Below are 40,783 nucleotides of genomic sequence, written 5' to 3' on the forward strand. Positions count from 1 at the left end.
TCGACGACGCGGCCGGCAGCTCCTCCGTGGTCCTCGACGCGCGCGACGCGGCGCGGTTCCGGGGTGACACCGAGCCGGTCGATCCGCGGGCGGGTCACATCCCGGGCGCGCGGAATCTGCCGTGCCGGGAGAATCTCGGCGCCGACGGCCGCTTCCTGCCCGTCGCCGAGCTCCGCGAGCGGTTCGTCGCCGTGGGGGTGGGGGAGGGTGCGGACGTCGTCTCCTACTGCGGTTCAGGCGTGACCGCCTGCCACAACCTGCTCGCCCTGGAGCACGCCGGCCTCGGTGTGGGCCGGCTCTACCCCGGCTCGTGGTCGCAGTACAGCGCGACCGACCGCCCGGCCGCGACCGGCGAGCGCGCTTAGCCCGGCCCGCTCCGCAAGCGGCGGGACCGGACGCGCTCCTAGTCCGGGCGCCCGGCCAGGCCGCGGGCGTCGGAGGCCTCGTCCGGATCCAGCCCCTCGAAACCGGTCAGCTCATGCTGACGCGCCTGCTCTTCGATCCACCGGTTGTGCGCCTCCCACGCGGCCTGCTTACTCGTGCCGAGCGCCGCCCCGATCTGATTCCACGACGCCCCGCTGCCCCGCGCGGACCGCACCATCGCCTGCCGTCCATAGCCGGCCTTGCGGATGACCACCTCACTGAGGGCCAGCAACTCCAGCGCTTCCTCGCGGGACAGCGGCGGGTTGTCGGCGTCCGCCGTCATCGCCGCGAGGGCATCCCGCATCCTCAGCTCGTCGTAACGCGTTGTGGCGGTGGAGAGCGTGTGCTGTTGCTCCAGTTCGTCGGGAGTAGTCATGAATCGCAGTCTTCCGTCAGGTTTCCCTGACGTCAAGCTGGCCTGACAAACCGAAGCGAATTGCGCTCACTTCTCGCGATAAATCGGGCCCAAAGGCCTCAATTTTGTGTGCCCTAACTTCATGAACACCTCAGCCGTTCAGTCAAGATTTCGGGATGTGCGGTTCCGACCCGCCGTTCGGCGGTGTCTGACGTACTCAGCGTGTGGCACCATCATGGAACCCCCACCCCGACTGACACCTTCAGCACAGGAGCCATAGATGTTCACAAAGAAGCTCGGCCGCTTCACCGCCGGCTTGTTCGTGGCGCTCGGTCTGTCATTCGGTGGGTTGCTCGCAACGAATGCCGTGGGCAGCAACGCCACCGTCGCCGCGCCCATCTCCGTGGTCGAGGCCCAGTTCGACTTCGAGTGGCACTGATCGAGGCCGGACCACGGCCGCTTCACTCGACACCACGTCTGGAGCACACCGACCGGTAGGGGCGTTGGATGGCAGGGCGTCAGTCCCCACCGCGGCGATCAGCTGAGTACGTCTGGTTGATCACCGGGACTCTGTCCATCATCACGATCGTCTTCAGCGTCGTGCTCGCCCTGCGCCACGACGACTGGTCCGACTACTGGCTGCTGGCCGTGCTCGGGCTGCCGTTCTTCGTGCTGCTGGGCATGGGCTCGCGGTACATCCAGATCCGCCGGCACGGCGTCGCGCTGGGCCTGATCGAGATTCCGATCGTCATCGGGTTCTTCTTCGCGCCCGCCGTGCTGGTGGTGGCGGTCACCGTGACCGCCATGCTCATCAAGGAGCTACGCCTGCGGGCCGGCGTCGACAAGCTGGCCTTCAACGTCGCCCGCGCCGGCGCGGGCGTCGCCACCGGCGGCATCGTGCTCGAGGTCCTGCCGGAGATCCACGGCACCGGCCCGGGCACCTGGCTGGTGCTCGGCGTCGCGGCCACGGTCACCACGCTGGTGACGCTGCTGGCCATGGTCGCGCTGATGGCAACCCTGCAAGGTGTCCAGGCCGGCCTGGAGATGCTGCGCGTCGCGTGGCCGGGCCTGCTCGCCGCCGAGGTCTGCATCGTCATCGGGCTCGTCTTCATCGTCGCGCTCGACGCCACCTGGTGGTCCGCGTTCCTGCTCTTCGTGCTGGCCGGGGTGCTCAGCCTGGCCTACCGGTCCTACTCGGACTTCCTGCGCCAGCACCACACCCTCGCCGAGCTCTACGAGCTGGCCAACGCGGTGGTCGAGTCCAGCCAGGGGGTCAGCCTCATCGACTCGCTGCTGGTGCGGGCCCGGGCGTTGATGCAGGCCGAGTATGCGACCTTCCGCCTTCCCGAGTCCGGGCGCCATCCCGAGGTCCTGCTGACCTCCAAGGTGGAGGCCCAGGGACTGCTCGACCTCAGCCGCACGCCGCCGGAGCTGACCCGGCGGGCCACCACCGAGCGGCGCAGCGTCGCGGTGGGGTCCCGGCTGGACACCGACCAGGACCTGCTGCCGGCGCTGCAGGAGGCCGGCCTGAAGGACTGCATCGTCGTGCCGCTGCGGTCCGGGCAGGCGGTGATCGGCACCCTCGAGGTGATCAACCGGCTCGGCGATCTCAAACACTTCACCACCACAGACGTACGCGTGGTCGAGACGATCGCCGCGCACGCCGCCGCCGCGGTCGAGAATTCGCGCCTCGTCGAGCGGCTGCGCTACGACGCGTACCACGACCGGCTGACGTCGCTGCCCAACCGCCGGCGGATCACCGACGCGCTCACCGAGTCCGTCAAGATCCGTACCCCCGGTGAGGTGGTGGCGGTCATCCTGTTCGACGTCGACGGGCTGCGTGACGTCAACGAGTCGATGGGGCACGACGCCGGCGACAAGCTGCTCACCGAGGTCGCCGTACGGCTGCGCAAGATCGCCGGCGCGGGTGCGCTCGTCGGGCGGATCGGCGGTGACGAGTTCGTGGTCACGCTGCGGGCGGAGAGCACCGAGGAGACCGTACGGCTGGCCACCGAGATGCGGGAGCAGCTCCGCGGCCCGATGGCCGTCGGCACGCTCACGCTCGACGTGGACACCGCCGCGGGCGTGGCCGTGCAGCCGGACCACGGTGACGACCCCGACGCCCTGCTGCGCCGGGCCGAGCTGGCTGCCAACGCGGCCAAGGCGCTGCCGTACGGCGTCCAGCTCTTCCACCCCGCGCTGGAGTCCCGGGCCGTGCGCCGCCTGGGCCTGGCCGCCGATCTGCGCCGCGCTCTGGACTCCGGCGAGCTCGAGGTGCACTTCCAGCCGAAGGTAACCATCCAGGACCGGCACCTGATCGGGGTCGAGTGCCTGGCGCGCTGGCAGCACCCGGCGCACGGGGAGGTGTCCCCGGAGGACTTCGTCGCGGTCGCCGAGCACACCGGTCAGTTGCACCGCCTGACCGAGGTGGTGCTCACCGCGGGCCTGCGGCACTGCCGGGAGTGGGCCGACGCCGGCCGGCCGCTCTCCATCGCGGTGAATCTGTCCGCGCGCACCCTGCTGGACCCGCGCTTCCCCGACCAGGTGCACGAGCTGCTCAAGCAATACCGGGTGCCGCCGCAGCAGGTGACCTTCGAGATCTCCGAGCCCAGCATGCTCGGCGAGATCGAACGGGCCCTGCCGACCCTGTACAGGCTGCGCGACCTCGGTGTCCGGCTCTCGGTCGACGACTTCGGCACGGGCGCCTCCTCGCTGTCCTACCTGCGGCAGCTGCCGGTGCACGAGGTGAAGATCGACGACAGCTTCGTGCAGGGCATGGCGACCGACTCCGGCGATCTGGCGATCGTCCGGGCGGTGGTCGGGCTGTCCCGCGAGTTCGGGCTCACCGTGGTCGCCGAGGGCGTGGAGAGCGAGCTCACCTTCGATCTGCTGGCCGAGATGGGCTGTGAGATCGGGCAGGGCTACTTCTTCAGCCGGCCGCTGCCGGTGGAGCGGCTGAACACCTGGCTCAGCGCCCAGACCGAGCCGGAGGAGACACCGACCGGCGAGGTGCGCCGCTTGCGGGCCGTCGGATGACAGGCCGCTGACCAGCGATTTCGCCACACCGGGGAGGCGATTTCACCTGGGCTGGCCAGCCGTGTAAGCTTCTGTCTGCGCATCACGCGAGAGATCGCGCGCGCCCCCTTAGCTCAGTCGGCAGAGCGTCTCCATGGTAAGGAGAAGGTCTACGGTTCGATTCCGTAAGGGGGCTCCAACCGGGTTCGTCCTTCGCCCTCGCCAAGATCGGTGAGGGCGTTCGATCGTGAGCCTGGCGCGGCGGTGTAGCTCAGATGGCAGAGCAAGCGGCTCATAATCGCTGTGTCGCCGGTTCAAGTCCGGCCACCGCTACTCATCCGGGACCCGTCCCGGATGCCGTACGAACCCGGGCATCCGTCCGCCGGTTTTGCATGTCCGCGTGACTAGCGTCTACGCTGGTATGTCGTATGTGAATCCCGTTAGCAGGAAGGCACCCCGCCGTGGCCAAGGCGACCGACGTCCGTCCCAAGATCACCTTGGCGTGTACGGAGTGCAAGGAGCGGAACTACATCACCCGTAAGAACCGCCGCAACGACCCGGACCGCATCGAGCTGAAGAAGTTCTGCCCCCGGGACGGCAAGCACACCCTGCACCGCGAGACCCGCTGATCTTTCGTACGACGGCGTGGCGGTGACCCTCCGGGGTCGCCGCCACTTCTGTTTACCCGGGCAGTGACGGGCAGGTAGTTTCGCCTCATGCCCCTCGACCAGTCCTTTGTCGGCCGCAGCTGGCCGGCCACCGCGCCCTATCTCGTGGGCCGCGAGAAGATCCGCGAGTTCGCCGCCGCGATCGGTGCCACCGACGCCGAGTATCACGACCCGGAGGCTGCTCGCGCGGCCGGCTATCCCGACGTGGTGGCCCCGCCCACCTTCCCGGTCGTGATCACCATGGCGGCCAGCCGGCAGATCGTCGCGGACCCGGCCCTCGGCCTGGACTACAGCCGGGTGGTGCACGGCGACCAGAAGTTCGCCTACACCCGCCCGGTGGTGGCCGGCGACTCCCTCGTCTGTGTGAACACGGTGGACGAGATCACCTCGCGGGGCGGTCACGACTTCCTGACCACCCGCACCGAGGTCACCACCGAGGCCGGCGAGCCGGTCGTCACGGTCTGGTCCAAGCTCGTCCAGCGCGGGGAGAACTGATCATGACGGACACGCTGCCCACCCAGACGTTCACGGTCACCCGGCTCGACCTGGTCCGCTACTGCGGCGCCTCCGGCGACTTCAACACGATCCACTGGAGCGACCGGATCGCCAAGAGCGTCGGCCTGCCCGGCGTCATCGCCCACGGGATGTACACGATGGCTCTCGCCGGCCGCGCGGTCACGGCGTGGGCCGGTGCGCCCGACGCGGTCGTCGAGTTCGGCGTGCGGTTCAGCCGGCCGGTGCCGGTGCCGGACACCGACGAGGGCACCGAAGTGGTGATCAGCGGGGTGATCAAGGAGGTCACCGACGACGGGCTGACCAAGCTGGAACTGACCGCGACCTGCGGCGGCGAGAAGGTGCTGTCGCTCGCGAGGGCCACCATCCGCAAGAGGTAGGCCCGGGTTGGGAATCACGCGGACCTACCCGTACACTGGTCCGCCGTGGGGTAGTGAACCCTGCCTTTCGCGCTGCGACGGGCAGGATGCCTCACAAAGGGGTGTAGCTCAATTGGCAGAGCAGCGGTCTCCAAAACCGCAGGCTGCAGGTTCAAGTCCTGTCACCCCTGCGCACCGATCGGCCCAGTAACCGGACCGGCCCCATGGCCGGTTCGCCCGGCGGCGGGCGGCCGGCTTGACCGACCGCCGCATACGGCGCCGATGCGACATCCCATCGACGACGGAAGAGGGCGGAAGTGGCCGAGAGGAAGCGACCCGGTGACGACGCTGCAGGCGACCGCCCCGAGGATGAGGCCTACACCGACAGCGACGTCCAGGACGACGCCGTCGAGGCGGCCGACGAGTCCGAGAGCCGTGGCGGCGACAAGGCCGAGTCCGGCAGCGTGTCGACCAGGCGTGAGGGCCGGCGCGGTGGCAACCGCATCGGCGGTTTCTTCCGCGAGGTCGTCAGCGAGCTGCGTAAGGTCATCTGGCCGACCCGCAAGGAACTGCTGACCTACACGGGCGTCGTGATCGCCTTCGTCACCGTGATGACCACCATCGTGGCGCTCCTGGATTACGGGTTCGGCAAGGCCATCCTGGCGACGTTCGGCAACTGAAGCTGAGAGTTACGGAAGTGAGCAAGCGTGCCTGAGTACGACGACGAGACCGCCCTGGCCGCCGACGAGCAGTCCGCGGTCGCGACGGCGGACGATGCCGAGTCGGTCGAGGCCGCCAGCGAAGAGCCAGCCGCCGAGGTGGAAGCCCCGGAGGCGGACGAGAACTACGACCCGGTCGCCGAGCTGCGGCAGAAGCTGCGCTACGCCCCCGGCGACTGGTACGTGGTGCACTCGTACGCCGGTTACGAGAACAAGGTCAAGACCAACCTCGAGACCCGGATCACGAGCCTCGACATGGAGGAGTTCATCTTCCAGGTCGAGGTGCCGACCCGCGAAGAGGTCGAGGTCAAGAACGGCAAGCGCCTCCAGGTGCAGAACAAGGTCTTCCCCGGCTACATCCTGGTCCGGATGGATCTCACCCCCGAGTCGTACTCGTGTGTGCGCAACACGCCCGGGGTGACCGGCTTCGTGGGTGCGACCGACCGGGTGGACCGCCCGGCGCCGCTCTCGCTCGACGAGGTGCTCAAGTGGCTCGCCCCGGCCGTCGAGGCCGAGGAGAAGAAGGCCAAGCCCGAGGTCCGCGTGCTGGACTTCGAGGTCGGCGACTCGGTCACCGTCACGGACGGCGCCTTCGCGTCGCTGCCGGCCTCGATCAGTGAAATTAATGCCGACCAGCAGAAGTTGAAGGTACTGGTCTCCATCTTCGGTCGCGAGACGCCGGTGGAGCTCAACTTCAACCAGGTCGCCAAGATCTAGTTCACAGACGGAAGTCGTGGGAGGGGCGCGAACGGCGCGTCCCGCCATCTACCACAGGAGTAAGAGAGACATGCAGCGCAGCAAGGCGTACCGCAAGGCAGCTGAGCAGATCGACCTCAACGCGCTCTACGCGCCGGCCGAGGCTGTCAAGATCGCCAAGAACGCCAGCCCCACCAAGTTCGACGCCACGGTCGAGGTCGCGATGCGCCTCGGCGTGGACCCGCGTAAGGCCGACCAGATGGTCCGCGGCGTGGTCAACCTGCCGCACGGCACCGGCAAGGTCTCCCGGGTGATCGTCTTCGCCCAGGGCGCCAAGGCCGAGGAGGCCGTGGCGGCCGGCGCCGACGAGGTCGGCACGGACGAGCTCGTCGCCCGCATCCAGGGTGGCTGGCTCGACTTCGACGCCGCGATCGCCACCCCGGACCAGATGGCCAAGATCGGCCGGATCGCCCGGATCCTCGGCCCCCGTGGCCTCATGCCCAACCCGAAGACCGGCACGGTCACCATGGATGTGACCAAGGCGGTCAACGACATCAAGGGCGGCAAGATCACCTTCCGGGTGGACAAGCACTCCAACCTGCACCTGATCATCGGCAAGGCCTCGTTCTCCGAGGAGCAGCTGGTGGAGAACTACGGCGCGGTCCTCGACGAGGTCCTGCGGGCCAAGCCGTCCGCGGCCAAGGGCAAGTACCTCAAGAAGGTCACCGTCAGCACCACCATGGGCCCCGGCGTGCCGGTCGACCCGAACGTCGTCAAGAACCTGCGCGGCGACAACGCCGACGCCTGACGCATCCACAGGAAGCCCCCGGGGATCTCCCCGGGGGCTTTCTTTGTGCCAAGCTGTCCGGCGTGCGATTCGACCAGGTCTGGTTCCGGTACGCACGCCGGGCCGGGTGGACCCTGCGGACGGTGGACGCCACTGTCGAGCCCGGCTCCACCGTGGTCGTGCTCGGCCGCAACGGCGCCGGCAAATCGACGCTGCTCCAGCTCGCCGCCGGAGTGCTGCGCCCGGGCCGAGGCGCTGTGCGGGAGCGGCCGTCGATCGTCGGCTGGGTCCCCGAGCGCTTCCCGGCCGACCAGCCCTTCACCGCCGGGCAATATCTGACGCGGATGGCGGCCCTGCGCGGGCTGCGCGGCACCGCCCGGGTCGAGCACTGGGTCGAGCGCCTCGGCCTCGCCGAGCACCGTCACACCCGGCTGGCCGACCTCTCCAAGGGCACGGCGCAGAAGGTCGGCCTGGCCCAGGCCCTGCTCATCACTCCTGGCCTGCTGGTGCTGGACGAGCCGTGGGAGGGCCTTGACTCCGTCGCCCGCACGCTGATCCCGCACATCGTCGGTGAGGTCACCGCGGCCGGGGGAGCGGTGCTGGTCAGCGACCACCGCGGCGAGATCGCCGGCCTGCCGGACGCGGTCCACTGGACGGTGGCCGACGGCGCCGTCCACGTCGACGCGGCGCCTGACCCGTCCGGTGACCGCGACGAGGTCGTGTCCGGCAACGCCGTCCATCTCGACTCGGCGGCCGACCTGGCCGGTGACCGCGACGAGGTCGTGGTCGAAGTCGCCGTCCGCCGGGCGAACGCCGACGAGACGGTGGCCCGGCTGCGTGCCGACGGTCACCGTGTCCTGGGGGTACGCCGACCCGGCCGCGCACCGGCAGACGGGGAGGCGGCCCGGTGACCGCCCTCGTCCGCATGCGCCTCACCGCCTTCGTACGCGGCGGTCGTGCCCTGGCCCCGCTGATCGCCGCCCTGGCCCTGCTCGGCGTCATCCACGGCGGCGGCCAGTCACCGGCCGCCCCGGCCTACGGCTACTCCGCCGTGATGCTCTTCCCGGTGCTGGCCTGGCAGGCCAAACTCGTGCTGGACACCGAGCCGGACGGCCAGCGGCGGTTGGCCCGCCTCGCCGTCGGCGCCCGCCGCGAGGCAGCAGCCGGACTGCTGGCCGCCACGATCCTGGGTCTGGGGTTCTGCGTCGTGGCTCTGCTCGTGCCGTGGTGGCCGTTCCACGCCATCAGCTCCCCGGAGCCCGGTTCCGCCGAGCCGTCCCTGGCGGCCGGCATCGCGCTCGGCGTCCTGGCTCATCTGCTGGCAGTGCCCGCCGCTGTGGCGCTCGGTGCCCTGGCCAGCCGAGCCGTGACCCGGACGGTCCGTAACGGCCTCATCGTGCTGGTGACCGGTTCCGTGCTGGTGGTCGTGCTCGGTCTGAGCGGCTCGGTCGCCCCGTGGCTGGTGCCGCCGGTGATGGCGACGGCGCGTGCGCTGAGCGCCGACCAGCTGCCCCCGGCGGGGACGTTCTGGCTGCTCGGCGGCTGGACGACGCTGTGGTGCGCGGTTGCCTTCGGTGGTTACGGGCGTCTGCGCCGCAGCCGCTCATGACGGTGATTTGGAGGTAGCGCTCGCGCTCGCGTACAGTTTGCCGAGAAGTTCCACCCATAGACCGCTGGTCGTCGCCCTTCCTGTCCTGGACGGAAGTGGCGGTCGAAGGTCCCGCAGCATTCGGGCGGCCCGCGCAGGGGAGAACGGTTCGTGATCATGTCGACGCGGCAACGCGTCCATGTCCCGCCCCGTGCGCCCTGCGCCGGGGCGTTTCTCGTGCTCGGGCTCGCTGAGAAGTTCCGGCCAGCGGCTGAGCACTGAGAGAGGAGGGACATGGCGGACAAGCCGGTCCGGGCCGACAAGGCCTCTGCCGTCGCCGAGCTCACGGAGAACTTCCGTAACTCCGCGGCCACCCTGCTGACCGAGTACCGCGGCCTCACGGTTTCCGAGATCACCGAGCTGCGGCGCTCGCTGGGCAACGACACCAAGTACTCCGTGTCGAAGAACACGCTCGCCAAGCGGGCGGCGACCGACGCGGGTATCGAGGGCCTCGACACGCTGTTCACCGGTCCTACCGCGCTCGCCTTCGTGGGCGGGGACCCGGTCGAGGCGGCCAAGGGCCTTCGTGCCTTCGCCAAGGCCCACCCCGTCCTGATCATCAAGGGCGGCGTCTTCGAGGGCAAGGCCGTCTCGGCCGAAGAGGTCAGCAAGATCGCCGACCTCGAGTCCCGTGAGGTGCTGCTGGCGAAGCTCGCCGGCGCCATGAAGGGCAACCTGACCAAGGCGGCGGCCACGTTCCAGGCCCCGCTCGCCCAGGTCGCCCGCCTGGCCGCGGCTCTGCAGGACAAGCGCGCACAGGACGGTTCCGCCGAGGCCTGATCAGGCCGCGCGGAAGTTCGACTTTCCATTCACAGAAACAACGAAAGGTTGCCAGACATGGCGAAGCTCAGCACCGACGAGCTGCTTGACGCGTTCAAGGAAATGACGCTGATCGAGCTGTCCGAGTTCGTGAAGCAGTTCGAAGAGGTCTTCGAGGTCACCGCGGCCGCGCCGGTCGCCGTCGCCGCCGCCGGTGGCGCTGCTGCCCCGGCCGAGGCCGAGGCCGAGAAGGACTCGTTCGACGTCGTCCTCGAGGGTGACGGTGGCAAGAAGATCCAGGTCATCAAGGTCGTGCGTGAGCTGACCGGCCTGGGCCTCAAGGAGGCCAAGGACGCCGTCGAGGCCGCCCCCAAGGCGATCCTCGAGGGTGTCAACAAGGAGAAGGCCGAGGCCGCCAAGGCCAAGCTCGAGGGCGAGGGCGCCAAGGTCACCCTCAAGTGACCTGAGCTCCACCGCTTTACCTCGGCGCAGGCGAGGACCCGCAAGGGTCCTCGCCTGCCCTGTTTCCGGACGATGAAATCCCTGGTCAGAGGCGGTTTCGCCGGCCGTCGGATGGCTGACGGACAAATGTGGCCAGCCCCCGCTTTTCGTACGCTAAAGTCGCTATGCCACGTCCGGTGGACGACGGCGCAGGACCGACCCGTGGCGGAACCCTTGACTGTGTGTCCGCTGACAGGCACGCTGGCATCAGCAAGTTTCCGCGCTTGCGACAGCCGTCCTGTGGGTACACCCGCTTCAACCGGGTTCTCACAGACCGGCACCCGAGGGAGAGACGCCGCGTTCCGAGCGGCCCCGCACGAGGCACTGACCATGAAGGCGCAGGTCAGAGGCCGCGGGGACACCGTTCCGCAGGCCCCCTCCGGTGTGGGCTGGACAGCGGTTAGCCGAGCGGCTACACTGCTAGTTTGCGCTGCCTTCTGTCATGAGCCCTGCAGGAACATCGATCCGGATGATTTCCTGGGGGTTCATTGGAGTGCACGCACACAAGTGACGCAGACAGTTGCATCAGCAGCTCAGCCGCATCAGCAGCACCGGTCCTCGGAAGGACGCATCTTGGCAGCTTCCCGCCCTGCGAAGACCAGTCGTACGTCGAGCGCTTACGCTCCCCGCCGTATCTCGTTCGGCAGGATCGATGAGCAACTCGAAGTCCCCAACCTCCTCGCCCTCCAGACGGAGTCCTTCGACTGGTTGGTCGGGAACGAGGCTTGGCAGACGCGCTCTACGGACGATCCACATGCCCACTCGGGCCTCGCAGAGATCCTCGAAGAGATCAGTCCCATTGAGGACTTCTCCGGCACCATGTCGCTGTCCTTCTCAGCGCCGCGCTTCGACGAGGTCAAGGCCTCTATCGAAGAGTGCAAGGAGAAGGACCTGACCTACTGCGCACCGCTGTTCGTGACCGCGGAGTTCACCAACAACACCACTGGCGAGATCAAGAGCCAGACGGTGTTCATGGGTGACTTCCCGATGATGACCCCCAAGGGGACGTTCGTCATCAACGGCACCGAGCGCGTCGTGGTGAGTCAGCTCGTCCGCTCGCCGGGCGTGTACTTCACCAAGGAGCCGGACAAGACCTCCGACCGTGACCTCTCCAGCGTCAAGGTCATTCCGAGCCGGGGTGCCTGGCTCGAGTTCGACATCGACAAGCGCGACACCGTCGGTGTCCGCATCGACCGCAAGCGCCGGCAGGCCGTCACCGTCCTGCTGAAGGCGATCGGTTGGTCGGCGGACCAGATCCGGGAGCGGTTCGGCTGGTCCGAGCTGCTCATGACGACGCTCGAGAAGGACCACATCGGCGGGCAGGACGAGGCCCTGCTCGACATCTACCGCAAGCTCCGTCCCGGCGAGCCCCCGACGCGTGAGAACGCGCAGACCCTGCTCGACAACCTCTTCTTCAACCCGAAGAGGTACGACGTCGCCAAGGTCGGCCGGTACAAGTTCAACAAGAAGCTCGACATCGACGTCCCGATCGTCCGGGGCACGCTGACCGAGGAAGACATCGTCAAGACCGTGGACTACCTCTGCCGGCTGCACGCCGGTGAGGAGGGCTACGAGGCCGACGACATCGACCACTTCGGCAACCGGCGCCTGCGCACCGTGGGCGAGCTCATCCAGAACCAGGTCCGCGTGGGCCTGTCCCGGATGGAGCGCGTCGTCCGCGAGCGCATGACGACCCAGGACGTCGAGGCGATCACGCCGCAGACCCTGATCAACATCCGCCCCGTGGTGGCGGCGATCAAGGAGTTCTTCGGCACGTCGCAGCTGTCGCAGTTCATGGACCAGACCAACCCGCTGGCGGGCCTGACCCACCGGCGCCGGCTGAGCGCGCTCGGCCCCGGTGGTCTGTCCCGTGAGCGGGCGGGCTTCGAGGTCCGTGACGTGCACCCGTCCCACTATGGCCGGATGTGCCCGATCGAGACGCCGGAAGGCCCGAACATCGGCCTGATCGGTGCCCTCTCGACGTTCGCGCGGGTCAACCCGTTCGGATTCATCGAGACCCCGTACCGCAAGGTGGAGAACGGCCGGGTCACCGACCAGGTCGACTACCTCACCGCGGACGAGGAGGACCGCTTCGTCAAGGCGCAGGCCAACGCGACGCTGGCGTCCGACGGCACCTTCGCGCAGGATCGCGTCCTGGTCCGCCGTAAGGGCGGTGAGGTCGACTACGTGCCCGGCACCGAGGTCGACTACATGGACGTCTCGCCGCGGCAGATGACCTCGGTCGCGACGGCGATGATCCCGTTCCTCGAGCACGACGACGCCAACCGCGCCCTGATGGGTGCGAACATGCAGCGTCAGGCCGTTCCGCTGGTCAAGGCCGAGGCGCCGCTGGTCGGCACGGGCATGGAATACCGTGCCGCGGTCGACGCCGGCGACGTGGTCGTGGCCGAGGTCGGCGGTCTGGTCGAGGACCTGTGCGCCGACTACGTGACGGTGCACCAGGACGACGGCCACCGCCGGACCTACCTGCTGCACAAGTTCCGTCGCAGCAACGCCGGCTCCTGTGTCAACCAGAAGCCCGTCGTCTTCGAAGGCGACCGGGTCGAGGCCGGCCAGGTCATCGCCGACGGTCCGTGCACCGACGAAGGGGAGATGGCCCTCGGCCGGAACCTGCTCGTCGCGTTCATGTGCTGGGAAGGCCACAACTACGAGGACGCGATCATCCTGTCGCAGCGCCTCGTGCAGCAGGACGTCCTCACCTCGATCCACATCGAGGAGCACGAGGTCGACGCCCGCGACACCAAGCTCGGCCCGGAAGAGATCACCCGCGACATCCCCAACGTCAGCGAGGAAATGCTCGCCGACCTGGACGAGCGCGGCATCATCCGGATCGGTGCCGAGGTCGTGCCCGGCGACATCCTGGTCGGCAAGGTCACGCCCAAGGGCGAGACCGAGCTGACCCCGGAGGAGCGGCTGCTGCGCGCGATCTTCGGTGAGAAGGCCCGGGAGGTCCGGGACACCTCGCTGAAGGTGCCGCACGGCGAGACCGGCACGGTCATCGGTGTCCGTACGTTCTCGCGGGAGGACGGCGACGAGCTGCCCCCCGGCGTGAACGAGCTGGTCCGGGTCTACGTCGCCCAGAAGCGCAAGATCCAGGACGGTGACAAGCTCGCCGGCCGGCACGGCAACAAGGGCGTCATCTCCAAGATCCTGCCGATCGAGGACATGCCGTTCCTGGAGGACGGCACCCCGGTCGACATCGTGCTCAACCCGCTGGGTGTGCCCTCGCGCATGAACATCGGCCAGGTCCTGGAGACCCACCTCGGGTGGATCGCCAAGACGGGCTGGGAGGTCGAGGGCGAGGACGCCGACTGGAAGCGCCAGCTGCGCGCCATCGAGGCCCACGAGTCGCCGAAGGACAGCAACGTGGCGACCCCGGTCTTCGACGGTGCCCAGGAGGACGAGATCAAGGGCCTGCTGGAGTCGACCCTGCTCAACCGCGACGGTAAGCGGCTGGTCAACGGCGACGGCAAGGCGCAGCTCTTCGACGGTCGTTCCGGTGAACCGCTGCCGGACCCGATCTCGGTGGGCTACGTCTACATCCTGAAGCTCAACCACCTGGTCGACGACAAGATCCACGCGCGGTCCACCGGCCCGTACTCGATGATCACGCAGCAGCCGCTGGGTGGTAAGGCGCAGTTCGGTGGCCAGCGCTTCGGTGAGATGGAGTGCTGGGCGATGCAGGCCTACGGTGCGGCCTACGCACTGCAGGAACTGCTCACCATCAAGTCCGACGACGTACTCGGCCGCGTGAAGGTCTACGAGGCGATCGTCAAGGGCGAGAACATCCCGGAGCCGGGAATCCCCGAGTCCTTCAAGGTGCTTCTCAAGGAGCTCCAGTCGCTGTGCCTGAACGTCGAGGTGCTCTCCAGCGACGGTGTTGCCCTGGAGATGCGCGAGACGGACGACGAGGTCTTCCGGGCCGCGGAAGAACTCGGCATCGACCTGTCCCGGCGCCCGAACGAGGGCGTCAGCAGCGTCGAAGAGATCTGACGGAGAGCGTCCCCGGCGGTCCGGCCCACTGCAAGGTGAGCCGAGCGCCGGGGACGCCCCCGCCGGCCTGGAATTTATCCGAGCAACGAAACACGAGGGATAGTCCAAGTGCTCGACGTCAACTTCTTCGACGAGTTGCGTATCGGCCTTGCTACCGCTGACGACATCCGGCAGTGGTCTCACGGCGAGGTCAAGAAGCCCGAGACGATCAACTACCGCACGCTCAAGCCCGAGAAGGACGGACTCTTCTGCGAGAAGATCTTCGGTCCTCAGCGGGACTGGGAGTGCTACTGCGGCAAGTACAAGCGGGTCCGGTTCAAGGGCATCATCTGTGAGCGCTGCGGCGTCGAGGTGACCCGGTCCAAGGTCCGTCGTGAGCGCATGGGTCACATCGAGCTGGCCGCGTCGGTCACGCACATCTGGTACTTCAAGGGTGTGCCGAGCCGGCTGGGCTACCTGCTCGACCTGGCGCCCAAGGATCTCGAGAAGATCATCTACTTCGCCTCGTACGTGATCACGAGCGTGGACGCCGAAGCGCGTCACCGCGACATGTCCACGGTCGAGAACGAGATCTTCGCCGAGAAGCGGCAGTCCGAGAACAGCCGTGACTCCGAGATCGAGAAGCGCGCCGGCAAGCTCGAGCAGGACCTTGCCGAGCTGGAGGCCGAGGGGGCCAAGGCGGACGTGCGCCGCAAGGTCAAGGAGGCCGGCGAACGCGAGATGCGCCAGATCCGTGACAAGGCGCAGCGCGAGATCGACCGCCTGGACGAGGTGCTCGACACCTTCCGCAAGCTCGACAGCAAGCAGCTGGTCACCGACGAGCTGCTCTACCGCGAGCTGCGCGACCGCTTCGGTGAGTACTTCACCGGTGGCATGGGTGCCGAGGCGATCAAGGCGCTGCTGCAGAACATGGACCTCGACGCCGAGGCCGAGTCGCTGCGCGAGACCATTCGCAGCGGCAAGGGCCAGCGGAAGATCCGTGCGCTCAAGCGCCTCAAGGTCGTCGCGGCGTTCCTGAACACCCGCAACTCGCCGCTCGGCATGGTCCTGGACTGCGTCCCGGTCATCCCGCCGGACCTGCGCCCGATGGTGCAGCTCGACGGTGGCCGCTTCGCCACGTCCGACCTGAACGACCTCTACCGCCGTGTGATCAACCGGAACAACCGGCTCAAGCGGCTGATCGACCTCGGCGCCCCCGAGATCATCGTCAACAACGAGAAGCGGATGCTGCAGGAGGCCGTCGACGCACTGTTCGACAACGGCCGCCGCGGCCGGCCGGTCACCGGCCCGGGTAACCGTCCGCTGAAGTCGCTGTCCGACATGCTCAAGGGCAAGCAGGGCCGGTTCCGTCAGAACCTGCTCGGCAAGCGCGTCGACTACTCCGGCCGTTCCGTCATCGTCGTCGGCCCCCGGCTCAAGCTGCACCAGTGCGGCCTGCCGAAGCAGATGGCGCTGGAGCTGTTCAAGCCGTTCGTGATGAAGCGCCTGGTGGATCTCAACCACGCGCAGAACATCAAGTCGGCCAAGCGCATGGTCGAGCGGCAGCGCGCGGTCGTGTGGGACGTCCTGGAAGAGGTCATCAGCGAGCACCCGGTGCTGCTGAACCGCGCACCGACGCTGCACCGTCTGGGCATCCAGGCCTTCGAACCGCAGCTGGTCGAGGGCAAGGCGATCCAGATCCACCCGCTCGTCTGTACGGCGTTCAACGCCGACTTCGACGGTGACCAGATGGCGGTGCACGTGCCGCTGTCGGCCGAGGCGCAGGCCGAGGCCCGGATCCTGATGCTGTCGTCGAACAACATCCTCAAGCCGGCCGACGGCAAGCCGGTCACCATGCCCACCCAGGACATGGTCATCGGGCTCTACTACCTGACGCACCTCACCAAGGGTGCGAAGGGTGAGGGCCGGACGTTCAGCTCGGACGCCGAGGCCCGGATGGCGTTCGACAACGGCGAGCTGCACCTGCAGGCGCTCGTGAAGATCCGCCTGCCCGAGGTGCTCGAGGTTGACAACGGCGCCGGCGCCCCCACCTGGGAGCGTCCGGAGGGCTGGGAGTCGGGCGACAAGCTGACCGTGGAGACCACCCTGGGACGGGTGCTCTTCAACGAGACGCTGCCGCCGGGCTACCGCTACGTCAACTACGAGATCCGCAAGGGTCAGCTCTCCGCGATCGTCAACGACCTCGCCGAGCGCTTCCCCAAGGTCGCCCTGGCGGCGACCCTGGACGCGCTCAAGGAGGCCGGTTTCCACTGGGCTACCTGGTCCGGTGTGACGATCGGTATGGGCGACGTCGTCGCCCCGCCGCGCAAGCCGGAGATCATCGCCCGCTACCAGGGTGAGGCCGACCGCATCGACAAGCAGTACCAGCGTGGCCTGATGACCGCCGAGGAACGTCGCGGCGAGCTCATCGACATCTGGACCAACGCGACCAAGGACATCTCGAAGGAGATGGAGACGGCGCTGCCGCAGGAGAACCCGCTCTGGGTCATGATCAACTCCGGCGCCCGCGGTAACCTCCTCCAGCTCCGGCAGATCGCCGCGATCCGTGGTCTGGTGGCCAACCCCAAGGGCGAGATCATCCCGCGCCCGATCACCTCGTCGTACCGCGAGGGTCTGACCGTGCTGGAGTACTTCATCTCCACGCACGGTGCCCGTAAGGGTCTGGCCGACACCGCGCTGCGTACCGCCGACTCGGGTTACCTGACCCGGCGTCTGGTGGACGTCTCGCAGGACGTCATCATCCGCGAGGAGGACTGCGGCACCGACCGCGCGATCCCGATGCAGGTGGCGGACCGCGAGCCGGACGGCACCCTCGCTGTGCACACGCACGCCGAGACCGGCGTGCACGCCCGGACGCTGGCCGACGACATCGACGACGCCCAGGGCAACCGGGTGGTGTCGCGTGGCGACGACCTCAACTCGATCATGGTCGACAAGCTGGTCGCGGCCGGCGTGGAGACGGTCCGGGTGCGCAGCGTCCTGACCTGTGAGTCGAAGCTGGGTGTGTGTGCGGCCTGCTACGGCCGTTCGCTGCCGACCGGCAAGGCGGTCGACATCGGCGAGGCCGTCGGCATCATCGCGGCCCAGTCCATCGGTGAGCCCGGTACGCAGCTGACGATGCGTACCTTCCACACCGGTGGTGTCGCGGGTGAGGACATCACCCAGGGTCTGCCGCGTGTGCAGGAGATCTTCGAGGCCCGCGTGCCGAAGGGCAAGGCGCCCATCGCCGACACCCCCGGCCGCATCCGCATCGAGGACGGCGAGCGCTCGCGGAAGATCATCGTGATCCCGGACGACGGCAGCGAGGAGATCGTGTACGACAAGATCTCCAAGCGCGTCAAGCTGCGGGCCCACGACGGCGACCACGTGGCGGTCGGCGAGAAGCTCACCGAGGGCACCATCGATCCGCACGAGCTGCTGCGCATCATGGGTCCGCGGGCGGTCCAGGTCCACCTGACCAGTGAGGTCCAGGAGGTCTACCGCTCGCAGGGTGTGCTCATCCACGACAAGCACATCGAGATCATCATCCGCCAGATGCTCAAGCGGGTCACGGTCATCGATTCCGGCGCGACCGAGTTCCTGCCGGGCGTGCTGGTCGACCGGGCGCTCTTCGAGTCGGAGAACCGCCGGCTCGTGGGCGAGGGTGGCGAGCCCGCCGCCGGTCGTCCGGTGCTGATGGGTATCACCAAGGCCTCGCTGGCGACCGACTCCTGGCTCTCGGCGGCCTCCTTCCAGGAGACCACCCGGGTGCTCACCGACGCTGCGATCAACTCGCGCAGCGACTCGCTGGTGGGCCTCAAGGAGAACGTCATCATCGGCAAGCTCATCCCGGCCGGTACGGGCATCAGCAAGTACCGCAACATCCGGGTCGAGCCGACCGAGGAGGCCAAGGCGAAGGTGTACTCGATGACCGGGTACCCCGAGACCGACTACGGCTTCGGGCCGGCCAGCGGGCAGGCTGTGCCGCTGGACGACTTCGACTTCGGGTCGTACCGCTAAGGGTTCTGCTCTCCACCGTTGGGCGGTCGCGCTTCGATGCGCGGCCGCCCTTCGGCGTTCCTAAGATGAAGGGGTGACGTATCCCGCGATGACCGCACCCACCCGGCACCCGATGGATCCCGAACCGGCGCCGTCGACCAAGGCCCGGGCGGTCTTCGCGCTGGGGGTCGTGGCGTTGCTGACCGGGGCGCTGGTCGGCGGCGTGATTCCCGCCACGGTCGCCCTGGTCCTGGCCCGGCAGGTCCGGCGCCAGGCCTACGCCGCCGGCGGCTATCTCCTCGGGGCCGCCTGGGTCCGCCGCGGAGAGCGGCTGGCCTGGGCCGGGATAGTGCTGGCGCTGACCGCGCTGGTCGTCGCGTCGATCGCCGGCCTGCTGCACCTGGCCGGCACGACCGGCGGCCAGGACTTCGACTCCAACACCGACTGAGCGCCCGGTAGCGGCCCCAGGGCTGCGCCGGACCACGTTCGGGTGACATGCTCGAAGATCCAGGGGTACGCGGCGAGAGGGACGGTCCGGTGACGCAGCAACCAGGTTCGTGGCCACCGGCCGGACAGCCGGTGTCGATGGCCGGCCCGCCCCCGCCGGCGCTGCTGCCCAAGCCGAGCGAGGCGTGGACCCCGGAACGCGTCGAGCCGGTCGCCGGCACCGAGTTCGCCCTGGTCCAGCTGCGGGTGGCGCCGATCACGTCCGGTCTGGCCACCGGCTCGCTCATCGCCGGCATCGGCGCGATCATGATCTCCACGCTGGTGCTCTGCTTCGGCCTGCTCGGTCAGTCCGATGGCTGGGGCGCCGTGGTGGCGGGCGCGTTCGCGCTGCTGGGAGTGCTGGTCGGCGGGGGTGCGGTGGGTGTCGGGCTGGCCGCCCGGCGCCAGATCAAGCGTTCCGGGCAGGACGGCAGGGTCCGTTTCGTGGGCCGGGGCGTGGCCACCGCGGGGATCTCCTGCGGTGCCGCGGGGCTGGGAATTGCGGCGCTGACCCTGCTGTTGGTAGTGGTGTTGCAGTTCTCGTGAGGCCCTGTGCAGCCGGATCCGACACCGAGGCGTCGTCACGCCGAGGCACCCGGTACACTTGTTAGCTGGAGATGTCCATCAGGGGAAACAGTTCTCGTTTTGACCTGTGTCCCTGTGGTGGGTACTCTTTCCCCTCGTGCCCGGGCTAGCCCGGGCAACTCGTGCGTGCGCCCGAGTCTGTAGTAACCGACGGGGCAGTGGCACGACAGGGTTACAGCCCTGACAAAGACAGAACATCCGCAGCGTGCGTCAAGCGCGCGGCGGGACCGTGAGCCGGACGACACGCCCGACCGCGGGTGCCGGGGATCCAAACGGGATCTCTCGGTGCACAAGGCAGAACGAAGACGGTGCGGCCGCTGAAGGGCGGCCGAAGGGAGCGGAGAAACCCGGTGCCCACGATCCAGCAGCTGGTCCGAAAGGGCCGCCAGGCGAAGACGAGCAAGACCAAGACGCCGGCGCTGAAGGGAAGCCCTCAGCGGCGCGGCGTGTGCACGCGCGTGTACACCACTACCCCCAAGAAGCCGAACTCTGCGCTGCGCAAGGTCGCTCGTGTGAAGCTCAGCAGCCAGATCGAGGTGACGGCGTACATCCCGGGCGTCGGCCACAACCTGCAGGAGCACTCGATCGTGCTCGTGCGTGGCGGTCGTGTGAAGGACCTCCCGGGCGTCCGCTACAAGATCGTCCGCGGTTCGCTGGACACCCAGGGTGTCCGCAACCGCAAGCAGGCCCGCAGCCGTTACGGCGCGAAGAAGGAGAAGAGCTGACATGCCCCGTAAAGGCCCAGCGCCGAAACACCCGCTGGTTGCGGACCCGGTCTACAACTCGCCGCTGGTCACCCAGCTGGTGAACAAGATCCTGGTCGGCGGCAAGCGTCAGCTCGCCGAGCGCATCGTCTACGGCGCCCTCGAGGGCTGCCGTGAGAAGAGCGGCACCGACCCCGTGGTCACGCTCAAGCGAGCCATGGACAACGTCAAGCCGACCCTCGAGGTCCGCAGCCGCCGCGTCGGTGGCGCGACCTACCAGGTGCCGGTCGAGGTGCGCACCCCGCGCCAGACCACCCTCGGTCTGCGCTGGCTGGTCCAGTACTCCAAGGCCCGCCGCGAGAAGACCATGATCGAGCGGCTGCAGAACGAGCTGCTCGACGCCAGCAACGGCCTCGGCGCAGCTGTGAAGCGGCGCGAGGACACCCACAAGATGGCGGAGTCCAACAAGGCCTTCGCGCACTACCGCTGGTAAGACCCGCTGCCGGCCCGGTTCCCGCCGGGCCGTCGCAGTTCAGTCGTACCGGTCCTGCAGAGACGACGACGAAGAAAAGTAGGGATTGAAGTGGCTGCCGCAGACGCGCTCGCCAAGGTACGCAACATCGGCATCATGGCGCACATCGACGCTGGTAAGACCACGACGACCGAGCGGATCCTGTTCTACACCGGTATCACGTACAAGATCGGTGAAGTCCACGAGGGCGCGGCCGTCATGGACTGGATGGAACAGGAACAGGAACGCGGCATCACCATCACCTCCGCCGCCACGAAGTGCGAGTGGAAGGGCTACACGATCCAGATCATCGACACGCCCGGCCACGTCGACTTCACGGTCGAGGTCGAGCGGTCGCTGCGGGTGCTCGACGGTGCCGTCGCGGTCTACGACGGTGTCGCCGGCGTGGAGCCGCAGACGGAGAACGTCTGGCGGCAGGCGGACAAGTACCACGTCCCGCGGATGTGCTTCGTCAACAAGCTCGACCGGACCGGCGCCGACTTCTTCCGCTGCGTGCAGATGATGATCGACCGGCTCAACGCCACCCCGCTCGTCCTGCAGATCCCGATCGGGCTCGAGAGCGAGCACATCGGCGTCGTCGACCTGATCACCATGAAGGCGTTCACCTGGCGTGGCGAGACCCAGAAGGGTGACGACTACGCGATCGAGGAGATCCCGGCCGACCTGGTCGACTCCGCGAACGAGTGGCGCGAGAAGCTGATCGAGACGCTCGCCGACGTGGACGACTTCGTCATGGAGAAGTACCTCGAGGGCGAAGAGGTCTCCCAGGACGAGATCAAGGCCGCCATCCGGCGCGCCACGATCGCCAGCAAGGCGAACCCGGTGCTCTGCGGTTCGGCGTTCAAGAACAAGGGCGTTCAGCCCATGCTCGACGCCGTCGTGGACTTCCTGCCGTCGCCGCTGGACGTCCCGGCCATCGACGGCACCGCGACCGACGGCGAGACGCCGATCGTCCGCAAGCCGTCGAACGACGAGCCGTTCTCCGGTCTGGCCTTCAAGATCCAGACGGACAAGCACCTCGGCAAGCTGACGTACGTCCGGGTCTACTCCGGCACGCTCGAGTCCGGTTCCCAGGTGGTCAACTCCACCAAGGACCGCAAGGAGCGGATCGGCAAGATCTACCAGATGCACGCCAACAAGCGCGAAGAGCGTCCGACGGCGTGGGCCGGCGACATCATCGCCGTGCAGGGTCTCAAGCAGACCACCACGGGCGACACGCTCAGCGACCCGGCGCACCCGGTCATCCTGGAGTCGATGACGTTCCCGGAGCCGGTCATCCAGGTCGCCATCGAGCCGAAGACCAAGTCCGACCAGGAGAAGCTGGGTGTCGCCATCCAGCGCCTGGCCGAGGAGGACCCGACCTTCCGCGTCTTCAACGACGAGGAGACCGGGCAGACCGTCATCGCCGGCATGGGCGAGCTGCACCTCGACATCCTCGTGGACCGTATGCGTCGCGAGTTCAACGTCGAGGCGAACATCGGTAAGCCGCAGGTGGCGTACCGCGAGACGATCCGCGGCAAGGTGGAGAAGCTCACGTACGTGCACAAGAAGCAGACCGGTGGCTCGGGCCAGTACGCGAAGGTCGTCGTCACCGTCGAGCCGCTTGAGCTCGCCGCCGACGGCCCGACCTACGAGTTCGTCAACGCGGTGTCCGGTGGTCGCATCCCCAAGGAGTACATCCCTTCGGTGGACGCGGGCGCGCAGGACTCGCTGCAGTACGGCGTCCTCGCCGGCTACCCGATGGTCGGCGTCAAGCTGACCCTGGTGGACGGTCAGTTCCACGAGGTCGACTCGTCGGAAATGGCATTCAAGATCGCCGGCTCGATCGTGATGAAGGAGGCGGCCCGCAAGGCCGACCCCGCGCTCCTCGAGCCGATGATGTCCGTTGAGGTCACCACCCCTGAGGACAACATGGGTGACGTCATCGGTGACCTCAACTCCCGCCGCGGCATCATCCAGTCGATGGAGGAGCGCTCCGGCGCTCGCGTCATCAAGGCTCTGGTGCCGCTCTCGGAGATGTTCGGCTACGTCGGCGACCTCCGGTCGAAGACCCAGGGCCGGGCGAGCTACAGCATGCAGTTCGACTCCTACGCCGAGGTTCCTCAGAGCGTGGCGAAGGAGATCATCGCCAAGGCCACGGGCGCGTAAGCTCCCAGCCTGATGAGGCACGTGCGGTCCGTCGAGGACCGCACGTGCACGAGCAGTCGACAGAGTCCTGATCGCCTTATCGGCGTGCCGGACGAGAAGAAAAGACACAGTCCACAGGAGGACACCAGTGGCGAAGGCGAAGTTCGAGCGGACTAAGCCGCACGTCAACATCGGCACCATTGGTCACATCGACCACGGTAAGACGACGCTGACTGCGGCCATCACGAAGGTCCTGCACGACGAGTACCCGGACCTCAACCCCTACACGCCGTTCGACGAGATCGACAAGGCGCCGGAGGAGAAGGCCCGCGGCATCACGATCTCGATCGCGCACGTCGAGTACCAGACCGCGTCGCGGCACTACGCGCACGTGGACTGCCCCGGCCACGCCGACTACATCAAGAACATGATCACCGGTGCCGCCCAGATGGACGGCGCGATCCTGGTGGTCGCCGCGACCGACGGCCCGATGCCGCAGACCAAGGAGCACGTGCTCCTGGCCCGCCAGGTCGGCGTGCCGTACATCGTCGTCGCCCTGAACAAGAGCGACATGGTGGACGACGAGGAGCTCCTGGAGCTCGTCGAGCTCGAGGTCCGCGAGCTGCTGAGCACCTACGAGTTCCCGGGCGACGACCTTCCGGTCGTGCGCGTCTCGGCGCTCAAGGCGCTCGAGGGCGACGCGGAGTGGACCGGCAAGCTGCTCGAGCTGATGAACGCGGTCGACACCGCGATCCCGCAGCCCGAGCGCGACACCGACAAGCCGTTCCTCATGCCGATCGAGGACGTCTTCACGATCACCGGTCGCGGTACGGTCGTCACCGGCCGGGCCGAGCGCGGCATCCTCAAGCCGAACGAGGAGGTCGAGATCGTGGGTATCCGCGAGAAGTCGACCAAGACCGTCTGCACCGGCATCGAGATGTTCCGCAAGCTGCTCGACGAGGCCCGCGCGGGTGAGAACGTCGGCCTCCTGCTGCGCGGTATCAAGCGCGAGGACGTCGAGCGCGGCATGGTCGTGGTGAAGCCGGGCTCCAGCACTCCGCACACGGAGTTCGAGGGCCAGGTCTACATCCTCTCGAAGGAGGAGGGCGGCCGGCACACGCCGTTCTTCCAGAACTACCGCCCGCAGTTCTACTTCCGCACCACGGACGTCACCGGCGTCGTCACGCTGCCCGAGGGCACCGAGATGGTCATGCCGGGCGACTCCACCTCGATGTCGGTCAAGCTGATCCAGCCGATCGCCATGGAGCAGGGCCTGAAGTTCGCGATCCGTGAGGGTGGCCGCACCGTCGGCGCCGGAACGGTCACGAAGATCAACGTCTGATTGAGGCCTCCGCCTCAATGGTGACCCCGATTAGCATTGCCGCGATCGATACGGCATACTAGTCAGGTTGCGTCCGCGCAGGGTGGTTGGCTGCTCTCGCTCTTGAGAGAGGGCGGTCAGCCACCCTCGCCGGGTGTCCGGCGTGTTTTGACTGGCCGCCGGCATCCCCGATCCCGACGGATCAAGGGCTTCCCTCCGGGGGAATCCTTGCGGGCAAGATCGCTCCAGAGACCTGGGGCGGAGCTTGATTCCAGAGCGCGACACGCCCGACCGCGGGGGTCGGACATCGCAGGACCAACGGTCCTGCGGGCATGCGAGGGCCACAGCTTTCGCACGTAGCGGCATCGAGAGAAGGAAACAGAAGCCACCATGGCGGGACAGAAGATCCGCATCCGGCTCAAGGCCTATGACCACGAGGTCGTTGACTCGTCGGCACGCAAGATCGTCGAGACGGTCACGCGCACCGGAGCTTCGGTCGCGGGCCCGGTGCCGCTGCCCACGGAGATCAACCGTTTCTGCGTCATCCGTTCGCCGCACAAGTACAAGGACTCGCGCGAGCACTTCGAGATGCGCACGCACAAGCGTCTGATCGACATCATCGACCCGACTCCGAAGACGGTCGACTCGCTGATGCGCCTCGACCTGCCGGCTGGCGTCGACATCGAGATCAAGCTGTAGGGATCCGGACAATGGACAGGCAAGTGAAGGGCATCCTGGGCGCCAAGCTCGGCATGACCCAGGTCTGGGACAACAACAAGGTCGTCCCGGTAACCGTGGTGCAGGCCGGCCCGTGCGTCGTGACCCAGGTCCGCACCTCCGAGACTGACGGCTACACCGCGGTTCAGCTGGCGTACGGCGCCATCGACCCGCGCAAGGTCAACAAGCCGGAGGGCGGCCACTACGCGAAGGCGGGTGTGTCGCCGCGGCGCCACATCGTGGAGCTGCGCACCACCGACGCCACCGAGTACGAGCTCGGCCAGGAGGTCACCGTCGAGACGTTCCCGGTCGGCACGCCGATCGACGTCACCGGTAAGACCAAGGGCAAGGGCTACGCCGGCGTCATGAAGCGGCACGGCTTCCACGGCCTCAAGGCCAGCCACGGTGTCGAGCGCAAGCACCGCTCGCCCGGTTCGATCGGCGCCTGCGCGACCCCCGGCCGTGTCTTCCGGGGCACCCGGATGGCGGGTCGCATGGGTAACAAGCGCTTCACCGTGCAGAACCTGACGGTGCAGGCAGTCGACCTCGAGAACAACCTGCTGCTGGTCAAGGGCGCGGTGCCCGGTCCCAAGGGCGCGCTGATCCTGGTCCGTACGGCGGCGAAGAAGAAGGGTGGTGCCAAGTGAGCTCGGTTGACGTGATCAACGCCGAGGGCACGAAGGCCGGCTCGGTCGAGCTGCCCGACGACATCTTCGACGTGCAGGCGAACATCCCGCTGATGCACCAGGTCGTCGTGGCCCAGCTCGCCGCCGCCCGTCAGGGCACGGCCAAGGCCAAGACGCGCGGTGAGGTCGCCGGTGGCGGCAAGAAGCCGTACAAGCAGAAGGGCACCGGTCGCGCCCGTCAGGGCTCGATCCGCGCGCCGCAGTTCACCGGTGGTGGCGTGGTGCACGGCCCCGTGCCGCGCGACTACAGCCAGCGGACCCCGAAGAAGATGAAGGCCGCCGCTCTGCGGGGCGCCCTCTCGGACCGGGCCCGCGACGGCCGCGTCCACGTGATCGAGGCGTTCATCGTCGGCGACAAGCCGTCGACCAAGGCCGCGATCGCGACGCTGCGCAAGGCGACCCAGTCCACCAAGGTCCTGGTCGTGCTCAGCAGCTACGACGAGCTGAACTGGATCTCGCTGCGCAACGAGCCGACCGTGCACCTCATCGAGGCCGGCCAGCTGAACACCTACGACGTGCTGGTCGCCGACGAGGTCGTCTTCACCAAGGAAGCTCTCGACGAGTTCCTGGGTGTGCCGGCCGAGGCTGCCGAGGAGGGGGACAAGTGAGCACGATCGCCGACCCGCGCGACATCATCGTCGCGCCCGTGGTCTCCGAGAAGAGCTACAGCGTTCTCGACCAGAACTGGTACACGTTCCTGGTCCACCCGGACGCGAACAAGACCGAGATCAAGATCGCGATCCAGCAGATCTTCGATGTCCGTGTGCTGACGGTGAACACCATCAACCGCCAGGGCAAGCGCAAGCGCACCAGGACGGGCTTCGGTCAGCGCAAGGCGACCAAGCGTGCCCTCGTGAAGCTGGCTGACGGTGACCGTATCGAGGCCTTCGGCGGCCCGGTCAGCTAAGGGGTTTGTAAATCATGGCTATCCGTAAGTACAAGCCGACCACGCCGGGCCGTCGCGGCTCCAGCGTCGCCGACTTCGCTGAGATCACCCGGTCGACGCCGGAGAAGTCTCTGCTGGTTCCGCTGCCCAAGAAGGGTGGTCGCAACGTCCACGGCCGCATCACCACGCGGCACCAGGGCGGCGGCCACAAGCGGCAGTACCGGCTGATCGACTTCCGGCGCAACGACAAGGACGGCGTGCCGGCCAAGGTCGCTCACATCGAGTACGACCCGAACCGCACGTCCCGCATCGCACTGCTGCACTACGCCGACGGCGAGAAGCGCTACATCCTCGCGCCGAAGGACCTCAAGCAGGGCGACCGCGTCGAGTCCGGCGTGGGCGCGGACATCAAGCCGGGCAACAACCTGCCCCTGCGCAACATCCCGGTCGGTACGACGATCCACGGTGTGGAGCTTCGTCCCGGCGGTGGCGCCAAGCTGGCCCGTTCGGCCGGCGTGGGCATCCAGCTGCTCGGTCGTGAGGGCGTGTACGCCACGCTGCGTATGCCCTCCGGTGAGATCCGTCGCGTCGACATCCGCTGCCGCGCGACGGTCGGCGAGATCGGCAACGCCGAGCAGTCGAACATCAACTGGGGCAAGGCCGGCCGCATGCGATGGAAGGGCAAGCGCCCGACCGTCCGTGGTGTCGCCATGAACCCGGTGGACCACCCGCACGGTGGTGGTGAGGGTAAGACCTCAGGTGGTCGCCACCCGGTCAACCCCGCCGGTAAGCCGGAGGGCCGTACCCGCCGCAAGGGCCAGGAGAGCGACCGCATGATCGTTCGCCGCCGCTACGCCACCCGCAAGCGCGGGTAACGGGAGTTAAAAGATGCCTCGCAGCCTGAAGAAGGGCCCGTTCGTCGACGACCACCTGCTCAAGAAGGTGGAAGTCCAGAACGAGAAGAACTCGAAGAACGTCATCAAGACCTGGTCGCGACGCTCGACGATCATTCCCGACATGCTCGGGCACACGATCGCCGTGCACGACGGGCGCAAGCACGTCCCGGTGTTCATCACCGAGGCCATGGTCGGTCACAAGCTCGGCGAGTTCGCTCTGACCCGCACGTTCAAGGGTCACGAGAAGGACGACCGCAAGAGCCGTCGCCGCTAATCAGTCCACGGATCAGAAAGGGGTTACAGCGATGCCAGTCAAGAGCGATGCTCCGGTCCTTCCGGGCGCTCGGGCAGTTGCGCGCCACGTGCGCATCTCGCCGAACAAGGCGCGCCGTGTGATCAACCTCGTCCGCGGTCTGCCCGCGAAGGAGGCTCTCACGGTCCTGCAGTTCGCGCCGCAGGCTGCGAGTGAGCAGGTTTACAAGGTGCTCGCGAGCGCGATTGCGAACGCAGAGAACAACGAACGGCTCGACCCGGACGCGCTCCTGGTCAGCGCAGCTTTCGTGGACGAGGGCCCGACGCTCAAGCGGTTCCGGCCGCGGGCGCAGGGCCGGGCGTACCGGATCCGCAAGCGGACCTGCCACATCACCGTGGCGGTCGAGGCGGTTCAGGTGACCACGCCGGCCCGCAAGGCCACGGCCAAGAAGGCCGCGCCGGCGAAGAAGGCTGCTCCGGCGGCCGAGCCGCAGAGCAGCACGGAAGGTGCCGAGTAATGGGTCAGAAAGTTCACCCCACCGGGTTCCGCCTCGGCATCTCCACCGACTGGAAGAGCCGCTGGTTCGCGGACAAGCTCTACAAGGACTACATCGGCGAGGACGTCAAGATCCGCCGCATGATGTCCAAGGGTCTTGAGCGCGCCGGCATCTCCAAGGTGGACATCGAGCGCACCCGGGACCGGGTCCGCGTGGACATCCACACCGCCCGGCCGGGCATCGTCATCGGCCGTAAGGGTGCGGAGGCCGACCGGATCCGCGGCGAGCTCGAGAAGCTCACCGGCAAGCAGGTCCAGCTGAACATCCTCGAGGTGAAGAGCCCCGAGTCGGACGCGCAGCTCGTGGCGCAGGGCGTCGCCGAGCAGCTGTCCAGCCGGGTCAGCTTCCGCCGGGCCATGCGCAAGGCGATGCAGTCGGCGATGAAGAACCCGATCTGCAAGGGCATCCGGGTGCAGGTCTCCGGCCGCCTCGGTGGCGCGGAGATGAGCCGCACGGAGTTCTACCGTGAGGGTCGCGTTCCGCTGCACACGCTGCGCGCCAACATCGAGTACGGCTTCTTCGAGGCCCGTACGACCTTCGGCCGCATCGGCGTGAAGGTCTGGATCTACAAGGGCGACTTCGTGCCCGGACGTGAGGTTGCCCCCGAGGCGCCCGCGCGTCCGCGCCGTGACCGCGCCGAGCGTCCCGACCGTCCGCGCCGTGGCCGTTCCGGCTCGTCCGGTACGACCGCGGGTGGCACCGAGGCCGGTCGCGCCGCTCAGGCCGCGGCTGCTACCCCCGCTCCGGCGGAGGCTGCGCCCACGACCGACACCGCCGTTGCTCCGGCTGCGGCCGAAACGCAGCAGGAGGGCTGACACATGCTGATGCCGCGTAAGCCCCCGAAGGGCTTCCGCAAGCCGCACCACCCGGACCGCCACGGCGCGTCCAAGGGCGGCAACCGGGTGGTCTTCGGTGAGTTCGGTATCCAGGCCCTGGAGCCGGCGTACGTGACCAACCGGCAGATCGAGTCGGCTCGTATCGCCATGACCCGCCACATCAAGCGTGGCGGCAAGGTGTGGATCTCGATCTTCCCGGACCAGGCACTGACCAAGAAGCCCGCCGAGACCCGCATGGGTTCCGGCAAGGGCTCGCCGGAGTGGTGGGTGGCGAACGTCAAGCCGGGACGCATTCTCTTCGAGATGTCGTTCCCGAACGAGACGATCGCGCGCGAGGCTATGCGTCGCGCTATCCACAAGCTTCCGATGAAGTGCCGCATCGTGACGCGCGAAGGTGGTGAAGGCTGATGGCAGCCGGCGTCAAGGCTTCCGAGCTGCGGGAGCTCTCCGAGGAGGAGCTGATCTCGCGGCTGCGTGAGTCCAAGGCGGAGCTGTTCAACCTCCGCGTACAGGGTGCGACCGGTCAGCTCGACAACCACCGTCGTCTGCAGGTCGTCCGCAAGGACATCGCGAAGATCTACACGATCATGCGTGAGCGTGAGCTGGGGCTCTCGGCCGCGCCGACTGAGGTGACTACAGCATGAGCGAGAACGCAGCAGCTGCGCCCCGGACCCAGCGCAAGGTGCGTGAGGGTCTGGTGATCAGCGACAAGATGGACAAGACCGTCATCGTCGAGGTCGAGGACCGCGTCAAGCACGCCCTTTACGGCAAGGTCCTGCGGCGCACCCGCAAGCTCCAGGCGCACGACGAGCAGAACGCGTGCGGCGTCGGTGACCGGGTCACCCTGATGGAGACCCGTCCGCTGTCGCGTACCAAGCGGTGGCGTGTCGTGGAGATCCTCGAAAAGGCCAAGTGAGTTTGCTGGGCCGGCCGGGACATCCCGGCCGGCCCAGCGGACCATCGTTCCGCCAAGCTCTGGTACGTCCCCGTGCCGGAGAACTGGCAGACATAGGAGACAGACGTGATCCAGCAGGAGTCGCGACTGCGCGTCGCCGACAACACGGGTGCCAAGGAAGTGCTGTGCATCCGCGTTCTGGGCGGCTCCGGTCGCCGTTACGCGAGCATCGGTGACGTCATCGTGTGCACGGTCAAGGACGCCATTCCGGGTGCCGGTGTGAAGAAGGGTGACGTCGTCAAGGCCGTCATCGTCCGCACCGCCAAGGAGCGGCGCCGTCCCGACGGCTCGTACATCCGCTTCGACGAGAATGCCGCCGTCATCATCAAGGACGGTGGCGACCCCCGCGGTACCCGCATCTTCGGCCCGGTCGGCCGCGAGCTGCGCGACAAGCGGTTCATGAAGATCATCAGCCTGGCGCCGGAGGTGCTCTGACCGTGAAGATCAAGAAGGGCGACACGGTCGTCGTCATCGCCGGCAAGGACAAGGGCGCCAAGGGTAAGGTCATCGCCGCCTTCCCGCGGCAGGACAAGGTCCTGGTCGAGGGCGTCAACCGTATGAAGAAGCACGAGAAGATCCGCACGACGCAGCGCGGTTCCAAGACCGGCGGCATCGTCACGCAGGAAGCCCCGATCCACATCTCGAACGTGCAGATCGTGGACTCCGAGGGCAAGCCGACTCGCATCGGCTTCCGGCGGGACGAGAACGGCCAGAAGGTTCGTATCGCGCGTAGCACCGGTAAGGACCTGTGATGACTGCCGCTACCGAGACCAAGACGCTGCCCCGCCTGAAGCAGAAGTACCGCAGCGAGGTTATTGCCGCGCTTCAGGAGCAGTACAAGTACGGCAACCCCATGCAGATCCCCGGCCTGGTGAAGGTCGTCGTGAACATGGGTGTCGGCGAGGCTGCCCGCGACGCCAAGCTGATCGACGGCGCCGTGCGTGACCTGACCACCATCACCGGTCAGAAGCCGCTGGTGCGGCGGGCGACCAAGTCCATCGCGCAGTTCAAGCTGCGTGAGGGCATGCCGATCGGCGCGAAGGTCACCCTCCGCAACGACCGGATGTGGGAGTTCCTGGACCGGCTGCTGTCGATCGCGCTGCCGCGTATCCGTGACTTCCGCGGCCTGGACGGGCGCAAGCTCGACGGCCACGGCAACTACACGTTCGGTCTGACCGAGCAGTCGGTGTTCCACGAGATCGACCAGGACCGGATCGATCGGACCCGGGGCATGGACATCACGGTGGTCACCACCGCCACGACCGACGAGGAGGGCCGGCAGCTGCTCAAGCTTCTGGGCTTCCCGTTCAAGGAGAACTGAGCATGGCTAAGAAGGCGCTGATCATCAAGGCGGCCGCGAAGCCCAAGTTCGCCGTACGGGCGTACACCCGCTGCCAGAAGTGCGGACGTCCGCACTCGGTCTACCGCAAGTTCGGTCTGTGCCGGGTGTGTGTCCGAGACATGGCCCACCGCGGTGAGCTGCCCGGCGTGTCGAAGGCTTCCTGGTAACCCTTGTAATACCGCTTCGCCGTAGGCCCGGGACTTCCCTGGGAACCCCGGCGAGAAAGGTTGACGAATACCCATGACGATGACGGACCCGATCGCAGACATGCTCACGCGTCTGCGTAACGCCAACCAGGCGTACCACGACAAGGTGACCATGCCCTTCTCGAAGATCAAGGCGAGTATCGCCGAGGTCCTCAAGGCAGAGGGCTACATCGCTTCCTGGTCGGCCGAGGAGCCCGCGGAAGGCGAAGTCGGCAAGCGCCTGGTGGTTGAGCTGAAGTACGGCCAGAACCGCGAGCGCAGCCTCGCCGGTATCAAGCGCGTGTCCAAGCCCGGCCTCCGGGTGTACGCCAAGTCCGACGAGCTCCCGCGCGTGCTCGGCGGCCTGGGCGTCGCGATCGTTTCGACGTCCCAGGGGCTGCTGACCGACCGGCAGGCCCGCAAGCGGAGCGTTGGCGGGGAAATCCTCGCCTTCGTTTGGTAACGGAGACTTAGACATGTCGCGAATCGGACGTAAGTCGATCCCGGTCCCGGCCGGCGTCGACGTCACCATCACGGGCCAGACCGTCAAGGTCAAGGGCCCCAAGGGCGAGCTGTCGCACACCGTCGCCGAGCCGATCACCGTCGAGAAGGCGGAGAACGGCGAGCTGGCGGTCAACCGGCCCAACGACGAACGTCGGGCCAAGGAGCTGCACGGCCTCTCCCGTACCCTGGTCGCCAACATGATCGTCGGCGTCACCGAGGGCTACAAGAAGACGCTGGAGATCAACGGCACCGGTTACCGCGTGACCGCCAAGGGCAAGGACCTCGAGTTCGCCCTGGGCTTCTCGCACCCGGTCAACGTGGTTCCGCCGGCCGGCATCACCTTCACGGTGGAGCGGCCGACGCAGTTCACGGTCACCGGTATCGACAAGCAGCTCGTCGGCGAGGTCGCTGCGAACATCCGGAAGATCCGCCCGCCGGAGCCGTACAAGGGCAAGGGCGTCAAGTACCAGGGCGAGGTCATCCGCCGCAAGGCTGGAAAGGCAGGTAAGAAGTGACCGCCACGCTGCTCAAGCGCCGCAATGGCGGCGGTGCGTCGTACAAGCGCGCCGTCGGCAAGGCACGTCGGCACTTCCGGGTCCGCAAGAACGTCCGCGGCTCCGCCGAGCGCCCCCGTCTGGTCGTCACCCGGTCCACGCGGAACATCACCGCGCAGATCGTCGACGACCTCAAGGGCCACACGCTCGCGTCGGCCTCCACCCTCGACCCGTCCCTGCGGGGCGGAGAGGGTGACAAGAGCTCGCAGGCCGCCAAGGTCGGAGCTCTCCTCGCCGAGCGGGCCCAGGCCGCGGGCATTTCCAAGGTCGTCTTCGACCGCGGCGGTAACCGGTACGCGGGGCGGATCGCCGCGCTTGCCGCAGCCGCCCGCGAAGCCGGACTCGAGTTCTAGGAGGGAAGACCTATGCCTGGTCAGCAGCGCCGAGGCGGCGGGTCCGGCGGTAACAACGAAGGTGGCCGCCGCGACAACCGCCGTGAGGGCGGTCGCGGTAACGCGCCCGTCGAGAAGACCCCGCATCTCGAGCGGGTCGTAGCGATCAACCGTGTCGCCAAGGTCGTCAAGGGTGGTCGTCGCTTCAGCTTCACCGCCCTGGTGATCGTGGGCGACGGCGACGGCACCGTCGGTATCGGCTACGGAAAGGCCAAGGAGGTGCCCGCGGCGATCGCCAAGGGCGTCGAGGAGGCCAAGAAGCACTTCTTCAAGGTGCCGCGCATCGCCGCGACGATCCCCCACCCGATCCTGGGTGAGGCCGCCGCCGGTGTCGTGCTCCTGAAGCCGGCGTCCGCCGGTACCGGCGTCATCGCCGGTGGCCCGGTGCGTGCCGTCCTGGAGTGCGCCGGCATCCACGACGTGCTCTCGAAGAGCCTCGGCTCGTCGAACCCGATCAACATCGTGCACGCGACGGTGGCGGCCCTGAAGGGCCTGGAGTCCCCGGAGGCCGTTGCGGCCCGCCGTGGCCTCCCGGTCGAGGACGTCGCCCCTGCGGCCATGCTGGCGTCGCGCGCGGAAGCGGCGGTGCGGTGATGGCACGCTTGAAGGTCACGCAGCTCCGGTCCGGTATCGGCCGTAAGCAGAACCAGCGGGACTCCCTGCGGTCGCTCGGGCTGAAGCGGATCAACGATGTGGTGGTCAAGGAAGACCGTCCCGAGATTCGGGGCATGATCTTCGCCGTGAGCCACCTCGTCAGTGTCGAGGAGGTCGAATAATGGCGATCAAGGTCCACCACCTGCGCCCGGCGCCCGGCGCCAAGAAGGCCAAGACCCGCGTGGGTCGTGGTGAAGGCTCCAAGGGCAAGACCGCGGGCCGCGGTACCAAGGGCACCAGCGCCCGTTACCAGGTCTCGGCGGCGTTCGAGGGCGGGCAGATGCCCCTCCACATGCGCCTGCCGAAGATCAAGGGCCTGGGCAACCGCCCGCGCAACAAGGTCGTCTTCCAGGTTGTCAACCTGGACCGGCTCGCCGAGCTGTTCCCGAACGGTGGCGAGATCGGTCCGCTGGAGCTGGCCGACGCCGGCGCGGTCCGTCGGGGCCAGCCGGTGAAGGTTCTCGGCTCGGGCGAGCTGGGTGGCGTGGCGCTGCAGGTCTCGGCGCACGCCTTCAGTGAGTCCGCCAAAGAGAAGATCGCAGCCGCCGGCGGTTCCGTCACCGAGCTGTGAGGTTTTCCGGGGATGCTGGCCCGGGCATCGCGAGATGCTCGGGCGGCATCCCCGTTGTGGCGTCTGACCTGGCATTTCGCCGGGCCGGGGGCCGCCGCTCCCCAGGTCGTCCGGTTGCCCTTCGTCCCAGGGTGTTGCACATAGGGCGACCGTGCCTCACAACAGGCACGTCAGACTGTTAAAGTCCGTTCCCAGCTAGGGATATCGGTCGTCCGGACCGATGCCTCCCCCCATCCGCCGGATACTTGGCGGTCACCTCGCGCAGGAGGAAGAAGTTGCTCTCCGCCTTTTCCAGTGCGTTCCGGACGCCTGACCTGCGCAAGAAGTTGCTGTTCACAGTAGCGATCATCGCGGTCTATCGGCTCGGCGCCACTCTGCCCAGCCCAGGCGTGTCCTACACCAACGTCCGTAACTGTCTGGACGTGGTGAACAGCACCAACGCCGGCGGCGGGGTGTTGAACCTGCTGAACCTCTTCTCCGGTGGCGCGCTGCTCCAGCTGTCCGTCTTCGCGCTGGGCATCATGCCGTACATCACGGCATCGATCATCCTGCAGCTGCTGACCGTGGTGATTCCCCGCCTCGAGCAGCTCCGCAAGGAAGGCCAGTCCGGCCAGGCCAAGATCACCCAGTACACCCGTTACCTCACCCTGGGCCTCGCGGTCCTGCAGTCCTCGGCGTTCGTCGCGCTGGCCCGCTCCGGCCAGCTCTTCGCCAACGCGTGCCCGCAGGACCAGTCGAACTTCCAGATCGTGCCGGAGAACACCGGCATCCCGGTCTGGCTGACCCTCGTCATGCTCGTCGTCACGATGACGGCCGGCACGGGCGTGGTCATGTGGCTCGGCGAGCTCATCACCGACCGCGGCGTCGGCAACGGCATGTCCGTCCTGATCTTCACCTCGATCGCCGCCCGCCTGCCCGGCGAGGGCTGGACGATCAAGGAGAGCAGCGGCGTCGCCAAGTTCCTCCTGGTGATCGCGCTCGTGCTGATCGTCATCTGTGCGGTCGTCTTCATCGAGCAGGCCCAGCGCCGCATCCCCGTGCAGTACGCCAAGCGCATGATCGGCCGGCGCATGTACGGCGGCACCTCGACGTACATCCCGCTGAAGGTCAACCAGGCCGGTGTCGTCCCGGTGATCTTCGCGTCCTCGCTGCTCTACCTGCCGCAGCTGTACCTGCAGTTCTTCGACCAGAACAACCTCAAGGGTTATCAGCAGTGGATCCAGAACAACCTGGCCAACCCGAGCCACTGGATCTACATCACCACGTACTTCCTGCTGATCATCTTCTTCACGTACTTCTACGTCTCGATCACGTTCAACCCGACCGAGGTCGCGGAGAACATGAAGAAGTACGGTGGTTTCGTCCCGGGCATCCGGCCCGGTAAGCCGACCGCCGACTACCTGGACTTCATCCTCAGCCGGATCACCCTGCCGGGTGCGCTCTACCTCGGCTTGATCTCGGTCCTGCCGAACTTCTTCTTCATCTGGCTGAACAGCGCGCAATACCAGAACTTCCCGTTCGGTGGTACGGCGGTGCTGATCATGGTGGGTGTGGGCCTGGAGACGGTCAAGCAGATCGAGAGCCAGCTGATGCAGCGCAACTACGAAGGGTTCCTCCGGTAGTGGGGGCGCGGAGCCGGGGGGCTCTTGCGTCTGTGGTTTGCGAGGCTCGTTCTCACCGAAGCGAGGCGATGTAGGTGCGGCTGGTACTGGTGGGCCCCCCGGGGGCCGGCAAGGGGACCCAGGCTGAGTTCATCGCTGCCCATCTCGCCGTACCGAAGATCTCGACCGGTGACATCTTCCGGGCCAACGTCTCGCAGGGGACACCGCTCGGCGTCGAGGCGAAGCGTTACATGGACGCGGGCAATCTCGTCCCTGACGAGGTGACCATCAACATGGTCCGCGACCGACTCGCCGAGCCCGACGCCGGCGACGGCTTCCTGCTGGACGGTTTCCCGAGGACCGTCCCGCAGGCGTCGGCGCTCGACAAGCTGCTGGCCGACCTCGGCATCGCGCTCGATCTGGTGATGGAACTGGTCGTCGACGACGACGAGGTGATCCGGCGGCTCTCGGGCCGCCGGACCTGCCGTGGTTGCGGCAAGATCTGGCACGTCGAGTTCGACCCGACCAGCAAGGAGAACATCTGCGACCGGTGTGGCTCCGAGCTGTTCCAGCGTGACGACGACAAGGCGGAGACGATCGCCAACCGCCTCGTCGAGTACGCGGACAAGACCGCGCCGCTGGTCGACTTCTACGGCGCCCAGGGCAAGCTGGTGGGCATCGACGCCACCGGCCCGGTCGAGGACGTCACGGTGCGCGCCATCGACGCCCTGCGGTCGTACGGGGGATAACGATGCGCCGTCCGCAGCTGGACATTCAGCTGAAGACCCCGGAGCAGATCGAGCTGATGCGCGGTGCCGGCCTCGTCGTCGCCGCCGCCCTGGCGGCGATGCGCGAAGCGGTCGCCCCGGGCGTCTCCACCGCTGACCTGGACGCGATCGCCGAGAAGGTCATCCGGGACGCCGGCGCGGTCCCGTCGTTCAAGGGCTACCACGGCTTCCCGGCCTCGATCTGCGCCTCGGTCAACGAGCAGGTCGTGCACGGCATCCCCGCCGCCGAGCAGGTGCTCAAGGAGGGCGACCTGCTCTCCCTCGACTGCGGCGCCATCCTGCACGGCTGGCACGGCGACTCCGCGATCACCGTCGGCGTCGGTGAGACCGACCCGGCCCTGCTGACCATGGCCCAGGTGGCCGAGGACGCCATGTGGGCCGGCATCGCCGCCGCCGCCCGCGGTGCCGCCAACGGCCGGGGCCGGCTGACCGACATCTCGTTCAACGTCGAGAAGGCCGTCCGCAAGGCGGGCCGCTACGGCATCGTGGACGGCTACGGCGGGCACGGCATCGGCACCGAGATGCACCAGGACCCGCACGTGCTCAACCACGGCAAGCCCGGCAAGGGCCCGCGCCTGGTGCCCGGCCTGTGCCTGGCGATCGAGCCGATGATCACCATGGGCTCGCCCCGCACGGTGGAGCTCGACGACGGCTGGACCGTGGTCACCCGGGACGGCTCGATGGCCGCGCACGTGGAGCACACGATGTGCCTGCTCGACGACGGCGTCTGGGTCACCACGGCGGCCGACGGCGGCCGGGCCCGGCTGGGCGAGCTGGTCACCGCCCGTCAGCCGGCCGTTGACTCCCTGGCGGAGTAAAAGACCGATGAGCCGTGACGAGATGCGGGCCGGCGACAGCGACCGCCAGGCCATCGCCGACAAGCTCAAGACCGCGCTCGACGAGGGCCGGCTGGATCTGCACGAGTACGACGAGCGGTTGCAGCGGACGTACGGCGCCAAGACCTTCGGCGAGCTCGACTCCCTGGTGACCGATCTGCCCGGCACCGTCCCGGCCCAGCAGTCACGCGTGCAGCCCTATCAGCCGCCCGCTGCGCCCTCGCCGGCGCCGGGGGCGGGCGATGTGCCCCAGCCGGGCGGCCCGCCGTTCCTGGCCTCGTACGGCGGCGTGGTGCTGGTCTGCTTCGTCATCTGGGGCATCTCCTGCATCGCCTCGCGCGACTTCATCTACCCCTGGCCGCTCTGGATGCTGATCCCGCTGGTCTTCGGCGTGCTCGGCCGGTGGGGCAAGCGCGATCGCTGATGCCGGTCCGGGCCCGCTGCTGGCATGCTGGAGGGTATGGGCCGGGACGAGATGAGAGCGGCCGACGCCGATCGGCAGGCCGTGGCGGATCAGCTGAAGGCCGCGCTCGACGAGGGCCGGCTGGATCTGCACGAGTACGACGAGCGGTTGCAGCAGGCGTACGCGGCCAAGACGTACGGCGAACTGCATCCCTTGCTCAGCGATCTGCCGGCGGCCGCGCTGCCGGTGCCGGCGCAGCGCCGCCCGTCCGGTTCCGTCGCCACCCAGGGCCTCGACGCCTCGAACGCCGAGCTGGCCCGCCGTTGGATCCTCGAGGTCTGGGCCAGCTGGATACCGGTGGTCGGGGTCACCACCGCGATCTGGCTGATCTCCAGCATCGCCTCGGGGGAGCTGCTCGACTTCTGGCCCATCTGGGTGGCCGGTCCGTGGGGTGTCGTCCTGGTCTTCGTCACCCTGGCCGGCCTCGCCTCCGGTGAGCCGCGCAAGCAGGCGGAGAAGAAGGCCCGCAAGCGGCAGGCGAAGCAGGTCAAACGGGAGCGCCGGGCTCTGGAAGCGGACCCGGTCCGGCCGGACGAAACGCTCCACGAGCGTCCGAAGAAGGACAAAACCGCGGGCTGACCGGCCGTCCGACACACCCGACCCCGGGTTACGGGGACCTCGGTTTGGTGTCAATGCTCCTCGCGCGTACACTGGCTAGCTGGCGCGCAGCGTCCACTCTTCCATGTCCACCAGCGCTTCGGTGGCGGAGGAGCCGCGGCTGGTCCCGGTGCGAACCCTCAACCCGGGATGAACGTTGTGAGCCCGCCCCAGAACCCGATGTCAGGTAGCGGAGGACATGCCAAAGAAAGACGGAGCCATCGAGATCGAAGGCCGAGTGATCGAGCCTCTGCCGAACGCCATGTTCCGTGTGGAGCTTGCGAATGGTCACAAGGTACTGGCTCATATCAGCGGCAAGATGCGGCAGCACTACATCCGCATCCTCCCGGAGGACAGGGTCGTCGTCGAGCTTTCGCCGTACGACCTGACCCGCGGGCGAATCGTCTACCGCTACAAGTAAGGGTCGCGGGGGCTTTGCCTAGTCCCGTCTGACAGAGAGTCAAGGCACAACCGTGAAGGTCAAGCCGAGCGTCAAGCGGATCTGCAACAACTGCCGGGTCATCCGGCGGCACGGCCGCGTCATGGTCATCTGCAAGACCGACGCGCGCCACAAGCAGCGCCAGGGTTAATCAGCTCAGTCTGATTCCGCTCTGTCTGCTGCCAGATCCGTACCACTGAACAAGCTCGTCCCAGCCGCGGCGTCATCTCACGATGAAGCGCGGTTTCACCCCCGGTCGGAGGCCGGGGCCCCGCCCGGGCAGGCGGGGATGGGCCGGGCACAGACCTCCGTGAGACACCTGAGGAGTACGCCCACTTATGGCTCGACTCGTCGGCGTCGATCTTCCCCGCGAGAAGCGGATGGAGATCGCGCTCACCTACATCTTCGGGGTCGGTCGGACCCGCGCCGTGGAGGCGCTCACCTCGACCGGCATTGACCTGAACAAGCGCGCCAAGGACCTCACGGACGAGGAGCTGGTCCAGCTCCGCGACTACATCGAGGCCAATTTCAAGGTTGAAGGCGACCTGCGCCGCGAGGTCGCCGCCGACATCCGCCGCAAGGTCGAGATCGGCTGCTACGCCGGCATCCGCCACCGCCGGGGTCTCCCCGTCCGCGGACAGCGGACGCGGACCAACGCTCGTACCCGCAAGGGGCCGAAGCGCACGGTCGCTGGCAAGAAGAAGCCCGGTCGGAAGTAATAGGAGCGCACTGACTTATGCCACCGAAGGCACGCGCCGGAGCACCCGTCAAGAAGGTCCGGCGCAAGGAACGCAAGAACGTCGCCCACGGGCAGGCGCACATCAAGAGCACCTTCAACAACACCATCGTGTCGATCACCGACCCGACCGGTGCTGTGATCTCCTGGGCCTCGTCCGGCCAGGTGGGCTTCAAGGGCTCCCGCAAGTCGACTCCGTTCGCCGCGCAGCTGGCCGCCGAGGCCGCCGCCCGTCGGGCCATGGAGCACGGCATGCGCAAGGTCGACGTGTTCGTCAAGGGCCCCGGTTCCGGCCGGGAGACCGCCATCCGTTCGCTGCAGGCCGCGGGCCTCGAGGTCGGGCAGATCTCCGACGTCACGCCGCAGCCGCACAACGGTTGCCGTCCGCCTAAGCGTCGCCGGGTCTAAGGGAGAGATCGAAGCATGGCTCGTTACACAGGGGCGGACTGCAAGCGCTGCCGCCGCGAGAAGATGAAGCTGTTCCTCAAGGGCAGCAAGTGCGACGGGCCGAAGTGCCCGTTCGAGTCGCGTCCCTTCCCGCCCGGCCAGCACGGCCGCGGTCGGACCAAGGAGACCGAGTACCTGCTCCAGCACCGCGAGAAGCAGAAGGCCCGCCGCACCTACGGCGTGCTCGAGAAGCAGTTCCGCGGTTACTACGAGGAGGCTGTCACCAAGCCCGGCAAGACCGGTGAGGTGCTGCTGCAGATCCTCGAGTCGCGTCTCGACAACGTCGTCTACCGGGCCGGCTACGCCGCGTCCCGCGACATGGCCCGTCAGCTGGTCAAGCACGGCCACCTGCTGGTCAACGGTGTCAAGGTCGACATCCCGTCGTACCGGGTGAAGGACCACGACATCGTGCAGGTCCGGGAGAAGTCCCGCGAGATGACGCCGTTCGTGGTCGCGCAGGCCCAGGCGGGTTCCCGCCCGGTGCCGGCGTGGCTGGAGCCGATCCCGAGCGAGATGAAGATCCTGATCCACTCGCTCCCGGCCCGCCAGGTGATCGACACCCAGGTCCAGGAGCAGCTGATCGTCGAGCTCTACTCCAAGTAGCGCTCTGGTCCCGGCACCCGCCGCGGAGGGTGCCGGGGGATGACCACCACACGTCGGGGAGGATTTATCGGTATCCCGCTAAGTAAGTAGTTAAGG

The 40,783-nt window shown here is 67.6% G+C and carries 53 protein-coding genes and 3 tRNA genes; 55 read left to right on the top strand and 1 reads right to left on the bottom strand.

Annotated elements, in window-relative coordinates; all coding sequences use genetic code 11:
- Positions 1-365 (top strand): rhodanese-like domain-containing protein (locus AB0C29_RS00745; RefSeq protein WP_360813656.1); only part of this gene is annotated, 365 nt, incomplete at its 5' end.
- Positions 366-403: 38 nt separating this feature from the next.
- On the opposite strand, the gene AB0C29_RS00750 is transcribed toward AB0C29_RS00745, so the two are convergent.
- On the bottom strand, positions 404-799 hold the full coding sequence (locus AB0C29_RS00750; RefSeq protein WP_360813658.1) for a hypothetical protein: 396 nt from the start codon (positions 797-799) through the stop codon (positions 404-406).
- A 259-nt stretch (positions 800-1,058) separates the two neighbouring features.
- Here AB0C29_RS00750 and AB0C29_RS00755 point away from each other — a divergent pair, with 259 nt between their 5' ends.
- The 54 genes from AB0C29_RS00755 (at position 1,059) to rpsD (ending at position 40,687) form a co-directional block, all read left to right on the top strand.
- Positions 1,059-1,217, top strand: a complete 159-nt coding sequence (locus tag AB0C29_RS00755; protein ID WP_360813660.1) for a hypothetical protein — start codon at positions 1,059-1,061, stop codon at positions 1,215-1,217.
- A gap of 68 nt (positions 1,218-1,285) precedes the next feature.
- Positions 1,286-3,814, top strand: coding sequence for an EAL domain-containing protein (locus AB0C29_RS00760; protein ID WP_360813662.1), 2,529 nt, complete (start codon positions 1,286-1,288; stop codon positions 3,812-3,814).
- Between the two features lie 102 nt (positions 3,815-3,916).
- Positions 3,917-3,992: transfer RNA gene (locus AB0C29_RS00765), tRNA-Thr, on the top strand.
- Between the two features lie 61 nt (positions 3,993-4,053).
- Positions 4,054-4,126 (top strand) — tRNA-Met (locus AB0C29_RS00770).
- Positions 4,127-4,254: 128 nt separating this feature from the next.
- Complete coding sequence (gene rpmG, locus AB0C29_RS00775) at positions 4,255-4,422, top strand: 50S ribosomal protein L33 (protein ID WP_067495822.1); 168 nt, start codon at positions 4,255-4,257, stop codon at positions 4,420-4,422.
- Between the two features lie 87 nt (positions 4,423-4,509).
- Positions 4,510-4,956 carry a MaoC family dehydratase N-terminal domain-containing protein gene (locus AB0C29_RS00780; protein ID WP_360551777.1) on the top strand — a complete coding sequence of 149 codons (447 nt, stop codon included), beginning with the start codon at positions 4,510-4,512 and terminating at the stop codon, positions 4,954-4,956.
- A gap of 2 nt (positions 4,957-4,958) precedes the next feature.
- Complete coding sequence (locus AB0C29_RS00785) at positions 4,959-5,354, top strand: MaoC family dehydratase (protein ID WP_360813664.1); 396 nt, start codon at positions 4,959-4,961, stop codon at positions 5,352-5,354.
- Between the two features lie 97 nt (positions 5,355-5,451).
- Positions 5,452-5,524: transfer RNA gene (locus AB0C29_RS00790), tRNA-Trp, on the top strand.
- A gap of 126 nt (positions 5,525-5,650) precedes the next feature.
- Complete coding sequence (gene secE, locus AB0C29_RS00795) at positions 5,651-6,013, top strand: preprotein translocase subunit SecE (RefSeq protein WP_360813666.1); 363 nt, start codon at positions 5,651-5,653, stop codon at positions 6,011-6,013.
- Between the two features lie 27 nt (positions 6,014-6,040).
- Positions 6,041-6,769, top strand: coding sequence for a transcription termination/antitermination protein NusG (nusG, locus tag AB0C29_RS00800; RefSeq protein WP_360813668.1), 729 nt, complete (start codon positions 6,041-6,043; stop codon positions 6,767-6,769).
- 70 nt (positions 6,770-6,839) lie between these two features.
- On the top strand, positions 6,840-7,556 hold the full coding sequence (gene rplA, locus AB0C29_RS00805; protein WP_360813670.1) for a 50S ribosomal protein L1: 717 nt from the start codon (positions 6,840-6,842) through the stop codon (positions 7,554-7,556).
- A 62-nt stretch (positions 7,557-7,618) separates the two neighbouring features.
- Positions 7,619-8,446: an ATP-binding cassette domain-containing protein gene (locus AB0C29_RS00810; RefSeq protein ID WP_360813672.1), complete on the top strand. Its 828-nt coding sequence runs from the start codon at positions 7,619-7,621 to the stop codon at positions 8,444-8,446.
- A complete protein-coding gene (locus AB0C29_RS00815; RefSeq protein WP_360813674.1) occupies positions 8,443-9,144 on the top strand; it encodes a hypothetical protein in 702 nt (233 codons plus the stop codon). Before AB0C29_RS00810 ends, AB0C29_RS00815 begins: the two co-directional genes overlap by 4 nt.
- 273 nt (positions 9,145-9,417) lie before the next feature.
- Complete coding sequence (gene rplJ, locus AB0C29_RS00820; RefSeq protein ID WP_360551791.1) at positions 9,418-9,963, top strand: 50S ribosomal protein L10; 546 nt, start codon at positions 9,418-9,420, stop codon at positions 9,961-9,963.
- Between the two features lie 57 nt (positions 9,964-10,020).
- Positions 10,021-10,404 (top strand): 50S ribosomal protein L7/L12, encoded by a 384-nt coding sequence (gene rplL, locus AB0C29_RS00825; RefSeq protein ID WP_203776602.1) that lies wholly within the window; start codon positions 10,021-10,023, stop codon positions 10,402-10,404.
- Positions 10,405-11,016: 612 nt separating this feature from the next.
- Positions 11,017-14,457 carry a DNA-directed RNA polymerase subunit beta gene (locus AB0C29_RS00830; protein WP_360551794.1) on the top strand — a complete coding sequence of 1,147 codons (3,441 nt, stop codon included), beginning with the start codon at positions 11,017-11,019 and terminating at the stop codon, positions 14,455-14,457.
- A gap of 108 nt (positions 14,458-14,565) precedes the next feature.
- A complete protein-coding gene (locus AB0C29_RS00835) occupies positions 14,566-18,456 on the top strand; it encodes a DNA-directed RNA polymerase subunit beta' (protein WP_360813676.1) in 3,891 nt (1,296 codons plus the stop codon).
- An 88-nt stretch (positions 18,457-18,544) separates the two neighbouring features.
- Positions 18,545-18,883, top strand: a complete 339-nt coding sequence (locus tag AB0C29_RS00840; RefSeq protein WP_360813697.1) for a hypothetical protein — start codon at positions 18,545-18,547, stop codon at positions 18,881-18,883.
- An 89-nt stretch (positions 18,884-18,972) separates the two neighbouring features.
- Entirely contained in the window at positions 18,973-19,467 is a 495-nt protein-coding gene (locus AB0C29_RS00845; RefSeq protein ID WP_360813678.1) for a hypothetical protein, read from the top strand.
- A 389-nt stretch (positions 19,468-19,856) separates the two neighbouring features.
- Entirely contained in the window at positions 19,857-20,231 is a 375-nt protein-coding gene (rpsL, locus tag AB0C29_RS00850) for a 30S ribosomal protein S12 (protein ID WP_014440718.1), read from the top strand.
- A gap of 1 nt (position 20,232) precedes the next feature.
- The gene (gene rpsG / locus AB0C29_RS00855) at positions 20,233-20,703 is read left to right on the top strand and encodes a 30S ribosomal protein S7 (protein ID WP_125812313.1); all 471 of its coding nucleotides are present in this window, start codon (positions 20,233-20,235) and stop codon (positions 20,701-20,703) included.
- A gap of 90 nt (positions 20,704-20,793) precedes the next feature.
- Positions 20,794-22,890: an elongation factor G gene (fusA, locus tag AB0C29_RS00860; protein ID WP_360813680.1), complete on the top strand. Its 2,097-nt coding sequence runs from the start codon at positions 20,794-20,796 to the stop codon at positions 22,888-22,890.
- A gap of 127 nt (positions 22,891-23,017) precedes the next feature.
- Complete coding sequence (gene tuf, locus AB0C29_RS00865; protein ID WP_212987332.1) at positions 23,018-24,211, top strand: elongation factor Tu; 1,194 nt, start codon at positions 23,018-23,020, stop codon at positions 24,209-24,211.
- Positions 24,212-24,580: 369 nt separating this feature from the next.
- Positions 24,581-24,889 (top strand): 30S ribosomal protein S10, encoded by a 309-nt coding sequence (gene rpsJ / locus AB0C29_RS00870; protein WP_097322778.1) that lies wholly within the window; start codon positions 24,581-24,583, stop codon positions 24,887-24,889.
- An 11-nt stretch (positions 24,890-24,900) separates the two neighbouring features.
- Positions 24,901-25,554, top strand: coding sequence for a 50S ribosomal protein L3 (gene rplC, locus AB0C29_RS00875; RefSeq protein WP_360551803.1), 654 nt, complete (start codon positions 24,901-24,903; stop codon positions 25,552-25,554).
- On the top strand, positions 25,551-26,201 hold the full coding sequence (gene rplD, locus AB0C29_RS00880) for a 50S ribosomal protein L4 (protein ID WP_360813682.1): 651 nt from the start codon (positions 25,551-25,553) through the stop codon (positions 26,199-26,201). The genes rplC and rplD overlap by 4 nt, the downstream gene beginning before the upstream one ends.
- On the top strand, positions 26,198-26,500 hold the full coding sequence (gene rplW / locus AB0C29_RS00885) for a 50S ribosomal protein L23 (protein ID WP_203776595.1): 303 nt from the start codon (positions 26,198-26,200) through the stop codon (positions 26,498-26,500). The genes rplD and rplW overlap by 4 nt, the downstream gene beginning before the upstream one ends.
- A gap of 14 nt (positions 26,501-26,514) precedes the next feature.
- A complete protein-coding gene (gene rplB / locus AB0C29_RS00890) occupies positions 26,515-27,354 on the top strand; it encodes a 50S ribosomal protein L2 (RefSeq protein ID WP_212987329.1) in 840 nt (279 codons plus the stop codon).
- Positions 27,355-27,367: 13 nt separating this feature from the next.
- The gene (rpsS, locus tag AB0C29_RS00895; RefSeq protein ID WP_020513590.1) at positions 27,368-27,649 is read left to right on the top strand and encodes a 30S ribosomal protein S19; all 282 of its coding nucleotides are present in this window, start codon (positions 27,368-27,370) and stop codon (positions 27,647-27,649) included.
- Between the two features lie 31 nt (positions 27,650-27,680).
- Positions 27,681-28,145: a 50S ribosomal protein L22 gene (gene rplV, locus AB0C29_RS00900; RefSeq protein WP_360813684.1), complete on the top strand. Its 465-nt coding sequence runs from the start codon at positions 27,681-27,683 to the stop codon at positions 28,143-28,145.
- Complete coding sequence (rpsC, locus tag AB0C29_RS00905) at positions 28,145-28,999, top strand: 30S ribosomal protein S3 (RefSeq protein ID WP_360813686.1); 855 nt, start codon at positions 28,145-28,147, stop codon at positions 28,997-28,999. Before rplV ends, rpsC begins: the two co-directional genes overlap by 1 nt.
- Before the next feature lie 3 nt (positions 29,000-29,002).
- The gene (gene rplP / locus AB0C29_RS00910) at positions 29,003-29,428 is read left to right on the top strand and encodes a 50S ribosomal protein L16 (RefSeq protein WP_360551813.1); all 426 of its coding nucleotides are present in this window, start codon (positions 29,003-29,005) and stop codon (positions 29,426-29,428) included.
- Entirely contained in the window at positions 29,428-29,664 is a 237-nt protein-coding gene (rpmC, locus tag AB0C29_RS00915) for a 50S ribosomal protein L29 (RefSeq protein WP_212987325.1), read from the top strand. Before rplP ends, rpmC begins: the two co-directional genes overlap by 1 nt.
- On the top strand, positions 29,661-29,936 hold the full coding sequence (rpsQ, locus tag AB0C29_RS00920; RefSeq protein ID WP_360551816.1) for a 30S ribosomal protein S17: 276 nt from the start codon (positions 29,661-29,663) through the stop codon (positions 29,934-29,936). The genes rpmC and rpsQ overlap by 4 nt, the downstream gene beginning before the upstream one ends.
- Before the next feature lie 105 nt (positions 29,937-30,041).
- The gene (gene rplN, locus AB0C29_RS00925) at positions 30,042-30,410 is read left to right on the top strand and encodes a 50S ribosomal protein L14 (RefSeq protein ID WP_360551818.1); all 369 of its coding nucleotides are present in this window, start codon (positions 30,042-30,044) and stop codon (positions 30,408-30,410) included.
- Positions 30,407-30,727, top strand: coding sequence for a 50S ribosomal protein L24 (rplX, locus tag AB0C29_RS00930; RefSeq protein ID WP_212987499.1), 321 nt, complete (start codon positions 30,407-30,409; stop codon positions 30,725-30,727). The genes rplN and rplX overlap by 4 nt, the downstream gene beginning before the upstream one ends.
- Positions 30,727-31,296, top strand: a complete 570-nt coding sequence (gene rplE / locus AB0C29_RS00935; RefSeq protein ID WP_212987322.1) for a 50S ribosomal protein L5 — start codon at positions 30,727-30,729, stop codon at positions 31,294-31,296. Before rplX ends, rplE begins: the two co-directional genes overlap by 1 nt.
- A gap of 2 nt (positions 31,297-31,298) precedes the next feature.
- The gene (locus AB0C29_RS00940; protein ID WP_014440734.1) at positions 31,299-31,484 is read left to right on the top strand and encodes a type Z 30S ribosomal protein S14; all 186 of its coding nucleotides are present in this window, start codon (positions 31,299-31,301) and stop codon (positions 31,482-31,484) included.
- A gap of 73 nt (positions 31,485-31,557) precedes the next feature.
- Positions 31,558-31,965: a 30S ribosomal protein S8 gene (rpsH, locus tag AB0C29_RS00945; protein ID WP_203776587.1), complete on the top strand. Its 408-nt coding sequence runs from the start codon at positions 31,558-31,560 to the stop codon at positions 31,963-31,965.
- Between the two features lie 13 nt (positions 31,966-31,978).
- Positions 31,979-32,521 (top strand): 50S ribosomal protein L6, encoded by a 543-nt coding sequence (gene rplF / locus AB0C29_RS00950; RefSeq protein ID WP_360551822.1) that lies wholly within the window; start codon positions 31,979-31,981, stop codon positions 32,519-32,521.
- 8 nt (positions 32,522-32,529) lie between these two features.
- The gene (rplR, locus tag AB0C29_RS00955; RefSeq protein ID WP_360551984.1) at positions 32,530-32,913 is read left to right on the top strand and encodes a 50S ribosomal protein L18; all 384 of its coding nucleotides are present in this window, start codon (positions 32,530-32,532) and stop codon (positions 32,911-32,913) included.
- A gap of 12 nt (positions 32,914-32,925) precedes the next feature.
- Complete coding sequence (gene rpsE / locus AB0C29_RS00960; protein ID WP_125811511.1) at positions 32,926-33,546, top strand: 30S ribosomal protein S5; 621 nt, start codon at positions 32,926-32,928, stop codon at positions 33,544-33,546.
- A complete protein-coding gene (gene rpmD, locus AB0C29_RS00965; RefSeq protein WP_203776584.1) occupies positions 33,546-33,728 on the top strand; it encodes a 50S ribosomal protein L30 in 183 nt (60 codons plus the stop codon). The genes rpsE and rpmD overlap by 1 nt, the downstream gene beginning before the upstream one ends.
- On the top strand, positions 33,728-34,177 hold the full coding sequence (gene rplO / locus AB0C29_RS00970; protein ID WP_212987318.1) for a 50S ribosomal protein L15: 450 nt from the start codon (positions 33,728-33,730) through the stop codon (positions 34,175-34,177). Before rpmD ends, rplO begins: the two co-directional genes overlap by 1 nt.
- Positions 34,178-34,452: 275 nt before the next feature.
- Complete coding sequence (gene secY, locus AB0C29_RS00975; protein WP_360551826.1) at positions 34,453-35,799, top strand: preprotein translocase subunit SecY; 1,347 nt, start codon at positions 34,453-34,455, stop codon at positions 35,797-35,799.
- 74 nt (positions 35,800-35,873) lie between these two features.
- Entirely contained in the window at positions 35,874-36,527 is a 654-nt protein-coding gene (locus tag AB0C29_RS00980) for an adenylate kinase (RefSeq protein ID WP_125804098.1), read from the top strand.
- A gap of 2 nt (positions 36,528-36,529) precedes the next feature.
- Positions 36,530-37,384, top strand: a complete 855-nt coding sequence (gene map / locus AB0C29_RS00985; RefSeq protein ID WP_360551828.1) for a type I methionyl aminopeptidase — start codon at positions 36,530-36,532, stop codon at positions 37,382-37,384.
- 7 nt (positions 37,385-37,391) lie between these two features.
- Positions 37,392-37,826, top strand: a complete 435-nt coding sequence (locus AB0C29_RS00990; protein WP_360813689.1) for a DUF1707 domain-containing protein — start codon at positions 37,392-37,394, stop codon at positions 37,824-37,826.
- A gap of 51 nt (positions 37,827-37,877) precedes the next feature.
- Complete coding sequence (locus tag AB0C29_RS00995; protein ID WP_360813699.1) at positions 37,878-38,444, top strand: DUF1707 domain-containing protein; 567 nt, start codon at positions 37,878-37,880, stop codon at positions 38,442-38,444.
- Between the two features lie 217 nt (positions 38,445-38,661).
- Positions 38,662-38,883: a translation initiation factor IF-1 gene (gene infA / locus AB0C29_RS01000; protein WP_007073013.1), complete on the top strand. Its 222-nt coding sequence runs from the start codon at positions 38,662-38,664 to the stop codon at positions 38,881-38,883.
- Positions 38,884-38,935: 52 nt separating this feature from the next.
- A complete protein-coding gene (rpmJ, locus tag AB0C29_RS01005; protein ID WP_015619018.1) occupies positions 38,936-39,052 on the top strand; it encodes a 50S ribosomal protein L36 in 117 nt (38 codons plus the stop codon).
- Between the two features lie 187 nt (positions 39,053-39,239).
- Positions 39,240-39,620 carry a 30S ribosomal protein S13 gene (rpsM, locus tag AB0C29_RS01010; RefSeq protein WP_203776578.1) on the top strand — a complete coding sequence of 127 codons (381 nt, stop codon included), beginning with the start codon at positions 39,240-39,242 and terminating at the stop codon, positions 39,618-39,620.
- 17 nt (positions 39,621-39,637) lie between these two features.
- Complete coding sequence (rpsK, locus tag AB0C29_RS01015; protein WP_015619020.1) at positions 39,638-40,045, top strand: 30S ribosomal protein S11; 408 nt, start codon at positions 39,638-39,640, stop codon at positions 40,043-40,045.
- Positions 40,046-40,060: 15 nt separating this feature from the next.
- Positions 40,061-40,687 (top strand): 30S ribosomal protein S4, encoded by a 627-nt coding sequence (gene rpsD / locus AB0C29_RS01020; RefSeq protein WP_203776576.1) that lies wholly within the window; start codon positions 40,061-40,063, stop codon positions 40,685-40,687.
- Positions 40,688-40,783 lie beyond the last annotated feature (96 nt).

The organism is Actinoplanes sp. NPDC048791 (assembly GCF_040650095.1).
In the GTDB taxonomy this organism is placed as follows: domain Bacteria; phylum Actinomycetota; class Actinomycetes; order Mycobacteriales; family Micromonosporaceae; genus Actinoplanes.

Bases quoted from the DNA above. Each gene is read 5' to 3' on its own strand.
- AB0C29_RS00785 (WP_360813664.1), top strand. From the start codon at position 4,959: ATGACGGACACGCTGCCCACCCAGACGTTCACGGTCACCCGGCTCGAC.
- AB0C29_RS00780 (WP_360551777.1), top strand. From the start codon at position 4,510: ATGCCCCTCGACCAGTCCTTTGTCGGCCGCAGCTGGCCGGCCACCGCG.
- AB0C29_RS00755 (WP_360813660.1), top strand. From the start codon at position 1,059: ATGTTCACAAAGAAGCTCGGCCGCTTCACCGCCGGCTTGTTCGTGGCG.
- AB0C29_RS00840 (WP_360813697.1), top strand. From the start codon at position 18,545: ATGACCGCACCCACCCGGCACCCGATGGATCCCGAACCGGCGCCGTCG.
- rplF (WP_360551822.1), top strand. From the start codon at position 31,979: ATGTCGCGAATCGGACGTAAGTCGATCCCGGTCCCGGCCGGCGTCGAC.
- rpsJ (WP_097322778.1), top strand. From the start codon at position 24,581: ATGGCGGGACAGAAGATCCGCATCCGGCTCAAGGCCTATGACCACGAG.
- rplB (WP_212987329.1), top strand. From the start codon at position 26,515: ATGGCTATCCGTAAGTACAAGCCGACCACGCCGGGCCGTCGCGGCTCC.
- rpsE (WP_125811511.1), top strand. From the start codon at position 32,926: ATGCCTGGTCAGCAGCGCCGAGGCGGCGGGTCCGGCGGTAACAACGAA.
- rpmC (WP_212987325.1), top strand. From the start codon at position 29,428: ATGGCAGCCGGCGTCAAGGCTTCCGAGCTGCGGGAGCTCTCCGAGGAG.
- rplL (WP_203776602.1), top strand. From the start codon at position 10,021: ATGGCGAAGCTCAGCACCGACGAGCTGCTTGACGCGTTCAAGGAAATG.
- AB0C29_RS00995 (WP_360813699.1), top strand. From the start codon at position 37,878: ATGAGAGCGGCCGACGCCGATCGGCAGGCCGTGGCGGATCAGCTGAAG.
- rpsH (WP_203776587.1), top strand. From the start codon at position 31,558: ATGACGATGACGGACCCGATCGCAGACATGCTCACGCGTCTGCGTAAC.
- rplE (WP_212987322.1), top strand. From the start codon at position 30,727: ATGACTGCCGCTACCGAGACCAAGACGCTGCCCCGCCTGAAGCAGAAG.
- rplA (WP_360813670.1), top strand. From the start codon at position 6,840: ATGCAGCGCAGCAAGGCGTACCGCAAGGCAGCTGAGCAGATCGACCTC.
- rpsK (WP_015619020.1), top strand. From the start codon at position 39,638: ATGCCACCGAAGGCACGCGCCGGAGCACCCGTCAAGAAGGTCCGGCGC.
- map (WP_360551828.1), top strand. From the start codon at position 36,530: ATGCGCCGTCCGCAGCTGGACATTCAGCTGAAGACCCCGGAGCAGATC.
- rpsQ (WP_360551816.1), top strand. From the start codon at position 29,661: ATGAGCGAGAACGCAGCAGCTGCGCCCCGGACCCAGCGCAAGGTGCGT.
- rplC (WP_360551803.1), top strand. From the start codon at position 24,901: ATGGACAGGCAAGTGAAGGGCATCCTGGGCGCCAAGCTCGGCATGACC.
- AB0C29_RS00940 (WP_014440734.1), top strand. From the start codon at position 31,299: ATGGCTAAGAAGGCGCTGATCATCAAGGCGGCCGCGAAGCCCAAGTTC.
- rplJ (WP_360551791.1), top strand. From the start codon at position 9,418: ATGGCGGACAAGCCGGTCCGGGCCGACAAGGCCTCTGCCGTCGCCGAG.
- rpsD (WP_203776576.1), top strand. From the start codon at position 40,061: ATGGCTCGTTACACAGGGGCGGACTGCAAGCGCTGCCGCCGCGAGAAG.
- AB0C29_RS00750 (WP_360813658.1), bottom strand. From the start codon at position 799: ATGACTACTCCCGACGAACTGGAGCAACAGCACACGCTCTCCACCGCC.
- rplO (WP_212987318.1), top strand. From the start codon at position 33,728: ATGGCGATCAAGGTCCACCACCTGCGCCCGGCGCCCGGCGCCAAGAAG.
- AB0C29_RS00760 (WP_360813662.1), top strand. From the start codon at position 1,286: ATGGCAGGGCGTCAGTCCCCACCGCGGCGATCAGCTGAGTACGTCTGG.
- AB0C29_RS00990 (WP_360813689.1), top strand. From the start codon at position 37,392: ATGAGCCGTGACGAGATGCGGGCCGGCGACAGCGACCGCCAGGCCATC.
- infA (WP_007073013.1), top strand. From the start codon at position 38,662: ATGCCAAAGAAAGACGGAGCCATCGAGATCGAAGGCCGAGTGATCGAG.
- rplV (WP_360813684.1), top strand. From the start codon at position 27,681: ATGCCAGTCAAGAGCGATGCTCCGGTCCTTCCGGGCGCTCGGGCAGTT.
- rpsC (WP_360813686.1), top strand. From the start codon at position 28,145: ATGGGTCAGAAAGTTCACCCCACCGGGTTCCGCCTCGGCATCTCCACC.
- rpsG (WP_125812313.1), top strand. From the start codon at position 20,233: ATGCCCCGTAAAGGCCCAGCGCCGAAACACCCGCTGGTTGCGGACCCG.
- rpsM (WP_203776578.1), top strand. From the start codon at position 39,240: ATGGCTCGACTCGTCGGCGTCGATCTTCCCCGCGAGAAGCGGATGGAG.
- rplP (WP_360551813.1), top strand. From the start codon at position 29,003: ATGCTGATGCCGCGTAAGCCCCCGAAGGGCTTCCGCAAGCCGCACCAC.
- rpsS (WP_020513590.1), top strand. From the start codon at position 27,368: ATGCCTCGCAGCCTGAAGAAGGGCCCGTTCGTCGACGACCACCTGCTC.
- rpmD (WP_203776584.1), top strand. From the start codon at position 33,546: ATGGCACGCTTGAAGGTCACGCAGCTCCGGTCCGGTATCGGCCGTAAG.